Annotated in this window: 55 protein-coding genes, 1 tRNA gene and 1 riboswitch; of the genes, 34 read left to right on the forward strand and 22 right to left on the reverse strand. The window is 68.2% G+C overall.

What is annotated here, in order from left to right; genetic code table 11:
• The 5 genes from QZV81_RS02070 to QZV81_RS02090 form a co-directional block, all read left to right on the forward strand.
• On the forward strand, window positions 1-230 hold a 230-nt coding region (locus tag QZV81_RS02070), incomplete at its 5' end, for a hypothetical protein (RefSeq protein ID WP_292831740.1).
• A gap of 74 nt (window positions 231-304) precedes the next feature.
• Complete coding sequence (mftD, locus tag QZV81_RS02075; RefSeq protein ID WP_292831743.1) at window positions 305-1,576, forward strand: pre-mycofactocin synthase MftD; 1,272 nt, start codon at window positions 305-307, stop codon at window positions 1,574-1,576.
• Window positions 1,577-1,592: 16 nt separating this feature from the next.
• Entirely contained in the window at window positions 1,593-2,342 is a 750-nt protein-coding gene (gene mftE / locus QZV81_RS02080; protein ID WP_292831746.1) for a mycofactocin biosynthesis peptidyl-dipeptidase MftE, read from the forward strand.
• On the forward strand, window positions 2,335-3,786 hold the full coding sequence (gene mftF, locus QZV81_RS02085) for a mycofactocin biosynthesis glycosyltransferase MftF (protein WP_292831750.1): 1,452 nt from the start codon (window positions 2,335-2,337) through the stop codon (window positions 3,784-3,786). The genes mftE and mftF overlap by 8 nt, the downstream gene beginning before the upstream one ends.
• A gap of 49 nt (window positions 3,787-3,835) precedes the next feature.
• Window positions 3,836-4,744 (forward strand): class III extradiol ring-cleavage dioxygenase, encoded by a 909-nt coding sequence (locus tag QZV81_RS02090; protein ID WP_292831753.1) that lies wholly within the window; start codon window positions 3,836-3,838, stop codon window positions 4,742-4,744.
• 61 nt (window positions 4,745-4,805) lie between these two features.
• Here the strand turns inward: QZV81_RS02090 and QZV81_RS02095 are convergent, their stop codons facing one another.
• A complete protein-coding gene (locus tag QZV81_RS02095; RefSeq protein WP_292831756.1) occupies window positions 4,806-5,660 on the reverse strand; it encodes a mycofactocin-coupled SDR family oxidoreductase in 855 nt (284 codons plus the stop codon).
• A 257-nt stretch (window positions 5,661-5,917) separates the two neighbouring features.
• On the opposite strand from QZV81_RS02095, the gene eno reads away from it, so the two are divergent.
• The 10 genes from eno to ilvA all read left to right on the forward strand — a co-directional run bounded on the left by eno (window position 5,918) and on the right by ilvA (window position 15,137).
• Window positions 5,918-7,198, forward strand: coding sequence for a phosphopyruvate hydratase (eno, locus tag QZV81_RS02100; protein WP_292831759.1), 1,281 nt, complete (start codon window positions 5,918-5,920; stop codon window positions 7,196-7,198).
• Window positions 7,199-7,233: 35 nt separating this feature from the next.
• Entirely contained in the window at window positions 7,234-7,722 is a 489-nt protein-coding gene (locus QZV81_RS02105) for a septum formation initiator family protein (RefSeq protein ID WP_292831762.1), read from the forward strand.
• 91 nt (window positions 7,723-7,813) lie between these two features.
• Complete coding sequence (locus tag QZV81_RS02110; protein ID WP_292831887.1) at window positions 7,814-8,290, forward strand: DUF501 domain-containing protein; 477 nt, start codon at window positions 7,814-7,816, stop codon at window positions 8,288-8,290.
• Complete coding sequence (locus QZV81_RS02115) at window positions 8,287-9,603, forward strand: S8 family serine peptidase (protein WP_292831765.1); 1,317 nt, start codon at window positions 8,287-8,289, stop codon at window positions 9,601-9,603. Before QZV81_RS02110 ends, QZV81_RS02115 begins: the two co-directional genes overlap by 4 nt.
• A gap of 19 nt (window positions 9,604-9,622) precedes the next feature.
• The gene (locus QZV81_RS02120) at window positions 9,623-11,029 is read left to right on the forward strand and encodes an FAD-dependent oxidoreductase (protein WP_292831768.1); all 1,407 of its coding nucleotides are present in this window, start codon (window positions 9,623-9,625) and stop codon (window positions 11,027-11,029) included.
• Between the two features lie 43 nt (window positions 11,030-11,072).
• Window positions 11,073-11,145 (forward strand) — tRNA-Leu (locus QZV81_RS02125).
• Between the two features lie 93 nt (window positions 11,146-11,238).
• Window positions 11,239-11,805 (forward strand): LemA family protein, encoded by a 567-nt coding sequence (locus QZV81_RS02130; RefSeq protein WP_292831770.1) that lies wholly within the window; start codon window positions 11,239-11,241, stop codon window positions 11,803-11,805.
• A 1-nt stretch (window position 11,806) separates the two neighbouring features.
• A complete protein-coding gene (locus QZV81_RS02135; RefSeq protein WP_292831774.1) occupies window positions 11,807-12,694 on the forward strand; it encodes a M48 family metalloprotease in 888 nt (295 codons plus the stop codon).
• A gap of 17 nt (window positions 12,695-12,711) precedes the next feature.
• Window positions 12,712-13,899: an AI-2E family transporter gene (locus tag QZV81_RS02140; RefSeq protein WP_292831777.1), complete on the forward strand. Its 1,188-nt coding sequence runs from the start codon at window positions 12,712-12,714 to the stop codon at window positions 13,897-13,899.
• Window positions 13,896-15,137: a threonine ammonia-lyase gene (ilvA, locus tag QZV81_RS02145; protein ID WP_292831780.1), complete on the forward strand. Its 1,242-nt coding sequence runs from the start codon at window positions 13,896-13,898 to the stop codon at window positions 15,135-15,137. Before QZV81_RS02140 ends, ilvA begins: the two co-directional genes overlap by 4 nt.
• A gap of 3 nt (window positions 15,138-15,140) precedes the next feature.
• Here ilvA and greA read toward each other — a convergent pair whose 3' ends face one another.
• Entirely contained in the window at window positions 15,141-15,632 is a 492-nt protein-coding gene (gene greA / locus QZV81_RS02150) for a transcription elongation factor GreA (RefSeq protein ID WP_292831783.1), read from the reverse strand.
• A gap of 79 nt (window positions 15,633-15,711) precedes the next feature.
• On the reverse strand, window positions 15,712-16,113 hold the full coding sequence (locus tag QZV81_RS02155) for a DUF4307 domain-containing protein (RefSeq protein WP_292831786.1): 402 nt from the start codon (window positions 16,111-16,113) through the stop codon (window positions 15,712-15,714).
• 67 nt (window positions 16,114-16,180) lie between these two features.
• On the opposite strand from QZV81_RS02155, the gene QZV81_RS02160 reads away from it, so the two are divergent.
• Window positions 16,181-16,483, forward strand: a complete 303-nt coding sequence (locus QZV81_RS02160) for a hypothetical protein (protein ID WP_292831789.1) — start codon at window positions 16,181-16,183, stop codon at window positions 16,481-16,483.
• Between the two features lie 8 nt (window positions 16,484-16,491).
• Here QZV81_RS02160 and QZV81_RS02165 read toward each other — a convergent pair whose 3' ends face one another.
• Window positions 16,492-17,196 carry a hemolysin III family protein gene (locus QZV81_RS02165; RefSeq protein ID WP_292831890.1) on the reverse strand — a complete coding sequence of 235 codons (705 nt, stop codon included), beginning with the start codon at window positions 17,194-17,196 and terminating at the stop codon, window positions 16,492-16,494.
• 139 nt (window positions 17,197-17,335) lie between these two features.
• Here QZV81_RS02165 and QZV81_RS02170 point away from each other — a divergent pair, with 139 nt between their 5' ends.
• The 3 genes from QZV81_RS02170 (at window position 17,336) to QZV81_RS02180 (ending at window position 20,863) form a co-directional block, all read left to right on the forward strand.
• Window positions 17,336-18,121, forward strand: coding sequence for an isoprenyl transferase (locus QZV81_RS02170; protein WP_292831792.1), 786 nt, complete (start codon window positions 17,336-17,338; stop codon window positions 18,119-18,121).
• 34 nt (window positions 18,122-18,155) lie between these two features.
• On the forward strand, window positions 18,156-19,340 hold the full coding sequence (locus tag QZV81_RS02175) for an aminotransferase class V-fold PLP-dependent enzyme (RefSeq protein ID WP_292831795.1): 1,185 nt from the start codon (window positions 18,156-18,158) through the stop codon (window positions 19,338-19,340).
• A gap of 167 nt (window positions 19,341-19,507) precedes the next feature.
• Window positions 19,508-20,863 carry a PhoH family protein gene (locus QZV81_RS02180; protein ID WP_292831798.1) on the forward strand — a complete coding sequence of 452 codons (1,356 nt, stop codon included), beginning with the start codon at window positions 19,508-19,510 and terminating at the stop codon, window positions 20,861-20,863.
• A gap of 48 nt (window positions 20,864-20,911) precedes the next feature.
• Here QZV81_RS02180 and QZV81_RS02185 read toward each other — a convergent pair whose 3' ends face one another.
• From QZV81_RS02185 to xseA, 7 genes are read right to left on the reverse strand one after another with little or no spacing between them, the layout of a single operon-like run.
• On the reverse strand, window positions 20,912-21,568 hold the full coding sequence (locus QZV81_RS02185) for a response regulator transcription factor (RefSeq protein ID WP_292831801.1): 657 nt from the start codon (window positions 21,566-21,568) through the stop codon (window positions 20,912-20,914).
• Complete coding sequence (locus QZV81_RS02190) at window positions 21,565-22,530, reverse strand: ATP-binding protein (protein WP_292831893.1); 966 nt, start codon at window positions 22,528-22,530, stop codon at window positions 21,565-21,567. The genes QZV81_RS02185 and QZV81_RS02190 overlap by 4 nt, the downstream gene beginning before the upstream one ends.
• A 19-nt stretch (window positions 22,531-22,549) precedes the next feature.
• Window positions 22,550-23,947 (reverse strand): class II fumarate hydratase, encoded by a 1,398-nt coding sequence (locus QZV81_RS02195; protein ID WP_292831896.1) that lies wholly within the window; start codon window positions 23,945-23,947, stop codon window positions 22,550-22,552.
• Between the two features lie 44 nt (window positions 23,948-23,991).
• Window positions 23,992-24,639, reverse strand: a complete 648-nt coding sequence (locus QZV81_RS02200) for a carbonic anhydrase (RefSeq protein ID WP_292831901.1) — start codon at window positions 24,637-24,639, stop codon at window positions 23,992-23,994.
• Window positions 24,630-25,259 (reverse strand): DUF4245 family protein, encoded by a 630-nt coding sequence (locus tag QZV81_RS02205; protein WP_292831804.1) that lies wholly within the window; start codon window positions 25,257-25,259, stop codon window positions 24,630-24,632. The genes QZV81_RS02200 and QZV81_RS02205 overlap by 10 nt, the downstream gene beginning before the upstream one ends.
• Complete coding sequence (locus QZV81_RS02210; RefSeq protein WP_292831807.1) at window positions 25,259-25,480, reverse strand: exodeoxyribonuclease VII small subunit; 222 nt, start codon at window positions 25,478-25,480, stop codon at window positions 25,259-25,261. Before QZV81_RS02210 ends, QZV81_RS02205 begins: the two co-directional genes overlap by 1 nt.
• Complete coding sequence (gene xseA, locus QZV81_RS02215; protein ID WP_292831810.1) at window positions 25,477-26,790, reverse strand: exodeoxyribonuclease VII large subunit; 1,314 nt, start codon at window positions 26,788-26,790, stop codon at window positions 25,477-25,479. Before xseA ends, QZV81_RS02210 begins: the two co-directional genes overlap by 4 nt.
• Window positions 26,791-26,847: 57 nt before the next feature.
• Between xseA and QZV81_RS02220 the strand changes: the two genes are divergently transcribed.
• Together QZV81_RS02220 and QZV81_RS02225 are read left to right on the forward strand one after the other, a co-directional pair.
• Window positions 26,848-27,906, forward strand: coding sequence for a 4-hydroxy-3-methylbut-2-enyl diphosphate reductase (locus QZV81_RS02220; protein WP_292831813.1), 1,059 nt, complete (start codon window positions 26,848-26,850; stop codon window positions 27,904-27,906).
• Window positions 27,903-28,445, forward strand: coding sequence for a DUF6264 family protein (locus QZV81_RS02225; RefSeq protein WP_292831819.1), 543 nt, complete (start codon window positions 27,903-27,905; stop codon window positions 28,443-28,445). Before QZV81_RS02220 ends, QZV81_RS02225 begins: the two co-directional genes overlap by 4 nt.
• Before the next feature lie 60 nt (window positions 28,446-28,505).
• Here QZV81_RS02225 and fbaA read toward each other — a convergent pair whose 3' ends face one another.
• Together fbaA and QZV81_RS02235 are read right to left on the reverse strand one after the other, a co-directional pair.
• Entirely contained in the window at window positions 28,506-29,537 is a 1,032-nt protein-coding gene (gene fbaA / locus QZV81_RS02230; RefSeq protein WP_292831822.1) for a class II fructose-bisphosphate aldolase, read from the reverse strand.
• A 9-nt stretch (window positions 29,538-29,546) separates the two neighbouring features.
• Window positions 29,547-29,765, reverse strand: a complete 219-nt coding sequence (locus QZV81_RS02235; protein ID WP_292831825.1) for a hypothetical protein — start codon at window positions 29,763-29,765, stop codon at window positions 29,547-29,549.
• Here QZV81_RS02235 and glpX point away from each other — a divergent pair.
• Together glpX and QZV81_RS02245 are read left to right on the forward strand one after the other, a co-directional pair.
• Window positions 29,764-30,756, forward strand: a complete 993-nt coding sequence (gene glpX / locus QZV81_RS02240; RefSeq protein ID WP_292831829.1) for a class II fructose-bisphosphatase — start codon at window positions 29,764-29,766, stop codon at window positions 30,754-30,756. The two genes, QZV81_RS02235 and glpX, sit on opposite strands and share 2 nt — an antisense overlap.
• A gap of 120 nt (window positions 30,757-30,876) precedes the next feature.
• Window positions 30,877-31,065, forward strand: coding sequence for a UDP-N-acetylmuramyl pentapeptide phosphotransferase (locus QZV81_RS02245; protein ID WP_292831832.1), 189 nt, complete (start codon window positions 30,877-30,879; stop codon window positions 31,063-31,065).
• Here QZV81_RS02245 and rmuC read toward each other — a convergent pair.
• Window positions 31,046-32,401, reverse strand: a complete 1,356-nt coding sequence (gene rmuC, locus QZV81_RS02250; protein WP_292831836.1) for a DNA recombination protein RmuC — start codon at window positions 32,399-32,401, stop codon at window positions 31,046-31,048. The two genes, QZV81_RS02245 and rmuC, sit on opposite strands and share 20 nt — an antisense overlap.
• 95 nt (window positions 32,402-32,496) lie before the next feature.
• A complete protein-coding gene (locus QZV81_RS02255; protein WP_292831839.1) occupies window positions 32,497-33,090 on the reverse strand; it encodes an exonuclease domain-containing protein in 594 nt (197 codons plus the stop codon).
• Between the two features lie 116 nt (window positions 33,091-33,206).
• Between QZV81_RS02255 and ychF the strand changes: the two genes are divergently transcribed.
• From ychF to QZV81_RS02275, 4 genes are read left to right on the forward strand one after another with little or no spacing between them, the layout of a single operon-like run.
• Window positions 33,207-34,280: a redox-regulated ATPase YchF gene (gene ychF / locus QZV81_RS02260; protein WP_292831842.1), complete on the forward strand. Its 1,074-nt coding sequence runs from the start codon at window positions 33,207-33,209 to the stop codon at window positions 34,278-34,280.
• A gap of 33 nt (window positions 34,281-34,313) precedes the next feature.
• Window positions 34,314-34,595 (forward strand): type II toxin-antitoxin system RelE/ParE family toxin, encoded by a 282-nt coding sequence (locus QZV81_RS02265; protein ID WP_292831844.1) that lies wholly within the window; start codon window positions 34,314-34,316, stop codon window positions 34,593-34,595.
• Window positions 34,582-34,884: a HigA family addiction module antitoxin gene (locus tag QZV81_RS02270; RefSeq protein WP_292831846.1), complete on the forward strand. Its 303-nt coding sequence runs from the start codon at window positions 34,582-34,584 to the stop codon at window positions 34,882-34,884. Before QZV81_RS02265 ends, QZV81_RS02270 begins: the two co-directional genes overlap by 14 nt.
• A gap of 2 nt (window positions 34,885-34,886) precedes the next feature.
• Entirely contained in the window at window positions 34,887-35,171 is a 285-nt protein-coding gene (locus QZV81_RS02275) for an antibiotic biosynthesis monooxygenase (protein WP_292831904.1), read from the forward strand.
• 79 nt (window positions 35,172-35,250) lie between these two features.
• Here QZV81_RS02275 and QZV81_RS02280 read toward each other — a convergent pair whose 3' ends face one another.
• Together QZV81_RS02280 and QZV81_RS02285 are read right to left on the reverse strand one after the other, a co-directional pair.
• The gene (locus tag QZV81_RS02280; RefSeq protein ID WP_292831849.1) at window positions 35,251-35,496 is read right to left on the reverse strand and encodes a PLDc N-terminal domain-containing protein; all 246 of its coding nucleotides are present in this window, start codon (window positions 35,494-35,496) and stop codon (window positions 35,251-35,253) included.
• A 55-nt stretch (window positions 35,497-35,551) separates the two neighbouring features.
• A complete protein-coding gene (locus QZV81_RS02285) occupies window positions 35,552-35,905 on the reverse strand; it encodes a LysR family transcriptional regulator (protein WP_292831852.1) in 354 nt (117 codons plus the stop codon).
• A gap of 130 nt (window positions 35,906-36,035) precedes the next feature.
• Between QZV81_RS02285 and QZV81_RS02290 the strand changes: the two genes are divergently transcribed.
• The 3 genes from QZV81_RS02290 (at window position 36,036) to QZV81_RS02300 (ending at window position 39,716) form a co-directional block, all read left to right on the forward strand.
• Entirely contained in the window at window positions 36,036-36,713 is a 678-nt protein-coding gene (locus QZV81_RS02290; RefSeq protein WP_292831855.1) for an alpha/beta fold hydrolase, read from the forward strand.
• Window positions 36,714-36,949: 236 nt separating this feature from the next.
• Window positions 36,950-37,588, forward strand: a complete 639-nt coding sequence (locus tag QZV81_RS02295; RefSeq protein WP_292831857.1) for a DUF1345 domain-containing protein — start codon at window positions 36,950-36,952, stop codon at window positions 37,586-37,588.
• Between the two features lie 55 nt (window positions 37,589-37,643).
• Window positions 37,644-39,716 (forward strand): ABC transporter ATP-binding protein, encoded by a 2,073-nt coding sequence (locus QZV81_RS02300; RefSeq protein WP_292831907.1) that lies wholly within the window; start codon window positions 37,644-37,646, stop codon window positions 39,714-39,716.
• A 4-nt stretch (window positions 39,717-39,720) separates the two neighbouring features.
• On the opposite strand, the gene QZV81_RS02305 is transcribed toward QZV81_RS02300, so the two are convergent.
• Genes QZV81_RS02305 through QZV81_RS02325 form a run of 5 tightly spaced genes read right to left on the reverse strand, consistent with a single transcriptional unit; the run spans window position 39,721 to window position 45,429 of the window.
• Window positions 39,721-40,857, reverse strand: coding sequence for a cysteine desulfurase family protein (locus QZV81_RS02305; protein WP_292831860.1), 1,137 nt, complete (start codon window positions 40,855-40,857; stop codon window positions 39,721-39,723).
• Window positions 40,857-41,717 carry a carboxylating nicotinate-nucleotide diphosphorylase gene (gene nadC / locus QZV81_RS02310; RefSeq protein WP_292831863.1) on the reverse strand — a complete coding sequence of 287 codons (861 nt, stop codon included), beginning with the start codon at window positions 41,715-41,717 and terminating at the stop codon, window positions 40,857-40,859. The genes QZV81_RS02305 and nadC overlap by 1 nt, the downstream gene beginning before the upstream one ends.
• On the reverse strand, window positions 41,711-43,399 hold the full coding sequence (gene nadB / locus QZV81_RS02315) for an L-aspartate oxidase (protein WP_292831866.1): 1,689 nt from the start codon (window positions 43,397-43,399) through the stop codon (window positions 41,711-41,713). Before nadB ends, nadC begins: the two co-directional genes overlap by 7 nt.
• The gene (gene nadA / locus QZV81_RS02320; protein ID WP_292831869.1) at window positions 43,396-44,709 is read right to left on the reverse strand and encodes a quinolinate synthase NadA; all 1,314 of its coding nucleotides are present in this window, start codon (window positions 44,707-44,709) and stop codon (window positions 43,396-43,398) included. Before nadA ends, nadB begins: the two co-directional genes overlap by 4 nt.
• Window positions 44,710-44,724: 15 nt before the next feature.
• Window positions 44,725-45,429, reverse strand: a complete 705-nt coding sequence (locus QZV81_RS02325) for an NUDIX domain-containing protein (RefSeq protein WP_292831872.1) — start codon at window positions 45,427-45,429, stop codon at window positions 44,725-44,727.
• 113 nt (window positions 45,430-45,542) lie between these two features.
• Here QZV81_RS02325 and QZV81_RS02330 point away from each other — a divergent pair, with 113 nt between their 5' ends.
• The 4 genes from QZV81_RS02330 to gcvP all read left to right on the forward strand — a co-directional run bounded on the left by QZV81_RS02330 (window position 45,543) and on the right by gcvP (window position 51,443).
• Window positions 45,543-46,727, forward strand: a complete 1,185-nt coding sequence (locus QZV81_RS02330) for a MarP family serine protease (protein WP_292831875.1) — start codon at window positions 45,543-45,545, stop codon at window positions 46,725-46,727.
• Between the two features lie 39 nt (window positions 46,728-46,766).
• Window positions 46,767-46,874, forward strand: a riboswitch (glycine riboswitch).
• A 161-nt stretch (window positions 46,875-47,035) separates the two neighbouring features.
• Entirely contained in the window at window positions 47,036-48,142 is a 1,107-nt protein-coding gene (gene gcvT / locus QZV81_RS02335) for a glycine cleavage system aminomethyltransferase GcvT (protein WP_292831878.1), read from the forward strand.
• Window positions 48,139-48,522: a glycine cleavage system protein GcvH gene (gene gcvH / locus QZV81_RS02340; RefSeq protein WP_292831881.1), complete on the forward strand. Its 384-nt coding sequence runs from the start codon at window positions 48,139-48,141 to the stop codon at window positions 48,520-48,522. The genes gcvT and gcvH overlap by 4 nt, the downstream gene beginning before the upstream one ends.
• Window positions 48,519-51,443: an aminomethyl-transferring glycine dehydrogenase gene (gene gcvP / locus QZV81_RS02345; RefSeq protein ID WP_292831884.1), complete on the forward strand. Its 2,925-nt coding sequence runs from the start codon at window positions 48,519-48,521 to the stop codon at window positions 51,441-51,443. Before gcvH ends, gcvP begins: the two co-directional genes overlap by 4 nt.
• Window positions 51,444-51,582: the final 139 nt, after the last annotated feature.

Here is a 51,582-nt window from a genome sequence, read left to right on the forward strand (position 1 = left end):
CCGCGCGCGATGCCCGCGTCGTGCTGCTGTCGGACTGCGTGCACAACGCCGGACCGGACCCGCGGCCGCTGGCTGCGCGTCTGCCGCGGCTGGACGTCCTTCTCGACGCGAGCGGCGAGAAGGACGTCGAACTGGGCCGAGAGCTCGCCGCGCGTGGGCGCGGCGTGTGCCGGGTCATCCATGACTTCCGCGACGTCGCACCGGCGCTGGGTGCGATCTTCCAGAGCTAGCGATTTGGCACCGAGTGTCATTAGTATGGAACCGATGCGACTGCGCATCCCCCTATCGACATGGAGGTCGGACGATGACTGGACTTCTGGAATGGCCCTGGAAGCAGAATCCGTGGTTTGAGTCAGTGCTGGAGGCTCAGCGGCGGGCGAAGAAGCGGCTTCCACCGTCCGTGTACGCAGCCCTCGTCGCCGGCTCCGAGCGTGGTGCGACCCCGCATGACAACACGGATGCCTTCGCGGAGCTCGCCTTCGCGCCCCACGTGGCCGGGCACCAGGCAGAGCGCGACCTGTCCACGACGGTCCTCGGCATCCCGATCTCGCTTCCGGTGCTCATTTCCCCGACCGGTGTGCAAGCCGTCGATCCGGATGGCGAGGTCGCGGTCGCCCGGGCAGCCGCTTCGCGTGGCACCATCATGGGGCTGAGCTCGTTTGCCAGCAAACCCGTGGAGCAGGTCGTCGACGCCAACGAGAACACCTTCTTCCAGATGTACTGGACCGGCTCGAAGGAACAGCTGGTCCAGCGGATGGACCGCGCCCGCGCAGCGGGAGCGAAGGCGCTCATCGCGACGCTCGACTGGTCCTTCTCGGTCGGTCGCGACTGGGGGAGCCCGTCCATCCCCGAGAAGATGGATCTGAAGGCGATGATCCAGTTCGCACCCGAGGGGATTCGCCGCCCGCGCTGGCTGATGGAGTGGGCGAAGGTCGGCATTCCCGATCTGACCGCGCCGAATCTCCAGCCCCCGGACGGGCCGGCGCCGACATTCTTCGGTGCCTATTACGAGTGGATGCAGACCCCGCCGCCCAGCTGGGAAGACGTCGAATGGCTGCGGAAGGAATGGGGCGGCCCCTTCCTCCTCAAGGGGGTCACGCGCGTGGACGACGCCAAGCGCGCCGTCGACATCGGAGCAGATGCCATCTCGGTGTCGAACCACGGCGGCAACAACCTCGACACGACGCCCGCGACGATTCGTTGTCTCGGCCCGGTCGCCGACGCGGTCGGCGACCAGATCGAGGTGCTGCTCGACGGCGGCATCCGCCGTGGCGGCGATGTCGCGAAGGCGCTCGCCCTCGGCGCGCGCGCCGTCATGATCGGGCGCGCGTATCTGTGGGGCCTGGCCGCCAACGGGCAGACGGGCGTCGAAAACGTGCTCGATCTTCTGCGCATGGGCCTCGATTCGGCCGTCCTCGGACTCGGGCACTCGTCGATCCAGGAACTCAGTCGCGCCGACCTGTGGATGCCCCCGGGGTTCGAGCGTACGCTCGGTGAACCGGCAGGCGAGTCGTCGGCCACCCGGCCCCGCACGAAGGCGGCCGAGAACGAGGGTCTCGCGCGCGCCGACGCGTGAGGGGCGGATGCGGGGAATGCACCCTTCCTCTGAGTCGGCGCACCTCGCGTCTCGCACGTGGGAGACCGTCGGCCGCCCCGTCCTTCTCGTGCCGATCGGATCCACCGAACAACACGGGCCTCACCTGCCGCTGGATACCGACACGTTGGTTGCCACCACCGTCGCCGACCGAGCGGCGAGCGAGCTCCGTGACGACGGACTCGACGCTGTAGTGGCCCCGGCCATCGCATACGGGGCCAGTGGAGAGCACCAGGATTTCCCCGGAACCATCTCGATCGGCCGGGAGGCCCTCACCCTGCTTCTGGTGGAGTTCGGGCGCTCCGCCTGTGAATGGGCGGGGCGCCTGGTCTTCGTGAACGGGCACGGCGGCAACGTGGAATCCCTCACGGGAGCCGTGCGGCAGCTCCGCGACGAGGGCAGGGATGCCGCATGGTTGTCCTGCTCGCCGGACCTCCGGGAGGCGGCATCGCGGAAACTCCCTCGTGATGCCCATGCTGGCCGCACCGAGACCTCGCTCATCGCGCACTTGCGGCCCCGGGATCTTCGTGCCGATCGGATCATCACCGGCGAGACGGCATCGCTGGCGGAGATCATGCCCCGTCTGCGGGCGGAGGGGGTCCGGGCGGTGTCACCGACCGGAGTGCTGGGCGACCCGACCGGCGCGAGTCCGGGCGAGGGGCGGGAACTGCTCGACGCCATCTGCGCAGCCGCGATACGGCGACTGCGCACGAGCCGGGTCACCGAGAATGGAAGCCTGAATGACTGAGAGCGCAATCGGCGGGGTTCCGGCCTCGGCCGGATTGCCCGACGGCTTCACCGTCAGACTCAACCGGCGCACGCGAGTCCTGGGCGGTGGGGGAGTTCTCGTCGGGGGATCGCCGACGCGCGTCGCGCGGCTCAAACCCGCCGCCGCAGGGCTCATCGACGACGGCACCGTGACGGTGCATGACACCGTGACGCGGGCACTCGCCGAGCATCTGCTGTCGGTCGGGATGGCCGAACCCGTGGTGTCGTCGCTTCCCCGGGTTCCGCTGACCGAGGCCACCGTCGTGATCCCCGTCCGCGACCGTGCACGGCAGCTCGCCCGACTCCTCGCGAGCCTGCCTGCGGGAATCGCGGTCGTGGTCGTCGACGACGCGTCGCTCGATCCTGCGGCCGTTGCGTCAGTGGTCCGCGCTCACGGTGCGACGCTGGTGCCGTTGACCGCGAACCGCGGCGTCGCCGGCGCCCGGAATGCGGGTCTGGAGACCGTCACCACGCCGTACGTCGCGTTCATCGACTCTGATGTCGTCGTCGAACCCGGCTCGATCGAGATGCTGCTGCGGCACTTCGCCGATCCCGCGGTCGGAATGGTGGCTCCACGGATCCTCGGTCTCGACGCTCCCGACCTGAACTGGATCACGCGGTATGAGAACGCTCGGTCCTCTCTCGATCTCGGCCGAGACGCTGCCGCGGTGCGTCCTCGCTCACCGTTGACGTGGGTCTCCGGCACGTGCCAGGTGTGTCGGGTGGCGGCGATGGGCACAGGATACGACGGCTCGATGGATGCGGGCGAAGACGTCGACATGGTCTGGCGCCTCGTGGCGGCGGGGCACCGCGTGCGGTTCGAGCCCGCCGCCTCGATGCGCCATGAGCACCGCAGCACGCTGCGGACATGGCTGGGTCGCAAGTACTTCTACGGCACCGGCGCACAGCCCTTGGCGGAGCGTCATCCGCGCGACGTGGCGCCGGTGGTGCTGCCGCCCTGGGCCGTCGGGGTGCTCGTCGCGCTCTTCGCGCAACGGCGTTGGTCGATCCCTGTCGTGGGTGTGATCAGCGCCGCCGTGACCTGGCGCATCGCACGACGTCTCGGACATGTCCCCAATCCAGTGACCGTCGCCGCGCGGTTGACTCGTGACGGCCTCCTCGCCGCGATCGCTCAAGGGTTCGCGCTCCTGCTGCGACACTGGTGGCCGCTCACCGCAATCGCGTTGCCGTTCTCGCGACGCGCCCGACGGGCAGTGCTGGTCGCTGCGGTCGCCGACACGGTCTGGGAGTATGCGCGGGTGCGGCCGCAACTGGACCCCGCGCGGTTCGCAGTTGCCCGACGTCTCGATGACATCGCGTATGGCGCTGGTGTGTGGTGGGGTGCGCTGCGTGGGCGCTCGGCGCTCGCTCTGCTTCCCGCGATCGTCCGCACGGGCACGGCACCCTCGCGCGACAGCGCCTGAGCGCGCTCGATGCGGGAATATCGGGCACTCTGGCCCGGTTGACTGCTGTGTGTCAGACACAGTCGTCCGCGACGATTCCTTCACGTCCATCCGTCCGGACGTACCCATGGGCGCCTACGACGCGTTCCTGCCTCACGCGCTGGAGCGTTCACGAGCGGCGCGCAGCTGGGAACCGTCCGACGGCCCGTTGCCGACCCTCTTCCTCTCCCACGGCGCACCACCTCTGCTGGATTCGCCGCAGTGGCTGCAGGCGCTGCTGGAGTGGAGCCTGACGATCCCCAAGCCGCGCGGGATCGTGATCGTGTCAGCGCACTGGGAGAACGCCCCGGTCGCGATCGGTGCCACTGATCCTCAGGTGCCGCTGTACTACGACTTCGGCGGGTTTCATCGGCGCTACTACGAGGCCGAATACTCGACACCCGACAGCTTCACCCTCGCGGAGCAGGTCGCGCCACTGCTGGCGGGACCCTCCGACGGCGTTCATCAGTACGTCGATCGGCGTCTCGATCACGGCGCCTTCATCCCGCTCATGGCGATGTACCCGCTTGCCGATGTGCCGGTGCTCCAGGTGTCCATGCCCGACCTCTCGCCCGCGGCGAACCTGAAGCTCGGCGAAGGGCTGCGGCCGTTGCGTGAGCAGGGCTACCTCGTGATCGGGTCGGGGTTCGCCACGCACGATATGTCGACGTTCCAGCGCGACCCTTCCACATGGAACGACATGCCCGGGTACAACCGTGATTTCGACGAGTGGCTGGCAGGCACTCTCGCCGCCGGCGCCGTCGACGACCTGGTCGACTTCCGCGCGAAGGGTCCGGGCAACCGTGGCGCCCACCGCACGAGCGACCACTATGTTCCGCTCCTTGTCGCGATCGGGGCCTCGAACGACCCCGCGTCCGGACGCACCGCGTTCACCGGCGTCAACCTCAGCAACTCGATCCGCAGCCTCGAATTCCGCTGAGGCCCTGTCCACGCAAACGGCGCCCGGGCGGATCGTTCCGCGCGGGCGCCGTTCGTGAGTGTCACATCTGAGGGTTCATATTGACCCCTGCGATGCCCAGGTGGCCGGCGTCGACCGGGAGGGTGATGCCGGTCACGGTGCGGGCCATGTCGGAGTTGAGCCAGACGGCGGCGTTCGCGATCTCCATCGGGTCGAGCATGCCGACTCCCTTCAGGATTCCGAACGAGTACCCGCCGCGCACGAGGTCCTCGTGCGTCCCGCCGGGATGACCGGCGAACATGTCCCACGCCATCTGGTTGTCGGTCATGCCGGTGAGGATGGCGCCCGGGTTCACCGTGTTGACGCGGATGCCGTGCGGGCCGAGGTCGAGCGCGAGCGACTTCATCAGGCCGACGACACCGAACTTCGCGGACGCGTAGTGGGCGTAGCCGGGACCGCCCTCCAGGCCGTTGATCGACGAGGTGAGCACCATCGACCCGGACTGGCGTTCGATCATGTGGTGAACGACACTCTTGACGCTCTGGAACACGCCGGTCAGGTTGATGTCGATCATCTCCTGCCAGGTCTCTTTGGTGATCTCCGCGATCGGCGCCAGCGTCCACACGCCCGCGTTGGCGATCAGCACGTCGATCTTGCCGAACTGCGCGATGCCCTCGGCGACTGCGCCATCGAGGGCTGCCTGATCGCGAACGTCCGCCTCGATCGACAGCACCCGACGATCCTGCTCTTCGACGAGCCTCACGGTCTCGGCCATATCCTCGGCTGTCGTGTGGGGATACGGCACAGATGCGAACGGCTTCGTCGTGTCGACGAACAGGACATCGGCGCCTTCACGCGCCGATGCTATGGCGTGCGCTCGCCCTTGACCGCGCCCTCCGCCGGTGATGAATACGGTTTTGCCTTCGAGCAACCCCATGACAATGCCTTCCTTTGGCGCCCGCGGTGCGGGCGATGATAGGGGGCGTCCCGCGGCGGGCAGGTGCTCGTCGTCGAGACCCCTCGGGATGGCCCCATTCTGTCACCTTTCGGCACTCGGTGCCATAGCGTGATCATCGGCATGAGGAACGTCGGTTGATCCGGCCGGACGCCTGTGGTGACGGCATCCACTTCACTAGACTCACAAGCGGATCGACGATGCTCCGAGATTCATCCTCCACAAGCAAGGAGTTCCCTGTGGCACTGATCGAGGCTGTAGGCGCACGCGAAATCCTGGATTCGCGCGGCAACCCGACCGTTGAAGTGGAGGTGCTGCTCGACGACGGGATCGTCCAGCGCGCCGCCGTCCCCTCCGGCGCATCCACCGGCGCTTTCGAAGCGTATGAGCTGCGCGACGGCGACAAGGGCCGCTACGGCGGCAAGGGCGTGCTCAAGGCCGTCGCGGCCGTCATCGATGAGCTGGGCCCCGCGATCGAGGGAGTGGATGCCAGCGAACAGCGCGTCATCGACCAGATCCTCATCGAGACCGACGGCACCGAGAACAAGTCGCGCACGGGCGCCAACGCGATCCTGGGCGTATCGCTGGCCGTTGCCAAGGCCGCCGCCGACAGCGCCGATCTCCCGCTGTTCCGGTACATCGGCGGCCCGAACGCCCACGTGCTGCCCGTTCCGCTGTTCAACGTCATCAACGGCGGATCGCACGCCGACAACGGCATCGACTGCCAGGAGTTCTTCCTCGCGCCGATCGGGGCCTCCAGCTTCGCCGAGGCGCTGCGCTGGGGAGCCCAGACCTACCATGTACTGCACTCCGAGTTGAAAGCCGCCGGCTATGCGACCGGCCTCGGTGACGAGGGCGGGTTCGCGCCCGACCTCGGAAGCAACCGCGAGGGCCTTGATTTTCTCGTCAGGGCGATCGAGAAGGCCGGCTTCTCCGTCGGAACGGACATCGCCCTCGGCATGGACGTTGCCGCCACAGAGTTCTTCAGCGACGGGAAATACCGCTTCGAGGGCAGGGACTGGTCAGCCGAAGAGCTCACCGAGTATTACATCGAGCTCGCCGACTCCTACCCGATCGTCACGATCGAGGATGCCCTCGATGAGGACTCATGGGAGGCATGGGGCGCACTCACCGAAAAGCTGGGCAAGAGGATCCAGCTCGTCGGCGACGACCTGTTCGTCACCAACCCTGCGCGCCTCGCCAAGGGCATCTCGCTGGGTGTGGCCAACTCCCTGCTGGTGAAGGTCAACCAGATCGGCACGCTCTCCGAGACGCTGGATGCCGTCGACCTCGCGCACCGCTCGGGCTACACGACGATGTTCTCGCACCGCTCGGGCGAAACCGAGGACACCACGATCGCCGACCTGGTCGTCGCCACCGGCTCGGGTCAGATCAAAAGCGGCGCGCCCGCTCGCAGCGAAAGGGTCGCGAAGTACAATCAGCTTCTGCGTATCGAAGAGGAGCTGGGCGACGCGGCGGAATTCATCGGCCGCGCGGCGTTCCCGCGCTACCAGGGCTGACGGTCGCTGACACCGGGGGAGAGGGGAGGGGAACCGTGGCGAAGACGACGCCTCCGCTCTCCTCTCCCTCATCCGGGCACTCCGGCGCGACGGTGAACGTGCGCGAATGGGTGGGGGGCATCCGGTTTTCAGCCTTCACGGGGATCATGCTGGGGCTTGTCGTGCTGGCGGTGTTCACGCTCGCCCCGACCGTGGGCACGTACATCGGTCAGCGGCAGCAGATCGTCGCGCTCGAACGTTCCGTGCAGCTGAGCACCGACGAGGTCGCCCAGCTGCAGGCCGAACGCGATCGCTGGGCGGATCCCGCTTATGTGACGTCGCAGGCGCGCTCACGCCTGTACTACCAGAAGCCGGGCGAGGTCGTGTATCTCGTGTACAACGACCTGCCCGACACCGCCATCCCGAACGAGCAAGCAGCGGTGAGCGACGACATCGAAGAGACCCGGACGGATTGGATGGCGGGGCTCATACGATCCATCGCCGACGCCGGCCTAGCCGAGACCGTGACCGTTCCCATCGGCTGACTCGTTCCAGCGCGCCGTCCGTTCGGCCGGGTAACCTGGCGGTGTGCTCCATCCGACTCTCAGCCCTGCCACCGAGGCCGACCGCGAGGTCATGCGTCGGCAATTGGGCCGACCTGTCCGCGGAGTCGTCGGAGTCGCGGCGCGCTGCGTGTGCGGAAACCCGACGGTTGTCGCCACCGAACCCCGCCTTCCCGACGGCACCCCGTTTCCGACGTTCTACTATGTGACCCATCCGGGCGCGACCGCCGCGATGTCAGCCCTGGAGGCCGATCACGTCATGAACGAATTCGCGGAACTGCTGGCGGAAGACGACGCCGTCGCCGAGGCTTACGCGGCGGCACACGCGGCATACCTGGCTGACCGCGCGGTCTACGGCGATGTGCCCGAGATCGAGGGTGTCTCCGCGGGCGGCATGCCCACGCGCGTCAAGTGCCTGCACGCGCTCGCCGGTCACGCACTGGCCGCCGGACCCGGCGTGAACCCGATCGGAGACTTGGCGCTCGCGCGCGGCGACTGGTCGCCGGCGCGCTGCACCTGCCCACCGGCGGCGGAGCTCGGGCGCGCATGACCGTCCGCCTGGCCCGGGCGTGGGGCGCCCTCATCGTAGTCGTCGTGTGTGCCACCGGAGCCGCCGCGGTGCCCGCGCAGGTCGATACGGGGGAGCTCCTCCCCGAACGGGTGAGCCGGACGACGGTCGCCGATCCGGTGCGCAGCGCGCAGTACTGGCTGGATGAGTACGGTATCCGCCGGGCGTGGGCGACGACGAAGGGCGCGGGCACGAGGATCGCCATCATCGATACCGGCATCGCTCGTGGACCGGCGGAGTTCTCCGGCGCTGTCGCCGACGGTGTGGATTTCTCCGGTGTCGGTTCGAGCGACGGCCGCAGCCCCGTGGGCGCCGTCGACGCGAACCATGGCAGTTGGGTGGCGTCCCTCGCCGCGGCCCGGGGAACCGGCGCCGACACGGGCATGATCGGGGTGGCGCCAGAGGCGCAGCTGCTCGCGATCTCGATCGGATTCGGGTCGGCTTCCGACGTTCCGTTCGTAGAGCAGGTCGCAAGCGCGATGCGCTGGGCGGTCGATCACGGTGCCGACGTCATCAACCTGTCGTTCACGACCAACACCCTCAACTGGGACCGCAGCTGGGACGACGCGTTCCTCTACGCCTTTCAGAATGACGTCGTCGTCATCGTCGCCGCCGGCAACAAGGGCACGGGCACCGAGGAGGTCGGGGCGCCCGCGACCATCCCGGGCGTCCTCACCGTGGGCGGGGTCGATCGGGCAGGTGTGGCGAGCGAGGAGGCCTCGACCCAGGGGATCACGATCGGCATCTCGGCGCCGAGTGAGAAACTCCTCGGTGTGTCGGCTGACGGCACGCTCGTCGAGTGGAACGGCACGAGCGGAGCCGCACCCATCGTGGCCGGAGTCGCGGCGCTCGTGCGCTCCGCGTATCCCGACATGGATGCTGCGAACGTCATCAACCAGATCATCCGGACGGCGCGGCCGTCTCCCGGAGCGTCGCGGGTCCCCGACGCGCTGTATGGCTACGGACTGGTCGATGCTGCTGCCGCGGTGACCTCCTCCGTGCCCGCCGTGTCGACCAACCCGATGGGCGATCTCGCCGAGTGGATCCGACTGTATCGCCGTGCCGAAGCGACCCCTGCCCCGAGCGAGAGCGGCGTCACGGTCATCATTCCTGCGCTGCCGAAGGCCGAGCCTCCCACGCGAGCCACCCCGCTGCTCCCGAGCGCGGACACGCTGAGGTACGGTACCGTGCCGCTCGTGGCCGGCACCCTGGCGGCTATACTGGTGGCGCTCGGCGTCACCGCTGCTGCCCGGCGAATTCGATCGGAGCGCGATCCGCGCAGTACGAGCCGTTGATTCAAGGAGTTCTTCCCCTGTGAGCAGCACCGCCACCAGTACCGTCCCCAAGATCCTCATCGTCGGGGGCGGGTACGCCGGGTTCTACACGGCGTGGAAGCTCGAGAAGCGCCTGCGCAGGGGAGAGGCCCAGGTGACGATCGTCGACCCGCTTCCCTACATGACCTACCAGCCGTTCCTGCCGGAGGTCGCCGCCGGCGAGATCGAAGCGCGTCACGTCATCGTGGGGCTGCGGCGCCACCTGAAGAAGACCAAGGTCATCACGGCGAAGGTCACGGGAATCGACCACGCCGCGCACACGGCCACGATCACTCCCGAGCAGGGTGACCCGTGGCAAGAGCGGTATGACCATGTCGTCGTGACAGCCGGAGCCGTCTCGCGGACCTTCCCGATTCCCGGTATCGCCGACAACGCGATCGGCCTGAAGACGATCGAAGAGGCCGTGGCAATCCGCGACCGCATCCTCACGAATTTCGACCGGGCCGCGAACCTGCCCGCCGGTCCCGAACGCGACAGGCTGCTGACCGTCGTCGTGGTCGGCGGTGGCTTCGCCGGCATCGAGGTGTTCGCGGAGGCGCGCGCTCTCGCCTCATCACTTCTGAAGGATTATCCTCAGCTGCGGTTCGAGGACACCCACTTCCATCTGGTCGAGGCAATGGGACGCATCATGCCCGAGGTGTCGTTGAAAACCAGCGAATGGGTGCTCAAGAACCTCGCGCAGCGGGGAGCCAGCGTGCACCTGGACACCCAGTTGCAGAGCGCCGTCGACGGAAACGTCGAACTGTCCACCGGAGAGAGGATCCCGACAGACCTCATCATCTGGACGGCCGGAGTCATGGCCAACCCCACAGTCGTCCGCGGCAGCGACCTGCCCGTCGAAGAGCGTGGTCGCATTCGCACCCGCGCCGATCTGCGTGTCGGCACCGAGGACGAGATCGTGCAGGGTGCTTGGGCCGCCGGTGACATCTCGGCCGTTCCCGACCTCACCGGCAAGGGTGTCGGCGGCTACTGCGTGCCCAACGCGCAGCACGCCGTGCGCCAGGCGAAGCTGCTCGCGAAGAACCTCGTGGCCGTCCTCCGTGGTGAAGTGCCTCGCGACTACATCCACAACAACCTCGGTGCCGTCGCCGGCCTCGGTCTCTACAACGGGGTCTTCCAGTCGAACCAGATCGCGTTGAAGGGCTTCATCGCCTGGGTCGCTCACCGCGGTTACCACGGCCTGGCAATGCCATCGTGGGAGCGCAAGTGGCGCGTCATCGGCGACTGGTGGCACAACCTCTGGCTGGGGCGCGACAACGTCTCACTGCAGGCGGTGCAGCATCCGCGCTACATCTTCGAGGAGTTCGCGGCGCGGCCGCGTCCGGCCGCGCCGGTCGAATCCGCCTCCGCCGTCGACCCGAAGGTGAAAGCCTCCGCCGCGGGCTGATGCTGAGGGGGCCATCCGCAGCGGCGGACCACCCTGATCAGACGCCCCCGTAGCCCAATGGCAGAGGCAGGCGACTTAAAATCGCTTCAGTCCGGGTTCGAATCCCGGCGGGGGCACCCTCGGGGTGAGTATGGGCTGGGAGTGCTCCCACCTGCCTGCCGGGCGCGGCGCGGCCCGGATATGATGAGCACACAAGCGATGGGAGCGCTATGGAATGGCTGATTCCGGTTCTGATCCTCGTCGGACTGGTCGTGATCGTCGGCATCTACCTCTGGGCGACGTACAACTCGCTCGTGGGGTTGAACGTGCGCGTCGACGAGGCGTGGAGTGACATCACCGTCCAGCTGAAGCGGCGAGCCGATCTGCTGCCGAACCTCATCGAGACGGTAAAGGGGTACGCGGCTCACGAGAAGGCCGTGTTCGAGAATGTCACGCGGGCGCGGGCGGAGACTCTGTCGGTGTCGTCCCCGGCGGACGCGGGTGTCGCCGAGGGCCACATGCAACAGGCGTTGAAGTCGTTGTTCGCGGTCGCGGAGGCCTATCCGCAGCTGCAAGCGAGTCAGAACTTCCTCCAGCTCCAACAGGCGGTCGTCGACACGGAAGACAAGATCCAGGCCTCTCGCCGGTTCTACAACGGCGGAGTGCGGGAGCTCAACACCAAGGTCAAAGTGTTCCCGAACAACCTCTTCGCCCGAAACCTCGGCTTCTCGGAGCGTGAGTTCTTCGAAGTCGTGGACGGCGCCGCGATCGCCGAGCCGCCCCGCATCCAGTTCTGACATGTACTCCGCGATCGCGCGGAACAAGCGCAATACCTGGATGATTCTGATCGGATTCATCCTCGCGTTCGGTTTGGTGGGGCTGCTCGCGGGGTGGCTGGCAGGAAACAACTGGTTCCTCTCGGCCGGCATCCTGATCTTCGCCGCGGGATATGCGACCGTGCAGTACTTCTTCGCCGATCGAGAGGCGCTCGCTCTCTCCGGCGCGGTTCCGGTCACCCAGCAGGACGCCCCCCGCTACTATCGCCTGGTCGAGAATCTGTGCATCACCACCGGAACCCCCATGCCCAAGCTCTTCGTGGTCGAGGATGTCGCGCCCAATGCCTTCGCCACGGGGCGCACGCCGGATGAGGCGGCGATCACCGTGACGACCGGTCTGTTCGAGCTCATGACCGACCGTGAACTGGAAGGTGTCCTCGGCCATGAGCTGGGCCACATCCGCAACTACGACATCCGGGTGTCGCTGGTGGTCTTCGGACTCGTCGTCGCAGTGGGCATCGTCGCCGACTTCCTCCTGCGGTTCGCGTTCTTCGGCGGCGGTCGCCGTGGGGGCAACAACCAGTCCCAGATCGTCTTTCTGCTCTTCGGCGTCGTCGCCGCGATCGTCGCTCCGCTGCTGGCCGGGCTCGTTCAGGCCGCGATCTCCCGCCAGCGCGAGTACCTCGCCGACGCGACGAGCGCGATGACCACCCGGGATCCGGAGGGCCTCGCTTCGGCACTCCGCAAACTCGGTGAGCACGGTCGGCCCCTCGCGAAGGCGAACACCTCGATGGCGCACCTCTGGATCAGCGATCCGCTGCGCGCGGGTGTCGTCTCGCGCATGTTCGCCACGCATCCGCCGATCGCCGATCGCATCACCCGCCTGCAGACGATGGGCGGGCGGTTCTGAGCGCCTAGACTCGGGTGATGAGCGGCTCCGAACAAAAGCCCCGCGGCTCCCTGCTCGACGCGATCCGCAACAAGTCGGTCTCCACCGAGATCGGGTCGTCGTTGCCGCGGGGACTCCAGGTGACGACCGCGTACGCGTGGCGATTCGTTGTCATCGCTGCGGCTGTCGGCATCCTCATCTGGCTGATCATCCAACTCAAGCTCCTGGTGATTCCGCTGCTCGTGGCGATCCTCATCACGGCGCTCCTTTGGCCGGCTTTCACATGGCTGATCGCCCACCGTGTGCCGAGATGGCTCTCGATCGTGATTGCGGTGCTCGGCGCCGTCGCCGTCATCGGCGGATTGCTGTGGCTTGCGATCTGGCAGATCAGCCAGCAATGGGGGAGTGTCCAGGCGCGCACCGGCGAGGCCGTGGGGCAGTTTCGCCAGTACCTGATCGACGGGCCTCTGCACCTCACCTCCGCCCAGATCGATGCCTTCCTCGCACAGGCGGGTTCTTTCCTGCAGCAGCAGGCGGACTCTCTGTGGTCGGGGGCGCTCGCGGTGGGCTCGACTGTGGGCCACGTCCTCACCGGTGTCCTGCTGACTCTGTTCATCCTGATCTGCATCCTCGCGGACGGCGGCGGGATCTGGCGCTGGGTGGTGCGGCTCTTTCCCCGGCCGGCACGCGAGAACGTCGACCGCGCCAGCCAGGCCGGGTGGAAGACCGTGATCAACTACGCGCGCACTCAGCTTCTGGTCGCGACGATCGATGCAACGGGCATCGCACTCGGCGCGTTCCTGCTGGGCGTGCCGCTGGCGATCCCGATCGGCGTACTGGTCTTCCTCGGCGCGTTCATCCCCTTCGTGGGCGCCGTCGTGACGGGCGCACTCGCGGTATTCCTGGCCCTCGTCTACAACGGTCCCTGGATCGCCCTGTGGATGCTGGTCGTGGTCCTCGCGGTACAGCAGCTCGAGAGTCACATCCTGCAGCCGCTGCTCATGGGATCGGCGGTCAAGGTCCACCCCCTCGCGGTCGTCCTGGTGGTCGCGGGTGGTGCAATGATCGCGGGTATCCCCGGAGCGCTCTTCGCCGTGCCGCTCGCGGCGTTCATCAATGTCGTCGCGGTGTATCTGTCGCATCGCCACATCGATGAGCAGGACGGCTTCGGCCCCGCTGATCTCATCTGGAGCACCGTTCCTCGCAGCAGGAGGAACCCCGCGTGACCGCGTTGGAGGGCAATGCGATCACCCTGTCGGAGTTCGAGACAGCAGCCGCAGTCCTTCGGGGCGTCGTCGTGCGGACGCCTTTGGAAGCCTCCGAGTACCTCTCCGATCTGCTCGGGCAGCCTGTCTACCTCAAGTTCGAGAATCTGCAACGGACGGGCTCGTTCAAGATTCGGGGGGCGGCCTACCGGCTGTCTCGGTTGACGGCAGGGGAACGCTCTTCGGGCGTGGTCGCCGCTTCGGCCGGCAACCACGCCCAAGGAGTGGCTCTCGCTGCGCAGAAGCTCGGCATCCCCGCGACGATCTTCATGCCGCTGGGTGTGCCGGTGCCCAAGCTCCTCGCGACGCGGGGCTACGGTGCCGAGGTCGTCCTCGAGGGTGAGACGGTGGAGACTCCCCTCCGGCTAGCGGCCGAGTTCGCCGAGCGCACGGGCGCGGTTTTCATCCATCCATTCGACCACCGCGATGTCATCGTCGGCCAGGGCACGCTGGGCCTCGAGATCTACGACGACCTGCCCGAGGTCGAGACGGTGATCGTCGGGATCGGCGGAGGGGGTCTCATCGCGGGCGTTGCGGCCGCCATGCGCGCACGTGCGGAGCGCGACGGCCGGACAGTGCGGATCATCGGGGTCCAGGCGGAGAACTCCGCCGCCTATCCTTCCTCGCTCGCGGCGGGTGAACCGCTGCAGGTCGCGACGACTCCGACCATCGCCGACGGCATCGCCGTCGCGCGCCCGGGCGACCTCCCGTTCGCGATCATCAGCGACCTGGTCGATGAGGTGGTCACGGTCAGCGACAACGACATCGCCCGTGGACTGCTGGTACTCCTCGAGCGCAGCAAGCAGGTCGTCGAGCCTGCCGGTGCCGTCGGGGTCGCCGCCATTCTCGCAGGAAAGATCACCGTGAGCGGACCGACCGCGGTGATCCTCTCCGGTGGCAACATCGATCCGCTGCTGCTGCAGCGGATCGTCGCGCACGGACTGGCGGTATCCGGCCGCTACATGACTCTCCAGATTCCGTTGCCGGATCGCCCCGGGCAGCTCGCCCGCGTGTCGGAGTTGCTGGCGATCGCGGGCGCGAATGTCATCGAGGTGTTGCACACGCGCTACGGGCAGGGTCTGCAGATCAGCGAGGTGATCCTCCAGCTGAGCGTGGAAACGCGCGGCAAGGAACACCGCGCTCACGTCATCTCGGTGCTCGAGGACGCCGGCTTCACGCCCAGGGTCGTCGAGGACTGAGCCTCACTGTCCCGTGTAGGTGGCGACGGAGACGATCTCGACGGTGATCTGGCGGCCGTTCGGTGCGGTGTAGGACGTCGATTCGCCTTCGGCGAGGCCGAGGATCGCCGCGCCCAGCGGTGAGGCTTCGCTGTAGACATCGAGCTCCGACCCGGCGGCGATCTCTCGACTGCCGAGAAGGAAGACCTCCTCGCCGCCGGCGACGGTCGCCGTCACGACGGTGCCTGAACGCACGATTCCGTCGGCCTCGGGTGCTTCACCGACGACGGCGTCCTTGAGGAGTCGCGCGAGAGTGCGGATACGTGCTTCCTGCTTGCCCTGTTCGTCCTTCGCGGCGTGGTAGCCGCCGTTCTCTTTCAGATCGCCCTCTTCGCGGGCGATCTCGATGCGCTTCGCGATCTCTTCGCGCCCCGTCGTCGAGAGGTGTTCGTATTCGGCGGCCAGGCGGTCATACGCCTCCTGGGTGAGAAAGGTCTCGGCGCTGTCGCTGGACACGTCATCTCCTTTGATCGGGGCAGTCGGGACGATAAGCCAAACGCCCCGGCGACAGCCAGGGCGATGAGATCGTTCCAGCCTACGGGATCCAGCAGGACGCGGCCAAACCGGTCGTCGCTTCTGCCGTCGTGGGCACTGTTTCGTCGAAGGCGCGGCTGTGCTCGTCGGATGCCGGATACTCCACGATCCGCCAGCCGACGACTCCGTGCTCGGTGTCCTGGGCCTCGAGCGCGCAGGCAACCGGAACTCCGGGGCGCACGGTGATCTGGAACTGTATCGACACGGTGTGCGGATCGTGGACCGTGAAGCCGGTGGTGTTGACGTCGACGGTGTCGATCGCCGAGGTGACGGTGGTCCACGCCAAGGACCCGACGACGGCCGCGGCCACGAGTCCCAGCACGATCCAGCCGATGCGACGGCCCGGGCCGCGGCGACGACCGTAGCGATCGTCGAGGAGCTCCTTTGTCGCGGCGGTTGTCATGTAGCTTCCGTTCCCGTTCTAGGCTGGACTTCCAGGCTAAGCGCTCCGCACGTGAACTGAAGGACTGATGCACGCTTTGACGCACTCACCGCTCGCCGCCCAGATCGTGCGGTCCGATTTCGCGACGCCGACGCCCATCAGTACCGTCGACCCCGATGTGATCACGCCGGGCTTCGCGGGTTTCCTGGCGATCGCGCTGCTGGCCATCGCGGTCGTGTTTCTCCTCATCGACATGCTTCGCCGCATCCGGCGCGCCGGCTACCGCGCCGATATCACCGCCGAGCTCGATGCGGAAGAGGGGGCGCACGCGCCGGGTGAGGCGGCCGCGACTGACACGAACCACGAGGACGACCTCGACCTGAGGCGCTGATCGTCGTCTCAGCCCGGTAGTCCCAGCGACGGGGCCAGCGGCTTCAGCGCGATCAGCAGGCACGCCGCCCAATGGCAGAGGAACGCCAGAACCGTGCAGACGTGGAAGATCTCGTGAAACCCGAAGTGTCCGGGCCATGGGTTCGGCCGCTTCATGCCGTAGACGATCGCGCCGGCGGTATAGAGCAGGCCGCCGATGATGACGAGCACCATCATCGCGACGCTGGCGAGGAACAGGTCCACCATGTACATGACGGCCGCCCAGCCGAGCGCGAGGTACAGCGCGAGGTAGAGCCAGCGGGGGGCGCCGATCCAGAAGACGCGGAACACGATGCCGAGGAGCGTCCCCGTCCACACCAGGATCAGCAGGAGCGCGCCCTTGTCCGGCGGGAGCGCAAGCACGGCGATCGGTGTATAGGTACCGGCGATCAGCAGCAGGATGTTGGCGTGATCGATGCGCTTCAGCACAGCCTTGGTCTTCGGGCGCCAGTTGAATCGGTGGTAGAGCGCCGAGTTGCCGAACAGCAGCAGTGACGTGGCCATGAACACGGCCGAGGCCCACTTGGCCGGCGCTCCTTCCGCGAGGACGATCAGGACGATCCCCGCACCAACGGCCACCGGGAACGTCCCGGCATGGATCCACCCGCGCCACGTGGGCGTGATGTCGAGCGGATCGGCCCCGCTTGCGGCCTCGAGGAGCGGAAGCTGGGGCATCTCAGCACCCGCGTCTGCGCGGCGTTCGGGCTCCAGGTCGGCGCCCTGGCCGGATGCGGATCGGGTCACGCCCTGAGCCTACGCCCGGTCACCCGCCGCGACGCTCCTGCTCTCGCCGCGCCCGCGATAGCGTAGGGGGGTGACACCGACGGGCGCGGACGAGGGGAGAGGCTTCCTCTACCGGCTCTACAGTTCGCGGCTACGGCGACGGCTCACCGCCGACGCGGTCCCGCACCACGTCGCCATGATGATCGACGGCAACCGGCGCTGGGCGCGGCAAGCCGGCTATCGGTCGGTCGCGGACGGGCACCGCGCGGGAGCGGCGAAGATGCATGAGTTCTTGCGATGGTGCGATGATCTCGGCATCCGGGTCGTGTCGCTCTATCTGCTTTCCACCGATAACCTGACCAAGCGCGATTCGCAGGAGATCGCCGACCTCATCGAGATCATCGCCGAGCTGGCCGAAGAACTCTCCCACGAGCCCGGCTGGCGGGTTCAGCATGTCGGCCGGGCCGAGATCCTGCCTCCGGATCTCGCGGGAGTCCTGCGCACGGCGGAGGACCGCACGGCCGGCAATGCCGGACTGCACGTCAACCTCGCTGTCGGGTACGGTGGGCGCGGTGAGATCGTGGATGCCGTTCGCAGCATCATCTCGCAGCACCAGGCGCGGGGCGGCTCGCTCGAGCAGCTGGCTGCGAGCCTGACGCCCGAACAGATCGGTGAGCACCTGTACACGGGCGGGCAGCCCGACCCCGATCTGGTGATCCGCACCTCCGGGGAGCAGAGGTTGAGTGACTTCCTGCTGTGGCAGTCCGCCCATTCCGAGTTCTACTTCGTCGAAGCACTCGGCCCCGACCTTCGGGAAGTCGACTTTCTCCGCGCGATCCGCGATTATGCAACGCGCGACCGCCGCTACGGCAGCTGAAGGCCGAATGCCCCGCCCGTGACAGAATGGGGGGGTGAGCCACCTCGAGCCATATGTCGACACTTTCGGTGCCGCACCGGGGTACCTGGACTGGGCGGCATTCGGCCCGCTCTCGCCGACGGTGCTGAGCGAGATGTGTGCCGACGCCGAGCTGCTCGGCACGGGACGTCGATCGGGCATCGAACTCGTCGGTGAACGGATCGCGGAGGCTCGAGGGCGTCTCGCACGCCTTCTCGGCGCCTCGGCAGACGAGGTCGTCCTCCAGCCGTCCACCACGCACAGCCTGTTCCAGGCGATGTTCGGCCTCAGCGGCACGGTGGTGGTGCCGAGCCAGGAATTCCCGGCGATCCGTGTGAGTGCTCATCGGGCCGCGGCGGCCCGCGGCCGACTTGCTGTTCGTGAGATCGACCCGCCGGAGGGCATCGTCACGATCGATTCGATCGTGGAAGCGCTCACCGATGATGTGACGGCCATCGCGGTGAGCGTCGTCGATTTCCGCACAGGCGCACTGCTCGACCTCGCCGGGATTCGCGATGCGATCGGCGATCGTCTGCTGCTCGTCGACGCGATGCAGGCGTTCGGCGTCGTAGACGTGGACTGGACGGCCGCTGACCTCGTGGCCGGCAATGGCTACACGTGGCTGCGCGCGGGACGCGGTACGGGATTCGCGCGCTTCTCAGCACGCGCACAGGAGCGTATCGTTCCGGTGCTCTCGGGTATCTCGGGCATGGTGGGCGACGTGAGCGCACTCGGAGTCCCCGCGACACTCGATTCCGCCGCCGCCTTCTCGATCGCTCCTCCCGACCCGCTCGCCGCTTCGCGGCTCGCGGCGGCGCTGCGTGAGCTCGAGGACGTGGGTGTCGCCGTGGTCGCCGCCGAGCTGCATGAGCGGGCGGAGGAGATCATCACCCTCGCCGATCGCCACGAGGTGCCGGTCCTCACGCCGCGGGACGCCCACGCGGGCATTGTGACGCTCTTCCCGGTGGCGCAGGATGCCGCAGCCTTCGCGGCTACGCTGGCCAATCACGGCGTCACAGTCACCGCGCGCGGTGCGACGATCCGCGTGTCGCCGCACGTGGGCACCGGAGCGGACACCGTGATGATGCTCGGCGACGCGCTTGCGGATGCGGCCGCGCGGCGCGCGAGTTCCGTCGTCGAGACCGTCCCGGAGGACATCGTCATCGAGGTCCTCGGTGACTCGCACGCGACCGAGAATTAACAATCCGGCAACCTGCAGGTGGCGTGTCGGTGTGGCGGTCGATCCACCGTCGCACGTACGTTCATCACATCGGGCAAGGCGCCCGGTCGAGTCGGCCTTCCACTGACTCGTGGCCCACGGCCGACTCGAAACTGCCGGGTGTTTTCCACCCGGGGCGGGAGTGGGTTATGACCACCAGAGCACGAGAGCAGCAGAGCCGGATCGGATTCGGCGACGACAGCATCGCCGACCAGGATCTTCGCACCTACGTGCTGGATACGTCAGTCCTGCTGAGTGATCCACGGGCCTTCTTCCGCTTCGCAGAGCACTCCGTCGTCGTCCCGGTGGTCGTCATCACCGAGCTCGAGGGCAAGCGGCACGACCCGGAGCTCGGCTACTTCGCCCGCCAGGCTCTGCGCCACCTCGACGGACTGCGTGTCGAGCACGGCCGGCTGGACTTTGCCGTCCCGGTCGGCGAGGGCGGCACTCTGCGCGTCGACCTCGCCAACACCGACCCGTCGGTCCTTCCGGCGGGGATGCGTCTCGGCGACAACGACACGCGCATCCTGTCGGTTGCGGTGCACCTGGCACAGGAAGGGCAGGCCGTGACGGTCGTCTCCAAGGATCTGCCGATGCGCGTGAAGGCGGCGTCACTCGGCATCCACGCCGAGGAGTACCTCGCCGAGCAGGCGGTCGACTCCGGGTGGACCGGGATCGCCGACCTCGATGTCTCCGGCGATGACATCAGCGACCTGTACGAGACCGAAGTGGCCGCGAGCGATGACGTTCGCGGTGTGCCGGTGAACACCGGACTCGTGATCCATTCCGAGCGGGGCTCGGCGCTCGGTCGCGTCACCGGCGACGGCGAGTACAAGCTCGTTCGGGGCGACCGGGATGTCTTCGGCCTTCACGGCCGCTCCGCCGAGCAGCGCATCGCTATCGACCTGCTGCTGGATCCCGAGGTCGGCATCGTGTCGCTCGGCGGTCGCGCGGGAACGGGCAAGTCGGCTCTCGCGCTGTGCGCGGGTCTTGAGGCGGTGCTCGAGCGGCAGCAGCAGAAGAAGATCATCGTGTTTCGCCCGCTGTTCGCCGTCGGAGGCCAGGAGCTCGGTTACCTCCCGGGCGACCAGGCCGAGAAGATGAGCCCGTGGGGACAGGCCGTCTTCGACACACTCGGCTCCGTCGTCACAGGCAACGTGTTGGAAGAGGTCGTGGCCCGGGGCCTGCTGGAGGTCATGCCGCTCACGCACATCCGCGGCCGGTCGCTGCACGATGCGTTCGTGATCGTCGACGAAGCCCAGTCGCTCGAGCGCAACGTGCTGCTGACGGTGCTCAGCCGGATGGGGCAGAACTCCCGTGTGGTCCTGACTCACGACGTCGGCCAGCGCGACAACCTGCGGGTCGGTCGTCATGACGGCATCGCCTCTGTCATCGAGACGCTCAAGGGTCACGAGCTCTTCGGGCACGTGACCCTCGTGCGCTCGGAGCGCTCGGCGATCGCAGCCCTCGTGACAGAACTGCTGGAGCAGGGCGAGCTGAGCTGACCATCGGCGAGTCCAGACGGCCCCCGGATGACGCCCGGGGGCCGTCTGTCACTCCCAGCGGTAGCCCTCGCCGCGGACCGTGACGATGTGCCCGGCGCCGAGCTTCGCACGCAGGTACCGCACGTACACATCGACCACGTTGGACCCTGGATCGAAGTCCATGCCCCACACTCTGCTGAGCAGCACTTCGCGCGTGAGCACTTCCCTCGGATGACGCAGAAACTGCTCGGCGAGAGCGAACTCACGCGCCGAGAGATCGATCTCGCGGCCGGCCACCGTCGTCCGGCGGGCCAGGATGTCCAGCGTCACATCGTCGCGGGTGAGACTCATCGTCAGGGAGCCGGTGTGTTCTCGCAGCCGCGAGCGGACGCGGGCGAGCAATTCCGCCACCGAGAACGGCTTCGGGACGTAGTCGCTCGCCCCGGCGTCGAGACCCTCGACAGCATCGTGGGCAGAGCTTCGGGCGGTCAGCATGATCACCGGCATCCGCTCCCCCGCGCCGCGGAGCAGTCGCAGGACCTCGAAGCCGTCCATGCTCGGCAGTCCCACATCGAGCACGATCAGATCGATGTCTCCCGCCTGCGCACGCTCCAGCGCCTCGGCGCCGTCCTCGGCGGACACGGTGTCGAAACCCTCAGCGTTCAGGCTTCGTGAGACGAGGGAGACGATCTGGGGTTCGTCATCGACGACGAGGATGCGGGTCATCCGGAGGCCTCTCGTTGGAGTACGACATCGCCGGCGCGAACGGGCGAGGGAAGGCTCGCGCGCGTGCCGATGGGGATCTCGATCGTGAAGGTGGCGCCCCCGCCCGGCGTGTCGGCGACCGAGCAATGACCGCCGTGCGACTTCGCGATCGCGTCGACGATCGCAAGCCCCAGCCCCGAACCGCCGACGGTGCGTTTTCCGGCGCCGCGGTCGAATCTGCCGAAGATGCGGTGGCGGACGGCGTGCGGGATTCCCGCACCATGGTCGCGCACCCACAGCTGGGCTCCCGACCCGTGCAGGGCACTGCCCAACTCGATCGGGCTGCCGGGAGGTGTGTATTTCGCCGCGTTGTCGGCCAGCTGCAGCCAGGCTTGCAGCAGCCGGTCGCGATCTCCTCGGATGACACCCTCGGCCCGCTGCTCTGTGCGCCACTCGTGGGCCGGTATCACCGAGACGAGCTCGGAGATCTGCTGCGTGAGCACGGTGAGGTCCACGTCGCTCATCGTGAGGCGGTCGGTCTCGACCGCAGCGAGCAGATCGATGTCGCCGATGAGTCTCGCCATGCGATCGAGTTCGGCGATGCCGAGGTCGCGGATGGCGGTGACGTCTTCGACGTCGGTGGGGTCCATCACTTCGAGGTGACCGCGCACGATGGTGATCGGCGTTTTCAGCTCGTGCCGGACGTCATCCAGCAGACGCCGCTGCGCGTCGAAGGATCCTTCCACCGGATCGCCGCTGCGCTCGATCGGCGCCTCACCCAGAATGACCCAGCCGGCAATCGCCGTCACCGCGAGCGTCAATGCACTCATGAGGGCGTAAACCAGCACGGCCGTCCACATCAGGGTCTGGCCGGTGAGCGCAAAGGAGATGCCCATTGTCAGCGCTGTCAACGCGAATCCCGCAGCGACGAGCGCCAGGATCAGCCCCAGCGTGCGGGTGCGCCGCGACGGCGTAGCCGGCATCCGGTTCACGGTCTGACTATCACCCCGCGCGGGTCATCGACAGCAGATCGAGCTTCTCATCGAGCTGCGCCTCGGTCAATTCGCCGCGCTCGACGTAGCCGAGGGCGATGACCGCTTCACGCACCGTGATCCCCTGGGCGACCGAGTGCTTGGCGATCTTCGCCGCGGCTTCGTACCCGATGAGCTTGTTCAGCGGCGTGACGATCGACGGCGACATCCCGGCGTAGGCGGCGGCGCGCTCGACGTTCGCCTCGAGGCCATCGATGGTCGTGTCGGCGAGGACGCGCATGGAGTTGGACAGCAGGCGGATCGATTCGAGCAGGGCGGTGCCCATGATCGGAATGGCGACGTTGAGTTCGAAGAGGCCCGACGCTCCGGACCAGGCGATCGTCGCGTCATTGCCGATCACGCGCGCACAGACCATGAGCGTCGCCTCCGGGACGACCGGATTCACCTTGCCGGGCATGATCGAGGAGCCCGGCTGGAGGTCGGGGATGTGCAGTTCGCCCAGGCCGGTGTTCGGGCCTGATCCCATCCAGCGGATGTCGTTGTTGATCTTCGTCAGCGAGACGGCGATCGTGCGCAGGGCGCCGGATGCCTCGACGAGCCCATCGCGGTTGGCCTGCGCCTCGAAGTGGTCCTTGGCTTCCGTGATGGGCAGTTCGGTCTCGTCGGCGATCAGGGCGATGACCTTCTGCGGGAAACCGACCGGTGTGTTGATGCCGGTGCCCACCGCGGTGCCGCCCAGCGGCACCTCGGCGACATGGGGGATCACGGCCTGCACACGCTCGATGCCGAGGCGGATCTGGCGAGCATAGCCGCCGAACTCCTGGCCCAGGGTGACCGGAGTCGCGTCCATCAGGTGGGTGCGTCCTGACTTCACGGCGTTCTTCCAGAGCTCCGCCTTGGTCTCCAGTGAGACGGCGAGGTGGTCCAGTGCCGGAATGAGATCGTCGATGAGGGCCTGTGTGACGGCGATGTGCACCGACGTGGGGAACACATCGTTGGAAGACTGCGATGCGTTCACGTGGTCGTTCGGGTGCACGGCCTCGCCGAGGTCGCGTGTCGCGAGCGTCGCGAGCACCTCGTTCATGTTCATATTCGATGAGGTGCCGCTGCCGGTCTGGTAGATGTCGATCGGGAACTGATCGCGATACGCGCCCGCGATGATCTGGTCGGCGGCGCGGGCGATGGCGTCGGCGATGCGGTCATTGAGCGTGCCGAGCGCCTTGTTCGTGAGGGCGGCCGCCTTCTTGATGCGGGCGAGCGCGACGATCTGGGCGGGGTCGAGCCGGTCACCGGAGATCGGGAAGTTCTCGACGGCCCGCTGCGTCTGCGCGGCGTAGAGCGCGTCCTTGGGGACGCGTACCTCGCCCATCGTGTCGTGCTCGATGCGGTATTCGGTGGCGGCGGTCATTGCGGTCACGTCCTTGTCTGCTCGGTGTGTGTCAGTGGGGGAGTTCACGATTCGAGCCCGACCATCACCTGCGGGATGGTCGTGCCTTCGCTCAGCCGGTAGTTTGAGCCGACGATGGCCAGGCGGCCCGCTTCGACCGCCTCGCTGATGAGTCGGGACGACGCCAGAAGATCATCGACCGTGTTCTTCAGGTGTTCACGGCCGACCTGTTCGGCGTCGAGGTTCTGCGGGGTCGCTCCGGGCGTGCGGCGCAGGACCGTCCGGGCGGCAGGCACGATCCTGGCGATCAGGCGCCAGATCTGCGACGGGAGCTCGGGGGCATCCGAAGCGGTCGAATCGATCGCGGCCCGCACGGCGCCGCACTCGTCGTGGGCCAGCACGATGATCAGCGAGACGTCGAGGATCGCGACGGCATACTCGAGGCTGGCGATCGCGGAGTCCGACGCCACCTGGCCGGCATTGCGGACGACGAAGAGGTCACCGAGGCCCTGATCGAAGATGATCTCGGCGGCCAGGCGCGAATCGGAGCAGCCGAACAGCGCCGCCCGCGGCGTCTGGGCGTGAGCGAGCTCGTTCCGCCGCTCGACATCCTGGCGCGGATGCCGGGGCTCGCCTCTGACGAAGCGTTCATTCCCCAGGCGGATCTCGTCCCAGACCGCGTTCGGTTCGGGACGCTCTGCGGTCACGGCGATTCCCCGCGCAGGCCGCGGATTTGATCGGTGACGCCCTCCGCCGCGACCGCAGCGGTCGCCGGGTCCGAAGAGCCGTAGATCAGAACGGTGTCGGCACCGGCATCCGTCGCGAGGGCATAGGAGATCGCGGCGGACTGCGCCGAACCCGGGATCACGTACTCGTCCCAGGCGATGCCGTCGATCGTCACCGTGCCGGTCGGAGCCAGGCCCCCGAGTGTTTCAGAGACCCACGACGGACCGACGCCGAGCCCCTGCGCGACACGCACGAAGCCTTCCGGTGGTGCGTATACGACGCGCCACATGCTGCTGCCCTCCAGCCGGGCCGAGTTGGCACGCCACTGCTCCGGGACCTCGGGAACGAGGAGTGTCCGTCCGACCGAGGCGGACGCGGCGGACGCGGATCCGGCGACATCGGCCGGCTCGGCTTCGGGCAACGCGCCCCGGGGGACGCCCAAGATGACGATGGCGACGACCGCGAGTATGACCAGGAGCGCGACGATGAGGTTGCGAAACGTCTTGCTCGAGCGATAGGCGGCCGATGACGCGGCCTTGCGCGCCGCGGTTTCCCCCGGGGTCTCCGGACGGCCGAGTTCGGCCACGACGCGGGGAGCAGAAGCCATCACGACTCCGCGCCCGACGGCCGAGATGCCTCCAGCAGCTGCTTCGCGCCCCGCAACCATTCCTCACACCGGGCCGCGAGCGCTTCGCCGCGCGTCCACAGCGTCAGCGACTGCTCAAGCGTCGGTGCGCCCTGCTCCAGCTCGGCGACGACACGCACGAGCTCGTCGCGGGCCTGCTCGAAAGAGAGGCTCGCGACGTCGATGGCATCATCGCTGATCATGAGTCCATCCTAGAGTCGCCGTGTGCGGCTTCCCCACCCGGCGGCACCTCAGCGAGCTCTCCTTCCGAGAGCGCTGCAAACGATCCGCGAGCCACCGTGACGACCAGCGTGCTCCCGGTGGGCGCCTGGGTGGCGCTGCGCACGATGACGCCCTCGCCGGTGCGCGCGATGGCGTAGCCGCGCCCGAGGGTCGCGCCCGGGGAGAGCGCGCGCAGCGATGCCCGCAGCTGGGTCGCCTGCCGATCCGCGGACTCCAGGCTCCGGCCGACCAGGTCTCGTCCCCGGGAGCGGAGCGCCCAGAGCTCGTGCGTGCGGCTGGTCAGCATCGACTCGGGGGAGCGCAACACCGGGCGGGTGCGCAGCTGCTCGAGTTGGGCGATGTCGTGGCTGACGCGCTGAGTGACGCGCGTTCGCGCGCGGGAGCGGAGCTGCTCGACGATCGCACGTTGCTCGGCGACGTCCGGCACGACCTTCTTCGCGGCATCGGTCGGCGTGGAGGCGCGAAGGTCGGCGACCTCATCCAGCAGCGGGTGGTCATTCTCGTGGCCGATCGCAGAGACGATGGGCGTGGATGCCGCCGCCACCGCTCGCAGCAGCCTCTCGTCGCTGAAGCCGAGCAGGGTCTGGGGATCGCCGCCGCCGCGCGCGATGATGATGACGTCCACCTCGGGGTCGGCATCCAGCATCGTCAGCGCGCCCAGGGTCTCGGGAACGCAGCGGTCGCCCTGGACAGCAACGTGGATCGTCCGGAAGCGCACGTGCGGCCAGCGCAGCTCGGCGTTGCGGTGCACGTCCTTCTCAGCGTCGCTGCGCTCGCCGGTGATGAGCCCGATCACGGTGGGCAGGAACGGCAGAGGCTTCTTCCGCGCCGGATCGAAGAGTCCTTCCGAACGCAGCTGCGCGCGCAGACGCTCGAGCTTTTCGAGTTGATCGCCGAGCCCGGTGTGACGCATCGACGAGACGGTGAAGCTGAAGTCGCCTGACTTCACGAAGTAATCCGGCTTGACGCACGCGACGACACGGTCGCCGCTGCGCAGCGTATCGGGCAGGCGCTGGAGCGTGGAGGACCACAGCCGGAAGGAGATCATCGCCTCTCCGGAGGCGTCTTTCAGGCGCCCGAAGACGTGCCCGCCGCGCACGTTCCAAGCCGTGATCTCCCCCTCGACCCACACGGCGCTCCAGCGCTGAACGAAATCGCGGATCGTCTCGTTCAGCCGTGCGACAGAGGTCGGGGTCTCCGGTGAGGAGTCCCGAGGGTGGACGGCGTCCGGGGGCGGGGTCTCTCCCGGCGCCGACTCGAACGATGTCATGGCATCCCTCCCGCTCCACACGGCCTTTACACGGACGCGGATCAATACAATCGAGGAGTGAGCTCAACTGCCGTCCGACTCCCGCTGCCGCACGTCCCCGGCCCGCGCGGACGGCTTCAGGATATCCCGGTCCTCGGACACAAGAAGGTCCTGCTGGCCTCGCCGCGCGGCTACTGCGCCGGGGTGGATCGCGCCGTGATCGCCGTCGAGAAGGCGCTCGAACGCTTCGGGGCACCCGTGTACGTGCGGAAGCAGATCGTGCACAACATTCACGTCGTGACCGAGCTCGAAGCCAAGGGCGCGATCTTCGTCGATGAGGTCGACGAAGTCCCAGAAGGGTCGCACGTGGTCTTCAGCGCTCACGGCGTCTCGCCTGCGGTCGTCAGCGACGCGGCCGATCGGGGTCTGCGCGCGATCGACGCGACATGCCCGCTCGTGACCAAAGTGCACCGTGAGGCTGTCCGCTTCGCACGCGATGACGTCGAGATCCTCCTGATCGGCCACGTCGGGCACGAAGAGGTCGAGGGGACCGCCGGGGAGGCACCCGAGCACGTGACGATCGTCGGCTCGCCGGATGAGGCCGACACCGTCCAGGTGCGCGATCCGTCCAGGGTCGTGTGGCTCTCTCAGACCACGCTGTCGGTCGATGAGACGATGGAGACCGTGCGGCGGCTTCGCGCCCGCTTTCCTCAGCTGCAGGACCCGCCGTCGGATGATATCTGCTATGCCACCCAGAACCGTCAGGTGGCGATCAAGAAGGTCGCGAAGGATGCCGACGTGGTCATCGTCGTCGGGTCGGCCAACTCGTCCAACAGCGTGCGGCTCGTCGAGGTTGCGCTCGAGTACGGTGCGAAGTCGGCGTATCGCGTCGACTATGCGCACGAGATCGAACAGTCTTGGCTCGATGGAGTCGAGACGGTCGGCGTGACCTCCGGAGCCTCCGTGCCGGAGGTGCTCGTGCAAGAAGTGCTGTTCGAGTTGGCTGGCGCCGGCTACGGCGATGTCGAGCAGGTGCGCACGGCCGAGGAAGATCTCATGTTCTCGCTCCCGAAGGAGTTGCGCCACGCTGCCGGCGGGCGGCGCGACGAACGAGCACTGGGCGGGCGTCGCTCGTGAGCACCCCCGCGGGGGAAGAACCCGATTCGCGGCCCCGGCCGCAGTATGGGGAGTACGCGAGTCCTGAGCAGCAGCAGGCGAGCATCCGGGAGCCCGTGCGCCAGGGCGATCCGAGGGGAGTTGCGCCGACGGTGCCTGTGGCGCCCAGGGCATCCGCTCCCGTGCGCCGTCGCACCGTCGACCGCGTCGTCACAGTGGCCTTGTTGGCGTATGGCCTCGTCACGGTCCTCAGCGCGGTACCCCAACTATGGGATTTCTCGGGGTTCGCCGAGACGTGGATGGGCCTCGCCGGCATTGACGGGACCTTCACCAACACCGCCCAGGGTGACCTGTGGGGTCGGATCGGCGCGGGTGCCTTCGCCTTCGGATGGGTGCTGACCGTCGTCTTCGCATGGCGCTCGGTCACTGCGCGTCGGCTCAGCTGGTGGATTCCGGTCGCCGGCGCGGCGGTCAGCTTCATCATCGTGAGCGTATGCCTGACGGTTCCGCTGATCGGCGATCCCGTGGTCTACGGCTTCTTCAGCGGCGGAGCCGGGTGACCATCTGAGAGCGACGAATGCCCCGGCCCGCGACGGTCGGGGCATTCGACGTGCCGAGGGTCAGGCGCTGATCGAGTGTCCGGCCGAACCGAGCTGCTGCGTCGCCTCGACGACGCGAGCGGCCATCGCGGACTCGGCGATCTTGCCCCACGCGCGCGGGTCATAGGCCTTCTTGTTGCCCACTTCGCCGTCTACCTTGAGCACGCCGTCGTAGTTCTGGAACATGAAGCCGGCGACCGATCGCGTGAAGGCGTACTGGGTGTCGGTGTCGATGTTCATCTTGATCACGCCGTTGGCGACCGCAAGTGCGATCTCGTCGGAGGTCGAGCCGCTGCCGCCGTGGAAGACGAGGTCGAGCGGCAGGGGGCCGGTTCCCGATTTCTCGGCGATGCCCGCCTGAATCTCACCCAAGAGCTCGGGGCGCAGCTTCACGTTGCCGGGCTTGTAGACGCCGTGGACGTTCCCGAAGGTCAGGGCGGCGATGTATCGGCCCTGCTCGCCGAGACCGAGCGCGTCGACGAACTTCGACACGTCGGCGGTGGTCGTGTAGAGCGCCTCGTTGGAGCCTTCGTGCCGAATGCCGTCCTCTTCGCCGCCGACGACGCCGATCTCGACCTCGAGGATCGCGTTGATCGCCTTGAGTCGGGGGAGGAGCTGCTGGGCGATTTCGATGTTCTCGTCCAGAGTGACCGCCGAACCGTCCCACATGTGCGACTGGAACAGCGGGTTGCGTCCGGCTTTGACCTCATCCTCCGACGCCGCGATCAGCGGGAGCACGAAGTCTTCGAGCGCGGGCTTGGGGCAGTGGTCGGTGTGCAGCGCGACGGTGATCGGATAGTTCTTCGCGACTTCGGTCGCGAACTTCGCGAAGGCGATCGCGCCGGTCGCGCGACCCTTTACGGTGTGGCCGGCGAAGTAGTCGGCGCCGCCCGTGGTGACCTGGATGATGCCGTCGGAGCCGGCCTCGGACAATCCCTGGAGGACGGCGTTGATCGACTGTGAGCTGGCGGCGTTGATCGCGGGGAACGCATACCCACCGGTCTTCGCGCGGTCCAGCATCTCGGCGTACTGCTCGGGGGTTGCGACGGGCATGTCTGCTCCTCAGGTCTGCTCTGGTGTGTTCAGGGGTGCACAGGTCTCTTCAGGGGTGCACAGGTCGGCGGCGGCTCCCACCGTCAGCCTACCGAAGGCGGCGCCGCAGCCGCGATGGGGGCCGCGCCGGAAACGGCTTTCCCCTGCGAGAAGAATCGCGATTTCTTCGTCGATGGATGCCGGGACCTTCTCCCCACGGCCGCGCTTGAGACCTAGGCTGGTGGTCATGGTGAGCCTGACCGCGGACATGAGTCCCCTGCATCCCGACCGCAACCTCGCACTGGAGCTGGTGCGGGCGACGGAGGCCGCGGCGATCCGTTCCGTGCCTTTCATCGGGCGAGGACGGAAGGAACTCGCCGATGGCGCCGCCGTCGACGCCATGCGCGCCTTCCTCAACACCGTGAACTTCGATGGCGTGATCGTCATCGGTGAGGGGGAGAAGGATCATGCGCCGATGCTGTTCAACGGTGAGCGCGTCGGGACCGGGCGCGGCCCGCAGTGCGACATCGCGGTGGACCCCATCGACGGCACGACGCTGACGGCCGAAGGACGCAACAATGCGCTCTCAGTGCTCGCCGTCGCCGACCGCGGCGCCATGCTGGATGCATCCTCTATCTTCTACATGGACAAGATCGTCACCGGGCCCGCCGGCGTCGGGGTCGTCGACATCCGCCTGCCGGTGGGCGAGAACATCCGCCGGCTGGCGAAAGCGCTGGACAAGCCGATCGACGAGCTCGTCGTGTCGGTGCTGAACCGTCCGCGCCACGCGCAGCTGATCGACGACATCCGGGCCGCCGGCGCCGGCACGCGCCTCATGAGCGACGGTGACGTGGCCGGCGGAATCAATGCCGCGCGGTACAACGCGCGCACCGACATGTGCATCGGAATCGGCGGCAGCCCCGAGGGGGTCGCCACGACGTGCGCGATCAAGGCGCTCGGTGGGCACATCCAGGGGCGGCTCTGGGCGCGCGACGACGATGAGAAGCAGAAGGGCATCGACGCCGGCCTCAAACTCGACGACTATGTCTACGAAGCGGACGAGCTGGTGAAGGGCACGAACACGATCTTCGTGGCGACCGGTGTGACCAACGGCGAACTGGTCAGTGGTGTGCGCCGGTCCGGTCCGGACTACCTCATCAGCGAGAGCGTCGTGCTTCGCGGGGTCTCCGGCACGCTCCGTCGCATCACTTCGGAGCACCTGGCGTCGAAGTGGTTGTGAGCGGGCGGGTCTGATCGGCCGACGCGCGGCGGCGCACAGGAAACCGGCGGCTCGGTCTGTCAGACTGGCACTGGTGTCATCGGAGACACGTTGATCGTCCACACACACTCCGGGGGTCACATGTCCACTCCATCGAACAGTCCGCGCACCGGCCAGATCACCGTCCCGATCGACCCCGCACGGCGTCCCGACGTGCTCCTGCGTCGGCGCATGCCGGACGATCACCAGGTCAACGCGTGGTGGATGATCGGCGCCTTCCTGTTTGTGTCGATCTCCGTCGTGGGGCTTCTCAACTTCTTTCCCGGCTGATCGGGTCGTCCGCGCCGAGATCGAGTGAAGCATCTGACTCGCCGGAGTGCGCCTTCGCCGCATCCTGGAGTCGACTGCGCACGTCGCCCAGATCAGCCCCCATCGAGCTGAATTCCGGCGCGGTGAACTCCGGAGCCGTGAGCTTTCGCGGCGTCGTCTCGACGGGTGCCGGGGCGGTGACCGCGTCGAGCCGGGTCTCGTCGATGCCGGGGAATTTGCGCGCGGTTACGAGCACGCGGGTCTCAAGCGAGCCCGCGAATCGGTTGTAGCTGTCGACCGTGCGCTCGATCGCGCGGCGGAGATCGTCGGCGTGACCGGTCAGAGTGCTCAGCCGCTGGTACAGCTCGCTGCCGAGAGCGAACAGGGTTCGCGCCTCGTCCGACACGTCCTGCTGGGTCCAGGTGTAGGCGACCGTCTTCAGCACCGCCCAGAGGTTCACGGGCGAGGCGAGCGCGACACGCCGCCCGAAGGCGTAGTCCAGCAGCGCGGGGTCTTCTTCGAGCGCGGCGGCCAGCAGCGACTCGCTTGGAATGAAGCAGACGACGAACTCGGGACTGGAGGACAGTCCTGCCCAGTACGCCTTTTTCGCGAGAGCGTCCACGTGCCCGCGTACCGCCTTCACGTGCTGCTCCAGAAGAGTTCTGCGTCGGGCGCCTTCCGCACCGATCGCGGTGACGGGAATCGTGCTCGCCTCGAGATAGGCCCCCAACGGCACTTTCGCGTCGACGGCCAGCGCCTTGTCGCCGGGCAGGCGCACGACGAGGTCGGGGCGGCCCACCCCGGCATCCGATCCGATCGTCGTCTGCGTCTCGAAGTCGACGTAGCGGGTCAGTCCCGCCGATTCCACGATCCGTCGCAACTGCGTCTCTCCCCAGACGCCGCGCGCGGGATTCGAGCGCAGGGCACCGGCCAGTGACTCGGTCGTCGACCGCAGCGCCTCATCGGACTCCTGCGCGCGGCGGAGCTGCTCGGCGAGCGAACCGAACTGCTCGCGCCGGTCACGCTCGAGCTGATCGACTTTGCCCTGCATCGTCTGAAGGCTCTCCTGCACGGGCGCGAGGGCGCGGAGGACCTGCTGCTCGCGCCGCTCGCGCTCGTCCCGCGCAGCCAGATCGGCGCGTGCCTGTGTGCTGAGCTCCCGTGTCAAAGCGCGCTGCTGCTCGAGCTGTTCGGTGAGCAGCGCGCTCCCGGCCTCGGCGGCGGCGACGCGTGCGACGAGGTGCGCGCGCTCCCGCGCGGCGCGCTCGGCGCTGTGGGCGGCCCCGCCGAACCAGCCGGCGAGCAGACCGGCCAACAGGCTGGCGATGACGAGTGCAGTGACGAGAGCGGCATCCATGCGTTCAGCCTGCCGAGGGCCACCGACATCTCCGCGAAGGACGGCAGCCGGCGTGTCGGTGCGGTACTCGACGCCACCGACAGCACACATTCCCCTCAGGTGGAAAGCGCCGCAGGCGCGGGAACCCGGATCCGGGGCACCCGCACTCCCAGGAGCATCGCGAGCTCGACGACGTCCTGCGCGCCGGCCCGGGTCGCCGCGTCGATCATGATGTGTGCACACGCGAGGGCGTCCGCCGCGGCATCGTGGTGCGCGAAGTCGAGGAAGCCGGCCGCGGCCGCCACGAGCGGCAAGCGGTACGAGCCCAGGTCATACGTCTTCCGCGAGACCTGCAGACTGCAGACATAGCGGTAGGCCGGGCACGCGAGATCCGTGACTTCGCACGCGCGCCGCAGGACCGCCATGTCGAACCCCGCATTGTGGGCGACCACGACGTCGTCTCCGATGAAGGCGGTCAGCGCACTCAGCTGCTCGGACCAGCCGGGAGCGCCGGCGACGTCTTCGGCGCGAATCCCGTGGATGCCCGTGTTGAGCTCGAAGAACCGGTCGTGCCCGGCCGGCGGACGAATGAGCCATCCGGTCGACGCGACGACCCGGCCGTCTCGGACGCGGGTGAGTCCCACTGCGCACACCGACGCGTTCGACGAGTTCGCCGTTTCGAAGTCGATCGCGGTGAAGTCCAGGGGCACGTGTCCACCCTCGCGCGGGCCCCGGATGTCTCCGCGACGGCGCGCCGGGCGTCCGCTGAACCCGGGGAGCAATCCGTCGCAGCCCGTGTCGGGGGCGCCGCGTAGACTCGTACCCCGTGGCTCTTACCATCGGAATCGTCGGTCTTCCCAACGTCGGCAAGTCGACGCTCTTCAACGCGCTCACCAAGAACGACGTGCTCGCGGCCAACTATCCGTTCGCGACGATCGAGCCGAACATCGGAGTGGTGAACCTGCCCGACCCGAGGCTGGACAAGCTCGCAGAGATCTTCCACTCCGAGCGGATTCTGCCGGCGGCGGTCTCCTTCGTCGACATCGCCGGGATCGTGCGCGGGGCCAGCGAAGGCGAAGGACTCGGGAACAAGTTCCTGGCGAACATCCGTGAGGCTGACGCGATCGCGCAGGTCGTCCGCGGCTTCGCGGACGGTGACGTCGTGCACGTCGACGGCGCGGTCAACCCGCAGAACGACATGGAGACCATCAACGCCGAACTGCAGCTGGCCGACCTCGAAACCCTCGAGAAGGCCATCACCCGGTATGAGAAGGACGTGCGCGGGAAGAAGGTCGACCCCGCAGTCCTCGAGGTCGCCGTCGCCGCGAAGGATGCCTTGGAACGCGGCATCCTGCTTTCGGCTTCGGGGCTTGACCTCGCACTCATCCGGGAACTCGGGCTGCTGACCGCGAAGCCGTTCATCTTCGTCTTCAATGTCGACGAGGCGGTGCTGACCGATGCCGCCCGCACCGCCGAGCTGGCCGCTCTGGTCGCGCCGGCGAAGGCCGTGTTCCTCGACGCGAAGATCGAGTCGGAACTCATCGACCTCGATCCGGAGGATGCCGCGGAGCTGCTCGCGTCGACCGGCCAGACCGAGTCGGGGCTCGACCAGCTCGCTCGCATCGGCTTTGACACGCTCGGTCTGCAGACCTACCTCACAGCCGGTCCGAAGGAAGCTCGCGCGTGGACGATCGGCAAGGGCTGGAAGGCGCCTGCCGCGGCCGGCGTGATCCACACCGACTTCGAGAAGGGCTTCATCAAGGCGGAGGTCATCAGCTTCGACGACCTCGTCGCAACCGGGTCGGTCGTCGAAGCACGCGCCAAGGGGAAGGCGCGACTCGAGGGCAAGGATTACGTCATGCAGGACGGCGACGTCGTCGAGTTCCGCTTTAACGTCTAGCGTTATTGACGCTTTGCGTTATATCCTGATCGTGTGATCAGATCGTTCGGGAGCAAGGACACCGAGCGACTGTGGCGTCGTGAGCGGGTGCCGTCGATCGATCCTCGGATTCATTCGGTGGCGCTGCGCAAGCTTCGTCAGGTGGGGTCTGCGGAGTCGCTCGATGATCTCCGTGTTCCCCCAGGCAACCGGCTCGAAGCGCTCAAGGGCGATCGGGTCGGTCAATACAGCATCAGGATCAACGACCAGTGGCGGATCTGCTTCGTGTGGACCGATGCTGGGCCAGAGGAGGTGGAGATCGTTGACTATCACTGACAAGATTCCCCCGATTCACCCGGGTGAGGTGCTCATGGAGGACTTCATCAACGGGTTCGACATCACGCAGAACCGCCTTGCGGTGGCCATCGGGGTGTCACCACGGCGGATCAACGAGATCGTTCACGGCAAGCGTGGAATCACCGCGGACACAGCACTGCGCCTGGCAAAGTACTTCGGCACGTCCGCGGAGTTCTGGATCAATCTGCAGAGTCACTACGAGCTCGATCGCGCCGAGGACCTCGCGGGGGAGCAGATCGCGTCGATCACCCCGCTCAGGGTGGCGTGACCGTGATCACACCGACAGGGCGTCTCGTCTGCCCAGACGGCGACGAGACGGCGATCGTCCTCCGTCACCGTGATCGGCATGTCGAACTCACGCGCGCTGAACCGGGGTGCCGTTTCTTCCGTGTCGAGCCGACGTCTGATCCTCTCGTCTGGACCGTGTACGAGAGGTTCGTGGACGAAGCGGCGTTTGACTCACATCAATCACGAGTTCGAGCAAGCGACTGGGGCAGAGCCACGGCCTCCATCGAACGGGACTACGTCATCGAATCCGCCGCTGGCTCCGGATGACGCTGCATCCGAGGCCGGATACCGTTCTGCAACGCAACTCGGCGGAGTTCCGCTTCAACGTGTGACGTCGGTGCCGTCGTCAGCCGACGGTCCGTGCGCCGCCGCCGGCGGCCCGGCGCCCGACGGCGAGCCAGGCCACGGCACCCACGACGGGGAGCGCCAGCACGATGATCACCCAGACCAGCGCCGGTGGCGCGGTGAGGAGCTTCGCAGCTCGGGCGAGCGAGACCAGAGCGATGACCGTGAGCGCTGAGGCGGCGACGGCGACGATCGTCCACGCGACGTCATAGGCCGCCGGCAGGAGAGGGTTCACAGCGCTGAACATGGCCTGACTCTATCGAGCCCGGCAGCCGCTCGTCCACGCCGGATGCTGAGGAGATCTACCGCCCCTGCCGCTTCTTGTAGGGCTTCGGCTGGCCCTTCACGATGGGTGCGCGGCCAGCGCCTTTCGACGCCCTCGCCTTGCCTCCGGTCGCGCCCTTCGGGTGAGCGGCAGGTGCTGCCGGTGCGTCCGAGATCCGGCGGTTCGCCTCCTCGAGGAGGAGAGTGCCGGCGGGCGTGAGGGACCACGGGGTCGTGTCACGGGTCATCAGGGGATGCCCGACTTCGGCCTCGAGGCGAGCCATCGACGCATAGAGCGATGCCAGGGAAATGCCGAGGGCATCGGTCGCGCGCGGAAAGTGAAGGTCGGCGGCGGCGACCGCGACGAAGCGGCGCAGGTCGGCGAGCTTCACTCGGGGTGTCCCCTCGATCTGTCGGGCGAGTCGCTCTCGCCCGTGCCCACGATACGCGTGCGGCGCGCTCATTAGGATGGTGGAGGCGGGATGATCCCCTCGGCCGCCACGTGACAGGGAGATCCCGACAGTGACGCAGGAGCGCCAGATCCTCGAGCCGGACGGCCGCGCCGTCGGATATGTCGATGAGGGCTCGGGTCCGGCGATCGTGCTCCTTCCGGCGGCGGGGCTCGATTTCGCCTATCTCGGGACGCTCGCCAGCATCCTCGTCGAAGAGGACTTCCGGGTGGTCCGCATCGGGACGCGCTCGAGCGGACCTGCCACGATGCACGATCTGGCGCGCGACGTCGTCGACGTCATGGACGCGATCGGCATGCAGGACGCGTGGATCGGCGGCCATGCATTCGGCGGCGCCGTCGCCCGCACGGTCGCTCTGGACCACCACGACCGTGTCAACGGCATCCTGCTGCTGGGTGTGGAAGTCGGTGCCGATGCCGACCGCGGCGACGTGCTCGCGGCTGTGTTCGGTGGCGACTATGTGCCGGACGCGGTGCTTGAAGCACGGCATCACGCAGCTCTCACCGTGACTCCGCGGCCCGATTGGGCGACGATCGCACCGGACACTCCGACCCTCGTCATCCAGGGGGCGAGTGACACGATCACGCCTCCGAGCAACGGGTCGGCCCTGCAGGCGTCGGCTCCGGCGCTCGTCAGCGTGAAGGAAGTCGACCACGCCGGGCACCTGTTCGTCGTCACTCACCCCGGTGAGACGTCATGGTTCATCGAGGACTATCTCGACTGGGATTGAGCACCTCACGCCCGCCGGATCCTGCATCCGGTGCAGGGTCTACGATGAGGGAATGGCTACATCGAATCTTCCCGTACCCACTCTTCAGCCCGTTCCCGACGAGCAGAACCTGCTCACGGTCGCCTCGGCGGGCGCATCGTGCTGCGGGGGCGGATGCTGCAGCACCACCTGACCCGGTGATCGCCCGTCCCGCCTCCGGCGGGGACTGAGTGCCGGCGGCGTGGCACGATCGGAGCATGACCATCGTCCGCCGCTTTCCCATCCTCCTCCGCGGCCTCGTGAGTCTCGCCGTGGGGGTTGCGCTCGCCCTCGCCGCGGGGTCGGTGCTCGGAGGTGCGGCCGGCCTGCTGGTCGGCTGGTCGGGGGCGGCGCTGACCAGCGTCGTCTGGATCCTGGTTGTCACGTGGCCGATGGACGGCCCGGCCACCCGGGCGCACGCGACGAGGGAAGACCCGGGCCGCTCCATCGCCCGCGTGATCGCGGTGAGCGGCAGCCTGGTGAGCCTCACCGCGGTGGCGATCGTGCTGATCCAGACCCGCGATGCCGATCCGGTGCGTGCGTCCGTGCTGGCCGCGGTCGCGGTGGTGGCCGTGGCGTCGTCGTGGGCTCTGATCCAGGCGGACTATATGCTCCGCTACGCCCATCTCTACTTCGCCGACCCCGTCGGAGGGATCGACTTCCATCAGGACACCGACCCCTGCTATGCGGACTTCGGCTACTTCTCGGTGGGTCTCGGCATGACCTATCAGGTGGCCGACACCGACGTCAGCACGACGGGTCTGCGCCGTGTCGTCATCGCGCAGACCCTGCTTGCGTACCTCTTCGGCGCCGTCATCCTGGCCACGGTCATCAACCTGATCGCCGGACTCGGCTGATCGGGCCGGTACGCCTGCCGGCGCGCATAGGCTGGCCGGCATGGCAATGGGTGCGATGGGCGGCGGGCGCGGCGGTCCCGGAGGCCCGGTCGGCCACGGTGGGTTTCACGGCGTGGATGAAGCGGCGCAGAAGAAGCTGAACGCTCAAGCGCCCGAGATCGCCGATCTCGGTGCCCGGGTGGTCGCACTCTTCCGGCCCTACACCGGCCGGATCATCGTGACCGGCATCCTGGTCGTCGCCGGCGCGACGATCGGGGTGATCCCGCCACTGATCGTCCAGCGGATCTTCGACGACGCGCTGTTCCCCGTCGCCGGAGGCGGGCCCGAGCTCGGATTGCTCGTGCGGCTGGTGCTGATCATGATCGGCCTGTTCCTGCTCTCGGCGGTGTTGGGCGTCGCGCAGACCTGGTTCACCTCGACGGTGGGCAACGACGTCACCGGCGACCTGCGCGTGAAGCTCTTCGGGCACCTGCAGTCGATGGAGCTGGGCTTTTTCACCCGGACCAAGACCGGAGTGATCCAGTCGCGCCTGCAGAACGATGTCGGCGGCGTGTCCGGAGTGCTCACGAACACGGTCACCAGCATCCTGGGCAACGTCGTCACGGTCGCCTCGGCGCTGGTCGCCATGGTCATCATCGACTGGCGCCTGACCCTGATCGCGGTCTTCATGATGCCGATCCTCATCTTCGTGCAGCGTCGCGTCGGTCAGGTGCGGGCACGGATCGCCGGCGAGACCCAGGAGTCTCTGGCGGAGCTCACGTCGATCACGCAGGAGACCCTGAGCGTCTCCGGCATCCTGCTGTCAAAGGCCTTCAACCGCCAGCGCGCCGAGTCCGCCCGCTACAGCGACGAGAACGCGAATCAGGTGCAGCTGCAGGTGAGGCGCGCCATGAGCGGCCAGGGGTTCTTCGCCGTCGTGCAAGTGCTGATGGCGTCGGTTCCGGCGGTCATCTACCTCGTCGCCGGGTACCTCATCGCCGGGGGGACCGGCGCGATCACGGCGGGCACCGTCGTTGCCTTCACCACGGTGCAGGCGCGCTTGCTGATGCCCCTCATGGGGCTCATGCGCGTCGCGCTGGATCTGCAGACCTCTCGCGCTTTGTTCGCGCGCATCTTCGAGTACCTCGACCTCACGCCGGCGATCATCGATCGGCCGGACGCGGTCACGGTCGCCGACGCGCCTGGTCCGCTGGGACGGGTCGAGTTCCGCGATGTCGTGTTCCGGTATCCGGATGCCGCCGGCGCAGCACGCCCGACCCTGGGTGGCGTCTCGTTCGTCGCGGAGCACGGCCAGCACGTCGCCTTCGTCGGGCCGTCGGGAGCGGGCAAGACGACCATCCTGTACCTCGCGCCGCGCCTGTACGAAGCCTCGGGAGGAACGGTGCTGTTCAGCGGTGCGGACGTTCGGACGCTCACGCAGGAGTCGATCATCGATCACGTCGGGATCGTCTCGCAGGAGACCTACCTGTTCCATGCCACGATCCGCGAGAACCTCCGCTACGCCAAGCCTGGTGCGACGGATGCCGAGCTCGAAGCCGCGTGCACGGCCGCCAGCATCCACCACGTCATCGTGGGGTTCGAGCGGGGCTACGACACGATCGTCGGGGAGCGCGGATACCGCCTGTCGGGCGGCGAGAAGCAGCGCATCGCGATCGCGCGCGTTCTTCTGAAGGATCCGCCGGTCCTCCTGCTGGATGAGGCGACGAGCGCGCTGGACACCGTATCGGAGCGCATCGTGCAGGAAGCGCTCGACACTGCGGCGCGCGGGCGCACGACTCTCACGGTCGCGCACCGCCTGTCGACGGTGATCGGTGCCGACGTCATCCATGTCGTCGATGCCGGACGGATCGTGGAGTCCGGGACGCACGCCGAGCTGCTCTCGAACGGCGGCTTGTACGCCGAACTCGCCGCTCAGCAGATGGCGGCTTCACAGATCGAGGGCATCGTTGCCGCAGAGGGTCCCCACGACCTCCCGGATCGTCGAGCCGATCGGGCGCCGGTCGGTGCCGCCGGTCACGATGCCACCCTCCTCCTCACCGCCGATGTGAGCGATACGGGTGCGCTTCCCGTGCTGGAACCCGACTCGGAAGCGCCGGGGGACGAACGCGTCTGGTCCCACCGGAGCTGAGCCCTCAGCTGCGGACGGCGGCGACGGACGCAGCCACCGCATCGGCGACTGCGGCCAGATCGTCGCGGAGATCATGCCCGAACGTGAAGCGGACGGATGTCTGCGCGACGTCGGGCGGGATTCCGAGCGCGAGGAGGACGTGTGAGGGTTCATCCGCCCCCGCGGCACACGCCGACCCGCTCGAGGACACCACGCCGCGGCGTTCCAGCTCGAGGAGCACGGCTTCGCCGCTCGTCCCCGCGAAAGTGAAGCTCGCGGTTCCCGGCAGTCGGTGCACCGGGTGGCCGGTGAGCTGCGCGGTCGGCACCCGTTCCAGAACGCGCGCGATGAAGGCGTCGCGCAGCGCCGCGACACGCGTCGCGGCCTCTTCGCGTTCGGCCTCGGCGAGCTCCAGCGCGATCGCGAACGCGACGGCACCGGCCACGTTCTCGGTGCCGCTCCGGCGGTCACGCTCCTGGCCGCCGCCGTGCAGCAGAGGTTCGAGCGGGAGGCGGCCCCGCACAGCGAGCACTCCCGTGCCCTGGGGTGCGCCGATCTTGTGACCCGCGATCGACAGCGCGTCCGCGCCGGTGTCCCGAAGTGGCAGCCATCCGGCGGCCTGGACCGCGTCGAGGTGCAGGGGGACGCCTGCTGCACTCGCGACGCGGGCGAGCGCAGCGACGTCCTGGACCGTCCCGATCTCGTTGTTCGCGTACCCGACGGTGACGAGGGCCGTATCCGTGCGGATCGCCGCGGCGACGGCATCCGGGTCCACGCGCCCCGTCTCGTCGACCGGCACGCGCGTGACGGCATAGCCGTGCACCCGCTCGAGGTAATCGCATGACGCGAGCACCGCCTCGTGCTCGATCGGGGTCGTGATGATGTGCACGGGCCCACCGCGGCGCAGTGCTGCACCGATCGCGAGCCCCTTGATCGCGAGATTGTCGGACTCGGTGCCGCCCGCAGTGAAGACGATGTCACCCGCGCGCATGTCCAGGACCGCCGCGACCCGGTGTCGTGCATCGTCGAGGGCGGATGCCGCGGCCTCGCCCACCGTGTGGTGACTGGACGGATTTCCGAACCGCTCGGTGAGGTACGGGATCATCGCCTCGAGCGCCTCCGGACGCACCGGGGTGGTGGCGGCGTGGTCGAGGTAGAGCATCAGCCGCCGGGGCTCACGCGCACGTCGAGCCCGAGGTCGAGGGCCCGTGCCGAGTGGGTGAGCGCACCGACCGAGATGACATCGACACCCGTTTCCGCGATCGAGCGGACGGTCTCCAGCGTCACCCCGCCGGATGCCTCGACGGTCGCACGGGCGGCGATCTGCGCGACGCCGATGCGGAGGTCCTCGAGCGAGAAGTTGTCGAGCATGATCGTGCCGATCCCCGCCGCGAGCACCGGTTCTATCTGGTCGATCCGGTCGACCTCGACTTCGACATGGGCCGTGTGCGGCAGCCGGGCGGTCGCCGCCCGCAGGGCGGTCGTGAGGTCGGTCCCGCCCGCTGTGAGCACGGCGAGATGGTTGTCCTTGGCCATGACCGCGTCGGACAGCGAGAAGCGGTGATTGCGGCCGCCGCCGGCGATGACCGCGGCGCGTTCGAAGGCGCGGAGCCCTGGAGTGGTCTTGCGGGTGTCGGCGATGCGCGCGCCCGTGCCGGCGACCGCGGCGACATAGCTGGCGGTGAGCGTTGCAATGCCGCTCATCCGCTGGACGAAGTTCAGCCCGATCCGCTCGGCCTGCAGCACGCCGCGCGCGGGTCCCGCGACGGCGGCGAGAATCGCGCCCGCCGCGAACGTCTCGCCGTCCGCGACGCGGAGGGCGACCTCGATGCCCGGATCGGTGAGGGCGAAGGCGGCCGTGAACACATCGCCGCCGCTGAAGACCCCCGCCTCGCGCGCGACGAGGTCTGCGGTCGCCGTGGCATCGATGGGGATCAGGTACTCGCTCGTCAGATCGCCCCACGGCGCGTCCTCTTCGAGTGCAGCGGCGACGACGCGGTCGATGTGAGCGAGGCTCAGCATGCCGCCTGCTCCAACGGGCGCTCGGCTGGTCCGGGACCCAGTGCGGGGAGCGCTGCTTCGGCCGCCGCCGCCGGCAGGCTGCGCAGAATCGTGTGCACGCCCGCCGGTGGCGGATCGCTTCGGAAGTGCGCCCCCACCGAGCCGGGGCGAGCGAGGGAGGCTGCGACGAGGGCTTCGGCGACGACCAGCAGGTTCTCGTCCTCGAGCTGGGACTCGGTCTCGGCCACTCGCGTCTGTGCCCGCCACGCCGCGATGAGGGATGCCGCGTGCGAGAGGCCGGCGGAGTCGCGCACGAGACCGGCATGCTCCCAGAGGAGGCTCTGCAGTCCCGCCCGCGTGAAACCTTCCGCGGTGGCCGCGGCTGCCGCGGCGGCCCTCGACGGTCGCCAGCCGACTCGCGCCGCTGCCGCGGGCCACGTGCCGGAGGCCGCATCCGCCGCGAGCACGTCGCCGGTGCGCGCGCCGAAGACGGCACCCTCGAGCAGCGAGTTCGAGGCGAGACGGTTCGCGCCGTGCACACCGGTGCGGGCGACCTCGCCGACGGCGTAGAGCCCGCCGAGGCTGGTCCGCCCGAACAGGTCCGTCCGTACGCCGCCCATCAGATAGTGCGCCGCGGGCGTCACCGGAATCGGCTCGCGCGCCCAGTCGAGTCCGCGTTCGCGCACAGCCGCGTCGATCGTCGGGAACCGACGGGCCAGGAACGATGTCGTCTGCTTGCGAGTCGGACGCAGTCCGGTCGCATCCAGCAGCACGGGGCGACCGGACTGTCGCTCCATGGCTTCCGAGATCGCACGCGCGACGACATCGCGGGGTGCGAGTTCCGCGTCGGGGTGCGCCTCGAGCATGAACCGCCGACCCTCCTCATCGCGCAGAACGGCGCCCTCACCGCGCACCGCCTCCGACACGAGGAACGCCGCGCCGATCGCGAGCACCGTGGGGTGGAACTGGACGAACTCGAGATCGGTGACGGCGACCCCGGCGCGGAGGGCCGCGGCGATGCCGTCGCCGGTGGCGACGGGCGGATTCGTCGTGTGCGCGAACAGCTGCCCCGCGCCGCCGGTGGCGAGGACAACGGCATCCGCCCGAACGGTTCGTCGAGTTCCGGTGACCCCCGGCGCGTCACCGATCAAGAGGTCGACCCCCGCGACGCGCGCGGGGTGACCGGCCGCCACGAGATCGACGAGAAAGGCGTGCTCGATGACCTCGGCGCTGCTCGCGCGCACGCGTGCGACGAGCGCTCTTTCGATGGCGGTGCCGGTCGCATCACCTCCCGCGTGCAGGATGCGCGGATAGGAATGCGCCGCTTCGAGGCCCTTCATGTATGAGCCGTCTTCGCCACGATCGAAGGCGACCCCGAGCGCGACGAGCTCACGGATCCTCTCGGGTCCGTCGTCGACGAGCACGTGCACTGCGGCGGGGTCGCTGAGACCGGCGCCGGCGACGAGGGTGTCCCGGATGTGGTCTTCTGCCCGATCGTCCTCGAACATGACGCCCGCGATGCCGCCCTGGGCGTAGCGGGTGTTGGCGTGCTCGAGAACGTCCTTCGTCACGACGGTGACCTGGCAGCCCGCGTCCACGGCGTGGAGGGCGGTCACGAGTCCCGCGATGCCTGATCCGACGATCACGACGCGCACCGGCCCCTGAGTCCCGTCGGTGGGAGCCGGCGCCTGTCGGCGCGTCATGGCTTGGCCGCCAGCATCCGCTCGAGCGCGATCCGGGCGGGGCCGGCGACATCTTCCGGCACCGTGATCCGGTTCAGCACCTGGCCGGCCACGAGCGCCTCGAGCACCCACGCGAGATAGCCGGGGTGGATGCGGTACATCGTCGAGCAGGGGCAGACCACGGGGTCGAGGCAGAAGATCTCGTGCTGGGGATGCTGGGCTGCCAGTCGCTGCACGAGGTTGATCTCGGTGCCGATCGCGAAGGTCGTCGGCTCCGTCGCGGCCATGATCGCCTTGCGGATGACGTCCGTCGACCCGGCGGCGTCGGCGGCATCCACCACCTCCATCGGGCACTCGGGGTGCACGATGACATGCACTCCGGGGTGCTCGGCACGCGCCTTCTCGATCTGGTCGACCGTGAAGCGCCGGTGCACAGAACAGAACCCGTGCCACAGGATCACGCGCGCATCCGCGAGGGTTTGAGCGTCTGATCCGCCGAGGGCTCTGCGCGGGTTCCACATCGGCATCTGCTCGAGGGGGACCCCCATGGCCTTGGCGGTGTTGCGTCCCAGATGCTGGTCGGGGAAGAACAGCACCCGGCGACCGCGAGCGAACGCCCATTCGAGCACCGTGCGGGCGTTCGAGGAGGTGCACACGATTCCGCGATGGCGCCCGACGAAACCCTTGATCGCCGCTGACGAGTTCATATACGTCACCGGGATCACCGGGACGAGGCCGTCGGCGTCGGGCGTGTCGAGGTCGCCATAAAGCTCGCCCAGCTGCTCCCAGCACTCTTCGACCTCGTCGATCGAGGCCATGTCTGCCATCGAGCAGCCCGCAGCGAGGTTCGGAAGGATCACGGCCTGCTCCGGCCGGGAGAGCAGGTCGGCGGTCTCGGCCATGAAGTGGACCCCGCAGAACACAATGGCTTCGGCATCGGGGTGCTCGAGCGCCGCATTGGCGAGCTGGAACGAATCGCCGACGTAGTCGGCGTGGACGATGACCTCTTCGCGCTGATAGAAGTGGCCGAGCACGACCACACGGTCCCCGAGAGTGGCCTTGGCCGATCGGATCCGGGCGTCGAGCTCGGCCTCGGATGCCTCGCGATATTCTGCGGGCAGTTCGCCCTGGCGGGGTGACCCGGTCGGAATCACGTCGCCCATCGAAGAGCCGGGGCCGTATCCGGGGCGCGCGTCGAAGTCCCACGGCCCGGCGGCGAGGTCGGTGTTGCAGGTGTCGCCGGTGCTGCTTCCCGCGACGATCTCCTGGATGCGGTGGTCGACGCTCGCGTCCACGGGGCGAGGGGGGAGAGCGATGTTGATGGCGGTCATGGGTCCGGGCCCTTTCTAGCGGAGCGTGAGGGAGGAGTGCGGGAGCGGTCCGCGTTCGGCGAGTTCGACGTCCCGGTCGTAGCGGTAGAGGCGCGCGGGGCGATGACTGCCGGTGCGGAAGTCGTCGGTGGGGATGAGGGTGCTCGAGTTCTCGACCTGGCGCCGGAAGTTCGCCGGATCCAGGCTCCGCCCGAGGAGTGCTTCGTACACCTCGCGGAGGTCGGCGAGAGTGAACAGCTCGGGGAGCAGTCCATGGGCGATGCGGCTGTAGCCCACCTTGTTGCGGACGCGCCAGAGGGCGTAGCCGACGATGTCGTTGTGGTCGAAGGCGAGGTGCGGGAGGGTGACCGCATCGAACCAGGCGACATTCTCCAGCTCGGTTGCCAGCGTCGTGTCTTCGCGCACGAGTGCCCAGTACACGATTGAGATCGTGCGCGTGGGGGAGCGGTGGATGTCACCGAATGCATACAGCTGCTCAAGGAAGCTCGGCACCAGTCCCGTCGTCTCGGCGAGGGTGCGCGAAGCCGCCGGCTCCAGGTTCTCGGCGGCATCGAGCCAGCCTCCCGGCAGCGCCCACTGTCCCTCGTGCGGGTCGCGCGTGCGCCGAACGAGGGGGAGGACCACCCGCGCCCGCCCACCTGTGCGCTCACGACGCAGGCTGAAGATCACCGTCGAGACGGCGACCCGGATCTCATCCGTGAGCGAATCTGTTTGTGTCACTTTGACCCTAACCTCGGTCTCATCTTAGAGTCACATGCACCCGAAGATCAAGACGAGGCATCCGCTCAGGATCAGCGAGCCGCCGATTGCTAGCGTGGCGCACGGAGGTCACCGTGATCGTCGTCGACATCATCGCTGCGACCGCACTCCTGGTCGCGTTCGCGGCGGGAGTCGCGCGCGGATTCTTCGCGAGCCTCGGAACGATCATCGGACTCGTCTCCGGTGCGGCCGTCGCGGTCTGGGTCGTGCCGCTGCTGACGCCGCTGATCTCGGATCTCATTCCCGCCGGACGTTGGCGCACTGCCGCGCTCGCGGGCGGCGCGGTGGCGATCGTTTTCCTGACCACCGCGATCGGCGCTGGCATCGGTGCGGCGGTGCGTCGCGGTGTCGATCGCACACGGCTGCGGGGACTCGAGCGCCTGCTCGGTGGGGTGATGAGCGTCGTCGCGACGGCGCTCGCGCTGCTCCTGATCGCGTCGGGACTCAGCACGACCGGGCTCCCCGGCATCTCGCCGGCGATCGCGTCGTCCCGCGTCATCGGGTTCCTCGACTCCCTCACACCCGATCCCGTCGACGACGCGCTCGCCGCCGCGCGCAGCGCCCTGCTCGAGGACGGGCTGCCCCGCCTCGAGGCCGTCATCGGCACGATCGTCACCCCGGAGGGTCCGGCGATCGGGCTGGACGACCCCGAGCTGCAGACCGCGTCGGCATCCGTCGCGCGCATCAGCGGCACGGCCTATGCCTGCGGCGCCACCCTCACCGGCACGGGGTTCGTCGCGGCCGATGACCTCGTGCTCACCAACGCGCACGTCGTGGCCGGCGTCGGAAGTCCGGTCGTGGAGCTTCCGGGCGGATGGGTCACGGAGGGTCGGATCGTGTACTTCGATCCTGTCGACGATCTTGCCGTCATCGCTGTCGACGGGTTGGATGCCGAGCCTCTCCGGATCGCCGAGCCCGCCGCCCCCGGCACCCAGGCCGCGTTCCAGGGCTACCCGCTCGGCGGTCCCTTCCGCAGCGGGCCGGCGGGCGTCCTCTCGGTCGGGCCCGTTCCCGTACCCGACATCTACGACGCGTCCGTCACCCCGCGTCAGATCTATGCGCTCGCCGCCGACGTCCAACCCGGAAACTCCGGTGGTCCGCTCCTGTCGGGTGACGGCGCCGTGATCGGCGTGATCTTTGCACGCGGCGCCGAGGGCGAAAGGCGCGGCTATGCCATGACCACGGATGAACTGCGCCCGGCGCTGGCAGGCCTCGGTGCCCAGTCGCCCGACGTCGCGTCCGGCCAGTGCCTGCGGTGATCGCACGCTATGCTGGCAGGGCAACTGAAGACAGGCCGCATGACGTGTGCGGGAGAGCACCGGCATCCGACCCTCGAGGTCGCTGACGGGCACCGAAGGAGCAAGCCTCCCCGCCAATCTCTCAGGTCCGCGTACCGCTCACGTCCGGCCGCTCTGGAAAGCGATGCTGCCGCATCCGCCGACGGTGAAAACTCCTCGAATCTCGGTCCCCGAGCGCATCGCGGGGTGAAGCTCTCAGGCCCATGACAGAGGGGGAGTTCACAGGCGCCGAGTCCTCGCCGTCTGCCCGTTCGATCTCGGGAGAACTCGTGTCAGAACCCCGCTCCACCCCGCTCGCCGCACGCCAGGCATCGCTCGGCGCCTCCTTCACAGACTTCGGCGGCTGGTCGATGCCGGTGCGATACACCTCCGATCTCGCCGAGCACCACGCCGTCCGCACTGCTGCCGGCCTGTTCGACATTTCGCACATGGCCGAGTTCCGGGTCGAGGGCGCGGACGCGGCTGCGTACCTGGATGCCGCGCTTGCCGGTCGATTGTCGACGCTCGCGGTCGGCCGGGCCAAGTACTCGCTGCTGCTCGCGCCCGACGGCGGGATCATCGACGACCTCATCGTCTACCGTTTGAGCACCGACGCCTTCCTGATCGTCGCGAACGCAGGAAACCGCGCGCCCGTTGCGGAAACCCTCGCTGCGCGCACCCAGGGGTACGAAGGGGTCGGCGTCACGGACGTGTCGGACGACTATGCGCTGCTCGCGCTGCAGGGACCCGTCGCCGCCGAGGTGTTGCGGGGCGTCGCCGGTCTCAGAGACATCGCACCCGGGGTTGAGGATCTGCGCTACTACGCGTGGGCCGCGGCACGTTTCGCGGGCACCGAGGTGCTCATTCTGCGCACCGGCTACACCGGCGAAGACGGTTTCGAACTGCTGGCTCCGGCATCCATCGCGGTTCCTCTCTGGGACGAGGTGCTCGCTGCCGGTGCGTCCCATGGCCTCGTACCGGCCGGGCTCGCTGCCCGCGACACGCTGCGCCTCGAGGCCGGAATGCCGCTCTACGGGCATGAGCTGTCGCGCGCCACACTGCCGGTGCAGGCAGGGCTTGGCCGCGTCGTCGACGAGGATAAGAAGTCCTTCGTCGGCCAGGGCGCGGTCGCCGCTCCCGATGCCCCCGTGCTCGTCGGGCTCGTCGCCGAAGGTCGGCGCGCGGGTCGCGCGGGGTACGCCGTCTTGGATTCTGAAGGCGCGCGCGTCGGCGAGATCACTTCAGGTGCTCTCAGCCCCACGCTCGGCCACCCGATCGCGATGGCGTACGTCGCACCTGCGGTCAGCGCTTCGGGCACGGGGCTCTTCCTCGATGTACGGGGAACCCGCATCCCCACTACCGTGACCGCACTGCCTTTCTACCGGAGGATGAAATGACCGACCTGACCTCGCTCCACTACACCGACGAGCACGAGTGGATCGCCCTCGACGGCGATGTGGCCACCGTCGGCGTCACCGATTACGCCGCTGACAAGCTCGGCGACGTCGTCTTCGTCGAGTTGCCGGCGGTCGGCACGACCCTGACCGCGGGTGATGTCTGCGGCGAGATCGAGTCGACCAAGTCGGTCGGCGAGCTCTATGCGCCGCTGAGCGGCGAGGTCGTCGAGGTCAATGACGCGGTCGTCGACGACCCGTCGCTCGTGAACGCCTCGGCCTTCGGTGACGGGTGGCTCATCAAGGTGCGAGTCGACACCGTGGACGTCGACGGGCTCTTGGACCGCGATGCGTATGTCGCACTCACGGGCGGCGAGGCGTGAGCGCGCCGTTCGCCGCGCGCCACATCGGCACCGACGCCGCCGCTCAGCGGCAGATGCTCGATGCGCTCGGCTATGACAGCGTCGAGGCGCTCGTCGAGCGAGCGGTGCCGGCATCCATTCATGTCGACCCCCTGGTGCACACGGTTCCGGCGCTCCCCGAGGGGCTCCCTCGCGCCGTCTCCGAAGCCGACGCCCTCGCCGAACTGCGGGCGCTCGCGTCGCAGAACCGATCGGCGCGCTCGCTGATCGGACTCGGGTACTACGACACCGCCACCCCGTCGGTGATTCAGCGCAACGTCTTCGAGAATCCTTCCTGGTACACCGCGTATACGCCGTATCAGCCTGAGATCTCGCAGGGGCGCCTCGAGGCGCTGATCAACTTCCAGACGATGGTCGCCGATCTCACGGGCCTCGAGACCGCGAACGCGTCGATGCTCGATGAGTCGACGGCGGTCGTCGAGGGGATGCTGGTGGCACGCCGCGCCTCGAAGTCCGGGTCGAATGTGTTCCTCGTGGACGCGGATGCGTTCCCGCAGACGCGCGCGCTGCTGCAGCACCGTGCCGCAGCTCTCGGGATCGAGATCCGCGAGACACACTTCCGCCCCGTGGCGGTCCCGGGAGCCGGTGTGGCGGCCTCGGAATCGCAGCCGGTCACCGGGCTCGTCGAGGGGTTCGGCGCGTTCGTCCAGTATCCGGGCGCGTCGGGAGAAGTGTGGGACCCGTCTGAGGTGATCGCCGGTGTTCAGGCCCGCGGCGGCCTGGTCGTCGTCGCCGCGGACCTGCTCGCCCTCACTCTGCTGCGCTCACCGGGATCCCTGGGTGCCGACATCGCGGTCGGCACGACCCAGCGGTTCGGCGTGCCGATGGGATTCGGCGGACCGCACGCCGGCTACTTGGCCGTGCGCGCCGGCCTCGAGCGGCAGCTTCCGGGTCGCCTCGTGGGGGTCTCGATGGATGCCGTCGGTCAGCCCGCATATCGCCTCTCCCTGCAGACCCGCGAGCAGCACATCCGCCGCGAGAAGGCGACCTCCAACATCTGTACCGCCCAGGTGCTGCTGGCCGTCATGGCATCGATGTACGCCGTGTACCACGGGCCCGATGGGCTGCGGGTGATCGCGTCGGATGTCGCCGTCAAGGCGAGCCTGCTCGCGCAGTGGCTGACCGACGCGGGCAATGAGCTCGTGCACGATGTCTTCTTCGACACGCTCGTGGTGATGACGCCCGGTCGCGCCGAGCAGGTGATCGCGAGCGCCCGTGAGCGCGGCTACCAGTTGTGGTTGCGTGACGGCGACTCGGTGGGAATCTCGGTCGACGAGACAACCGAGATCCTGGATCTCCACCGCGTGGCCCAGGTCTTCGGGGGACCGCAGCAGCGTGCCTTCGGGTTCGTCGCTGGCGCAATGCCCACGCATCTGCCCCGCGGGCTGCGACGCGATGACGATTTCCTCACGCATCCGGTCTTCAACACCCACCATTCCGAGACGGCGATGATGCGCTACCTCAAGCAGCTCGCCGACCGGGACTACGCGCTCGACCGCGGGATGATCCCGCTGGGGTCGTGCACGATGAAGCTCAATGCGGCCACCGAGATGGCAGCCGTGTCATGGCCGGAGTTCGCGCGGGTGCATCCGTTTGCGCCGCTGGACGACGTTGCCGGCTACCTCGTGATGATCGAACAGCTCGAAAGCTGGCTCGCCGAGGTCACCGGATACGACGCGGTCTCGCTGCAGCCCAACGCGGGGTCGCAGGGCGAGCTGGCCGGACTCCTCGCGATCCGCGGCTTCCACCACGCCGCGGGAGACACCCACCGCGACGTGTGTCTCATTCCGTCGTCGGCGCATGGCACGAACGCCGCCTCGGCCACCCTCGCCGGGATGAAGGTCGTGGTGGTCGCGTGCGACGAGGCCGGAAACGTCGATCTCGACGACCTGCGTGCCAAGATCGCGGCGCACGCCGAGGCGTTGGCCGCACTCATGATCACCTACCCTTCCACGCACGGCGTCTATGAGCATGATGTGCTCGAGATCACGCAGGCCGTGCACGACGCCGGGGGTCAGGTGTATGTGGACGGTGCGAACCTCAACGCACTGCTCGGCTTTGCGCGGTTCGGAGACCTCGGCGGCGACGTGTCGCACCTGAACCTGCACAAGACGTTCGCGATCCCGCACGGCGGGGGCGGGCCCGGTGTGGGCCCTGTGGCCGCCAAGGCGCACCTCGCGCCGTTCCTCCCGTCGCATCCTCTCGCGCAGAGGGCCGAGCACGCGGGAGGGTTCGTGTTCGACGGCGGACCGGTCTCGGCCGCGCCGTATGGGTCGGCATCCATTCTGCCGATCTCGTGGGCGTACGTGCGGATGATGGGCGCCGCCGGTCTGCGCGATGCGACGGGTGCGGCGGTGCTCGCGGCCAACTACATCGCTGTGCGGCTGAAGGATCACTATCCGGTGCTCTATGCGGGCGAGGGTGGGCTCGTCGCGCACGAGTGCATCCTCGACCTGCGTCCGCTGAAGGAAGCGACCGGAGTCACGGTCGATGATGTGGCCAAGCGCCTGATCGACTACGGCTTCCACGCGCCGACGATGTCGTTCCCGGTCGCCGGGACCCTCATGGTCGAACCCACAGAGTCTGAGGATCTCGGTGAGATCGACCGGTTCATCGAAGCGATGATCGCGGTCAAGGCCGAGGCCGACGCCGTCGCCGCAGGGGAGTGGCCCGCGGACGACAACCCGCTGGTGAATGCGCCCCACACCGCGGAAGCGGTCGTATCGAGCACGTGGGATCACCCCTACTCGCGCGAACGCGCGGTGTACCCGCTGCACAGCCTGGTGCGCACGAAGTACTGGCCCCCCGTGCGCCGGATCGACAACGCCTACGGCGACCGCAACCTCGTCTGCGCCTGCCCGCCCATAGAGGCCTTCGCCTAACCCCCGCGCCCCCGCCCCGCCCCCGCCCCCGAGACACGCACTGTGCCCCGAGACACCCGTTGTGCACCAGTGTCTCGGGGCGCAACGGGTGTCTCGGGGGAGGGCGCGGGCGCGGGCGCGGGGCGGGGAGCGCGGCGGC

This window comes from Microbacterium sp., from assembly GCF_011620665.1.
Classification (GTDB): domain Bacteria; phylum Actinomycetota; class Actinomycetes; order Actinomycetales; family Microbacteriaceae; genus Microbacterium.

Bases quoted from the DNA above. Each gene is read 5' to 3' on its own strand.
- mftD (WP_292831743.1), top strand. From the start codon at position 305: ATGACTGGACTTCTGGAATGGCCCTGGAAGCAGAATCCGTGGTTTGAG.
- mftE (WP_292831746.1), top strand. From the start codon at position 1,593: ATGCACCCTTCCTCTGAGTCGGCGCACCTCGCGTCTCGCACGTGGGAG.
- mftF (WP_292831750.1), top strand. From the start codon at position 2,335: ATGACTGAGAGCGCAATCGGCGGGGTTCCGGCCTCGGCCGGATTGCCC.
- QZV81_RS02095 (WP_292831756.1), bottom strand. From the start codon at position 5,660: ATGGGGTTGCTCGAAGGCAAAACCGTATTCATCACCGGCGGAGGGCGC.
- QZV81_RS02110 (WP_292831887.1), top strand. From the start codon at position 7,814: ATGCGTCGGCAATTGGGCCGACCTGTCCGCGGAGTCGTCGGAGTCGCG.
- QZV81_RS02115 (WP_292831765.1), top strand. From the start codon at position 8,287: ATGACCGTCCGCCTGGCCCGGGCGTGGGGCGCCCTCATCGTAGTCGTC.
- QZV81_RS02130 (WP_292831770.1), top strand. From the start codon at position 11,239: ATGGAATGGCTGATTCCGGTTCTGATCCTCGTCGGACTGGTCGTGATC.
- QZV81_RS02135 (WP_292831774.1), top strand. From the start codon at position 11,807: ATGTACTCCGCGATCGCGCGGAACAAGCGCAATACCTGGATGATTCTG.
- QZV81_RS02140 (WP_292831777.1), top strand. From the start codon at position 12,712: ATGAGCGGCTCCGAACAAAAGCCCCGCGGCTCCCTGCTCGACGCGATC.
- QZV81_RS02155 (WP_292831786.1), bottom strand. From the start codon at position 16,113: ATGACAACCGCCGCGACAAAGGAGCTCCTCGACGATCGCTACGGTCGT.
- QZV81_RS02160 (WP_292831789.1), top strand. From the start codon at position 16,181: ATGCACGCTTTGACGCACTCACCGCTCGCCGCCCAGATCGTGCGGTCC.
- QZV81_RS02165 (WP_292831890.1), bottom strand. From the start codon at position 17,196: ATGCCCCAGCTTCCGCTCCTCGAGGCCGCAAGCGGGGCCGATCCGCTC.
- QZV81_RS02180 (WP_292831798.1), top strand. From the start codon at position 19,508: ATGACCACCAGAGCACGAGAGCAGCAGAGCCGGATCGGATTCGGCGAC.
- QZV81_RS02185 (WP_292831801.1), bottom strand. From the start codon at position 21,568: ATGACCCGCATCCTCGTCGTCGATGACGAACCCCAGATCGTCTCCCTC.
- QZV81_RS02190 (WP_292831893.1), bottom strand. From the start codon at position 22,530: ATGCCGGCTACGCCGTCGCGGCGCACCCGCACGCTGGGGCTGATCCTG.
- QZV81_RS02195 (WP_292831896.1), bottom strand. From the start codon at position 23,947: ATGACCGCCGCCACCGAATACCGCATCGAGCACGACACGATGGGCGAG.
- QZV81_RS02205 (WP_292831804.1), bottom strand. From the start codon at position 25,259: ATGGCTTCTGCTCCCCGCGTCGTGGCCGAACTCGGCCGTCCGGAGACC.
- QZV81_RS02210 (WP_292831807.1), bottom strand. From the start codon at position 25,480: ATGATCAGCGATGATGCCATCGACGTCGCGAGCCTCTCTTTCGAGCAG.
- xseA (WP_292831810.1), bottom strand. From the start codon at position 26,790: ATGACATCGTTCGAGTCGGCGCCGGGAGAGACCCCGCCCCCGGACGCC.
- fbaA (WP_292831822.1), bottom strand. From the start codon at position 29,537: ATGCCCGTCGCAACCCCCGAGCAGTACGCCGAGATGCTGGACCGCGCG.
- glpX (WP_292831829.1), top strand. From the start codon at position 29,764: ATGGTGAGCCTGACCGCGGACATGAGTCCCCTGCATCCCGACCGCAAC.
- QZV81_RS02235 (WP_292831825.1), bottom strand. From the start codon at position 29,765: ATGACCACCAGCCTAGGTCTCAAGCGCGGCCGTGGGGAGAAGGTCCCG.
- QZV81_RS02245 (WP_292831832.1), top strand. From the start codon at position 30,877: ATGTCCACTCCATCGAACAGTCCGCGCACCGGCCAGATCACCGTCCCG.
- rmuC (WP_292831836.1), bottom strand. From the start codon at position 32,401: ATGGATGCCGCTCTCGTCACTGCACTCGTCATCGCCAGCCTGTTGGCC.
- QZV81_RS02280 (WP_292831849.1), bottom strand. From the start codon at position 35,496: ATGTTCAGCGCTGTGAACCCTCTCCTGCCGGCGGCCTATGACGTCGCG.
- QZV81_RS02295 (WP_292831857.1), top strand. From the start codon at position 36,950: ATGACCATCGTCCGCCGCTTTCCCATCCTCCTCCGCGGCCTCGTGAGT.
- QZV81_RS02300 (WP_292831907.1), top strand. From the start codon at position 37,644: ATGGGCGGCGGGCGCGGCGGTCCCGGAGGCCCGGTCGGCCACGGTGGG.
- QZV81_RS02305 (WP_292831860.1), bottom strand. From the start codon at position 40,857: ATGCTCTACCTCGACCACGCCGCCACCACCCCGGTGCGTCCGGAGGCG.
- nadC (WP_292831863.1), bottom strand. From the start codon at position 41,717: ATGCTGAGCCTCGCTCACATCGACCGCGTCGTCGCCGCTGCACTCGAA.
- nadB (WP_292831866.1), bottom strand. From the start codon at position 43,399: ATGACGCGCCGACAGGCGCCGGCTCCCACCGACGGGACTCAGGGGCCG.
- nadA (WP_292831869.1), bottom strand. From the start codon at position 44,709: ATGACCGCCATCAACATCGCTCTCCCCCCTCGCCCCGTGGACGCGAGC.
- gcvH (WP_292831881.1), top strand. From the start codon at position 48,139: ATGACCGACCTGACCTCGCTCCACTACACCGACGAGCACGAGTGGATC.